Annotated in this window: 39 protein-coding genes, 3 tRNA genes, 2 rRNA genes, 1 other RNA gene and 2 pseudogenes (2 of these 47 running past the window's edge); 19 read left to right on the top strand and 28 right to left on the bottom strand. The window is 24.0% G+C overall.

What is annotated here, in order from left to right:
- On the top strand, positions 1-619 hold the final stretch of the coding sequence (gene trkA, locus AB4W65_RS02145; protein ID WP_367673509.1) for a Trk system potassium transporter TrkA. 752 nt of this gene lie to the left of the window's left edge; only the last 619 of its 1,371 coding nucleotides appear in the window; its start codon lies beyond the left edge, outside the window; it ends in the stop codon at positions 617-619.
- Between the two features lie 51 nt (positions 620-670).
- Here trkA and fmt read toward each other — a convergent pair whose 3' ends face one another.
- Together fmt and def are read right to left on the bottom strand one after the other, a co-directional pair.
- A complete protein-coding gene (gene fmt / locus AB4W65_RS02140; RefSeq protein ID WP_367673508.1) occupies positions 671-1,651 on the bottom strand; it encodes a methionyl-tRNA formyltransferase in 981 nt (326 codons plus the stop codon).
- Positions 1,614-2,147, bottom strand: a complete 534-nt coding sequence (def, locus tag AB4W65_RS02135; RefSeq protein ID WP_367673507.1) for a peptide deformylase — start codon at positions 2,145-2,147, stop codon at positions 1,614-1,616. The genes fmt and def overlap by 38 nt, the downstream gene beginning before the upstream one ends.
- Before the next feature lie 511 nt (positions 2,148-2,658).
- Between def and AB4W65_RS02130 the strand changes: the two genes are divergently transcribed.
- The 6 genes and pseudogenes from AB4W65_RS02130 (at position 2,659) to cspE (ending at position 8,399) form a co-directional block, all read left to right on the top strand.
- Positions 2,659-3,135, top strand: coding sequence for a DUF494 family protein (locus AB4W65_RS02130; protein ID WP_367673506.1), 477 nt, complete (start codon positions 2,659-2,661; stop codon positions 3,133-3,135).
- A gap of 427 nt (positions 3,136-3,562) precedes the next feature.
- Positions 3,563-4,389, top strand: a pseudogene (gene aroE, locus AB4W65_RS02125) (shikimate dehydrogenase).
- A 189-nt stretch (positions 4,390-4,578) separates the two neighbouring features.
- A tRNA-Glu gene (locus AB4W65_RS02120) sits at positions 4,579-4,651 on the top strand.
- A 159-nt stretch (positions 4,652-4,810) separates the two neighbouring features.
- A 23S ribosomal RNA gene (locus AB4W65_RS02115) occupies positions 4,811-7,731 on the top strand.
- Positions 7,732-7,809: 78 nt separating this feature from the next.
- Positions 7,810-7,925 (top strand): 5S ribosomal RNA (gene rrf / locus AB4W65_RS02110).
- 264 nt (positions 7,926-8,189) lie between these two features.
- Positions 8,190-8,399 (top strand): transcription antiterminator/RNA stability regulator CspE, encoded by a 210-nt coding sequence (cspE, locus tag AB4W65_RS02105; protein ID WP_265196743.1) that lies wholly within the window; start codon positions 8,190-8,192, stop codon positions 8,397-8,399.
- Positions 8,400-8,620: 221 nt separating this feature from the next.
- On the opposite strand, the gene ybeD is transcribed toward cspE, so the two are convergent.
- Complete coding sequence (gene ybeD, locus AB4W65_RS02100; protein WP_367673505.1) at positions 8,621-8,884, bottom strand: DUF493 family protein YbeD; 264 nt, start codon at positions 8,882-8,884, stop codon at positions 8,621-8,623.
- Positions 8,885-9,353: 469 nt separating this feature from the next.
- Between ybeD and cysS the strand changes: the two genes are divergently transcribed.
- On the top strand, positions 9,354-10,754 hold the full coding sequence (gene cysS / locus AB4W65_RS02095) for a cysteine--tRNA ligase (protein ID WP_367673504.1): 1,401 nt from the start codon (positions 9,354-9,356) through the stop codon (positions 10,752-10,754).
- 60 nt (positions 10,755-10,814) lie between these two features.
- Here the strand turns inward: cysS and folD are convergent, their stop codons facing one another.
- The gene (gene folD, locus AB4W65_RS02090) at positions 10,815-11,672 is read right to left on the bottom strand and encodes a bifunctional methylenetetrahydrofolate dehydrogenase/methenyltetrahydrofolate cyclohydrolase FolD (protein ID WP_367673503.1); all 858 of its coding nucleotides are present in this window, start codon (positions 11,670-11,672) and stop codon (positions 10,815-10,817) included.
- A gap of 202 nt (positions 11,673-11,874) precedes the next feature.
- On the opposite strand from folD, the gene AB4W65_RS02085 reads away from it, so the two are divergent.
- Positions 11,875-11,951: transfer RNA gene (locus AB4W65_RS02085), tRNA-Arg, on the top strand.
- A 21-nt stretch (positions 11,952-11,972) separates the two neighbouring features.
- Here the strand turns inward: AB4W65_RS02085 and adk are convergent.
- From adk to dnaX, 4 genes are all read right to left on the bottom strand, one after another.
- Complete coding sequence (gene adk, locus AB4W65_RS02080) at positions 11,973-12,626, bottom strand: adenylate kinase (RefSeq protein ID WP_367673502.1); 654 nt, start codon at positions 12,624-12,626, stop codon at positions 11,973-11,975.
- A gap of 71 nt (positions 12,627-12,697) precedes the next feature.
- Positions 12,698-14,566 carry a molecular chaperone HtpG gene (gene htpG, locus AB4W65_RS02075; protein ID WP_367673835.1) on the bottom strand — a complete coding sequence of 623 codons (1,869 nt, stop codon included), beginning with the start codon at positions 14,564-14,566 and terminating at the stop codon, positions 12,698-12,700.
- 109 nt (positions 14,567-14,675) lie between these two features.
- Positions 14,676-15,005 carry a YbaB/EbfC family nucleoid-associated protein gene (locus AB4W65_RS02070; RefSeq protein WP_367673501.1) on the bottom strand — a complete coding sequence of 110 codons (330 nt, stop codon included), beginning with the start codon at positions 15,003-15,005 and terminating at the stop codon, positions 14,676-14,678.
- A gap of 239 nt (positions 15,006-15,244) precedes the next feature.
- Positions 15,245-16,357 carry a DNA polymerase III subunit gamma/tau gene (gene dnaX / locus AB4W65_RS02065; protein ID WP_367673500.1) on the bottom strand — a complete coding sequence of 371 codons (1,113 nt, stop codon included), beginning with the start codon at positions 16,355-16,357 and terminating at the stop codon, positions 15,245-15,247.
- Between the two features lie 166 nt (positions 16,358-16,523).
- Here dnaX and ffs point away from each other — a divergent pair.
- An RNA gene (ffs, locus tag AB4W65_RS02060) (signal recognition particle sRNA small type) lies at positions 16,524-16,619 on the top strand.
- 21 nt (positions 16,620-16,640) lie between these two features.
- Here ffs and AB4W65_RS02055 read toward each other — a convergent pair.
- The 6 genes from AB4W65_RS02055 to AB4W65_RS02030 form a co-directional block, all read right to left on the bottom strand.
- Complete coding sequence (locus tag AB4W65_RS02055; protein WP_367673499.1) at positions 16,641-18,398, bottom strand: SmdB family multidrug efflux ABC transporter permease/ATP-binding protein; 1,758 nt, start codon at positions 18,396-18,398, stop codon at positions 16,641-16,643.
- Between the two features lie 23 nt (positions 18,399-18,421).
- Positions 18,422-20,155, bottom strand: coding sequence for a SmdA family multidrug ABC transporter permease/ATP-binding protein (locus tag AB4W65_RS02050; protein ID WP_367673498.1), 1,734 nt, complete (start codon positions 20,153-20,155; stop codon positions 18,422-18,424).
- Between the two features lie 821 nt (positions 20,156-20,976).
- Positions 20,977-23,313 (bottom strand): endopeptidase La, encoded by a 2,337-nt coding sequence (gene lon / locus AB4W65_RS02045; RefSeq protein WP_367673497.1) that lies wholly within the window; start codon positions 23,311-23,313, stop codon positions 20,977-20,979.
- 197 nt (positions 23,314-23,510) lie between these two features.
- Positions 23,511-24,764, bottom strand: coding sequence for an ATP-dependent Clp protease ATP-binding subunit ClpX (clpX, locus tag AB4W65_RS02040; RefSeq protein WP_367673496.1), 1,254 nt, complete (start codon positions 24,762-24,764; stop codon positions 23,511-23,513).
- A gap of 114 nt (positions 24,765-24,878) precedes the next feature.
- Positions 24,879-25,490 carry an ATP-dependent Clp endopeptidase proteolytic subunit ClpP gene (gene clpP, locus AB4W65_RS02035; RefSeq protein WP_367673495.1) on the bottom strand — a complete coding sequence of 204 codons (612 nt, stop codon included), beginning with the start codon at positions 25,488-25,490 and terminating at the stop codon, positions 24,879-24,881.
- A 782-nt stretch (positions 25,491-26,272) separates the two neighbouring features.
- Complete coding sequence (locus tag AB4W65_RS02030; RefSeq protein ID WP_367673494.1) at positions 26,273-26,599, bottom strand: BolA family protein; 327 nt, start codon at positions 26,597-26,599, stop codon at positions 26,273-26,275.
- A 317-nt stretch (positions 26,600-26,916) separates the two neighbouring features.
- Here AB4W65_RS02030 and cyoA point away from each other — a divergent pair, with 317 nt between their 5' ends.
- The 5 genes from cyoA (at position 26,917) to cyoE (ending at position 31,631) form a co-directional block, all read left to right on the top strand.
- A complete protein-coding gene (cyoA, locus tag AB4W65_RS02025) occupies positions 26,917-27,759 on the top strand; it encodes a ubiquinol oxidase subunit II (protein WP_367673493.1) in 843 nt (280 codons plus the stop codon).
- A 72-nt stretch (positions 27,760-27,831) separates the two neighbouring features.
- A complete protein-coding gene (cyoB, locus tag AB4W65_RS02020) occupies positions 27,832-29,814 on the top strand; it encodes a cytochrome o ubiquinol oxidase subunit I (RefSeq protein ID WP_367673492.1) in 1,983 nt (660 codons plus the stop codon).
- Positions 29,811-30,428: a cytochrome o ubiquinol oxidase subunit III gene (cyoC, locus tag AB4W65_RS02015; RefSeq protein ID WP_367673491.1), complete on the top strand. Its 618-nt coding sequence runs from the start codon at positions 29,811-29,813 to the stop codon at positions 30,426-30,428. The genes cyoB and cyoC overlap by 4 nt, the downstream gene beginning before the upstream one ends.
- 24 nt (positions 30,429-30,452) lie before the next feature.
- Complete coding sequence (gene cyoD, locus AB4W65_RS02010) at positions 30,453-30,752, top strand: cytochrome o ubiquinol oxidase subunit IV (RefSeq protein ID WP_367673490.1); 300 nt, start codon at positions 30,453-30,455, stop codon at positions 30,750-30,752.
- A gap of 12 nt (positions 30,753-30,764) precedes the next feature.
- Positions 30,765-31,631 carry a heme o synthase gene (cyoE, locus tag AB4W65_RS02005; protein WP_367673489.1) on the top strand — a complete coding sequence of 289 codons (867 nt, stop codon included), beginning with the start codon at positions 30,765-30,767 and terminating at the stop codon, positions 31,629-31,631.
- A gap of 106 nt (positions 31,632-31,737) precedes the next feature.
- Here the strand turns inward: cyoE and AB4W65_RS02000 are convergent.
- A pseudogene (locus tag AB4W65_RS02000) lies at positions 31,738-31,998 on the bottom strand (TusE/DsrC/DsvC family sulfur relay protein); the annotation flags it as partial.
- Positions 31,999-32,104: 106 nt separating this feature from the next.
- Here AB4W65_RS02000 and AB4W65_RS01995 point away from each other — a divergent pair.
- A complete protein-coding gene (locus AB4W65_RS01995; RefSeq protein ID WP_367673488.1) occupies positions 32,105-33,262 on the top strand; it encodes an MFS transporter in 1,158 nt (385 codons plus the stop codon).
- Positions 33,263-35,056: 1,794 nt separating this feature from the next.
- Here AB4W65_RS01995 and nusB read toward each other — a convergent pair.
- From nusB to ribE, 3 genes are all read right to left on the bottom strand, one after another.
- Positions 35,057-35,479, bottom strand: a complete 423-nt coding sequence (gene nusB, locus AB4W65_RS01990; protein ID WP_367673487.1) for a transcription antitermination factor NusB — start codon at positions 35,477-35,479, stop codon at positions 35,057-35,059.
- 53 nt (positions 35,480-35,532) lie between these two features.
- The gene (gene ribD, locus AB4W65_RS01985) at positions 35,533-36,636 is read right to left on the bottom strand and encodes a bifunctional diaminohydroxyphosphoribosylaminopyrimidine deaminase/5-amino-6-(5-phosphoribosylamino)uracil reductase RibD (protein ID WP_367673486.1); all 1,104 of its coding nucleotides are present in this window, start codon (positions 36,634-36,636) and stop codon (positions 35,533-35,535) included.
- Between the two features lie 1,170 nt (positions 36,637-37,806).
- Positions 37,807-38,283 carry a 6,7-dimethyl-8-ribityllumazine synthase gene (gene ribE / locus AB4W65_RS01980; protein WP_367673485.1) on the bottom strand — a complete coding sequence of 159 codons (477 nt, stop codon included), beginning with the start codon at positions 38,281-38,283 and terminating at the stop codon, positions 37,807-37,809.
- Positions 38,284-39,311: 1,028 nt separating this feature from the next.
- Here ribE and AB4W65_RS01975 point away from each other — a divergent pair.
- Positions 39,312-39,388 (top strand) — tRNA-Met (locus AB4W65_RS01975).
- 1,564 nt (positions 39,389-40,952) lie between these two features.
- Here the strand turns inward: AB4W65_RS01975 and recD are convergent.
- From recD to AB4W65_RS01935, 8 genes are all read right to left on the bottom strand, one after another.
- Positions 40,953-42,758, bottom strand: coding sequence for an exodeoxyribonuclease V subunit alpha (gene recD, locus AB4W65_RS01970; protein WP_367673834.1), 1,806 nt, complete (start codon positions 42,756-42,758; stop codon positions 40,953-40,955).
- 56 nt (positions 42,759-42,814) lie between these two features.
- Positions 42,815-46,300 carry an exodeoxyribonuclease V subunit beta gene (gene recB / locus AB4W65_RS01965; RefSeq protein ID WP_367673484.1) on the bottom strand — a complete coding sequence of 1,162 codons (3,486 nt, stop codon included), beginning with the start codon at positions 46,298-46,300 and terminating at the stop codon, positions 42,815-42,817.
- 73 nt (positions 46,301-46,373) lie between these two features.
- Entirely contained in the window at positions 46,374-47,837 is a 1,464-nt protein-coding gene (locus tag AB4W65_RS01960) for a hypothetical protein (protein ID WP_367673483.1), read from the bottom strand.
- Positions 47,801-49,678 (bottom strand): exodeoxyribonuclease V subunit gamma, encoded by a 1,878-nt coding sequence (locus tag AB4W65_RS01955; RefSeq protein WP_367673482.1) that lies wholly within the window; start codon positions 49,676-49,678, stop codon positions 47,801-47,803. Before AB4W65_RS01955 ends, AB4W65_RS01960 begins: the two co-directional genes overlap by 37 nt.
- Before the next feature lie 94 nt (positions 49,679-49,772).
- Positions 49,773-50,639, bottom strand: a complete 867-nt coding sequence (gene mscS / locus AB4W65_RS01950) for a small-conductance mechanosensitive channel MscS (protein ID WP_367673481.1) — start codon at positions 50,637-50,639, stop codon at positions 49,773-49,775.
- Positions 50,640-50,974: 335 nt separating this feature from the next.
- The gene (gene fbaA / locus AB4W65_RS01945; protein WP_367673480.1) at positions 50,975-52,054 is read right to left on the bottom strand and encodes a class II fructose-bisphosphate aldolase; all 1,080 of its coding nucleotides are present in this window, start codon (positions 52,052-52,054) and stop codon (positions 50,975-50,977) included.
- Positions 52,055-52,111: 57 nt separating this feature from the next.
- Positions 52,112-53,275: a phosphoglycerate kinase gene (locus AB4W65_RS01940; protein WP_367673479.1), complete on the bottom strand. Its 1,164-nt coding sequence runs from the start codon at positions 53,273-53,275 to the stop codon at positions 52,112-52,114.
- A gap of 561 nt (positions 53,276-53,836) precedes the next feature.
- The gene (locus tag AB4W65_RS01935; RefSeq protein WP_367673478.1) at positions 53,837-54,430 is read right to left on the bottom strand and encodes a YhgN family NAAT transporter; all 594 of its coding nucleotides are present in this window, start codon (positions 54,428-54,430) and stop codon (positions 53,837-53,839) included.
- 682 nt (positions 54,431-55,112) lie between these two features.
- Here AB4W65_RS01935 and asd point away from each other — a divergent pair.
- Both asd and AB4W65_RS01925 read left to right on the top strand, forming a co-directional pair.
- Positions 55,113-56,225, top strand: coding sequence for an aspartate-semialdehyde dehydrogenase (asd, locus tag AB4W65_RS01930; RefSeq protein WP_367673477.1), 1,113 nt, complete (start codon positions 55,113-55,115; stop codon positions 56,223-56,225).
- A gap of 120 nt (positions 56,226-56,345) precedes the next feature.
- On the top strand, positions 56,346-56,669 hold the full coding sequence (locus AB4W65_RS01925) for a rhodanese-like domain-containing protein (RefSeq protein ID WP_367673476.1): 324 nt from the start codon (positions 56,346-56,348) through the stop codon (positions 56,667-56,669).
- 30 nt (positions 56,670-56,699) lie between these two features.
- Here AB4W65_RS01925 and tusA read toward each other — a convergent pair whose 3' ends face one another.
- A complete protein-coding gene (tusA, locus tag AB4W65_RS01920) occupies positions 56,700-56,930 on the bottom strand; it encodes a sulfurtransferase TusA (protein ID WP_367673475.1) in 231 nt (76 codons plus the stop codon).
- Positions 56,931-57,614: 684 nt separating this feature from the next.
- Positions 57,615-57,671 carry the end of a hypothetical protein gene (locus AB4W65_RS01915; protein ID WP_367673474.1) on the bottom strand. 234 nt of this gene lie beyond the right edge of the window, so the window shows 57 of its 291 coding nt (coding positions 235-291); the start codon falls outside the window, past its right edge; its stop codon occupies positions 57,615-57,617.

Raw genomic sequence — 57,671 nt, 5'->3', positions numbered from 1 at the left:
TTTAGAAAAAAAATATAATGTAACAGTAATAGAATCAAATAAAAAAAGGGCTAAAAAAATATCTAAATATTTAAAATATGCAACAGTACTTTTTGGTAATGTTTCTGATATTGGATTTTTTTCTGAAGTAAACATCAATAATATTGATGTTTTTATTTCGGTGACGAATAATGATGAAATAAATATTATATCTGCAATTATTGCAAAAAAGATGTTATCAAAACAATCTTTATCCTTAGTAAAAAATGAATTCTATCTAAATTTAATAAATTTTTCAAAAATAATTGATGAGTTTTTTTTTCCTCAGGAAGTGATGATTTCTGAATTATTAAATAAGATTAGATCATCTAATATAATTAGTTTATTTTTTTTTCAGATAGGAAAGATAGAAGTTATTGAAATTATTATTAGAAAAAAAAACAACACTAATTGTATTATTGGTTCTTTACTAACAGATATTAAATTACCGTCTAGTATTATGATTTTTGCTGTTATTCGGTATAATAATTTTATTTTTTCTAAAAACCATTTTTATGGTATTCGAATAAAGGAAGAGGATCATATAATACTATTAAGCACTGATAGGAAAAATATTAAAGTGATTGAAAAATTATTTTAAAAAATATTAATGTATTGAATATTATTTTTATGAATATAATCATCAATATGATTAATCTAATTTTGTTCCCGGCAAAAACCATTTTTTTTTAGAATTAAGGAAATCCAGTGTTGATATTATTTTTTTACCGGGTATTTGTAGTTTAGTGATATTTAATATATTATTAACAGTATTAATTTGAATTCCATTTTTATTACATATGATAATTTCTCCTATTTTTTTATTTTTATTACATCCATAACATACATTTGCTTGCCAAACTTTAATAAATTGGTTTTTAATTAAAAAAAATGATATTGGATAGGGATTAAAAGCTCGAATTAATCGTTCTATTTTTTCAGCTGAGGTATGCCAATTTAACCTACCTTGTTCTTTTTTTATTTTACTTGCATAAGTAGCATTAATATCATTTTGTATAATATAGGTATTGGTATTGAAATTATATCGGTCTAATACTATTAACATAGATTTTATTCCGATTAAAATTAGTTTTTTCTCTAAACTTGCAGAAGTGTCATTTGATGTAATCGCGCAAGGTGTAGAATACAATATTTTCCCCGTATCGATACCTTGATCCATTTGGATAATGCTGATACCAGTTTGTTTATCTCCATTTAAAATAGCCCATTGGATAGGTGCCGGACCTCGCCAACGAGGAAGTAAAGAAGCATGTACATTAATACATCCTAACGGAAATAAATTGAGTATTATATTGGGTAAAATAATACCATATGCTACAACTAACATAATATCTGCATTTAGTTTTCTTAATATCTCTTGAATATCTAAGGTATTCAGAGAAATAGGTTGTAATAATGGAATGGAATGATTTTTAGCTATTATTTTTACAGGAGAAAAAAAATTTTTTTGTCTTCTACTAGAAGAATGATCTGGTTTTGTTAGAACAGTTATAACTGTATGTTTGGAAGAAATTAATGCATAAAGATGCTGAGCAGCGAAATCAGGTGTTCCTGCAAATATAATTCTTAGTTTTTTATATTTTTTTGTATTTTTTTTTGGAAAAGAAATCATTTTTTTTTGCCAATTTTTTTATTTTTTTACGTATATATATTTTTTTTAATAGTGATAGATAATCTATAAATAATTTTCCTATAAGATGATCCATTTCATGTTGAATGCATATTGATAAAAGAGAATCTGCTGTTATTTTGATTTTTTTTCCAAAATAATTTAAAGCATTTACTGTTATGTATTCAGATCTTGTAATAATAGCACGTTGTTGAGGAATAGATAAACATCCTTCTTCAACTTTTTTTTCTCCATTTTTACTAATTATTATAGGATTAATTAATACTAAGGGATGATCATATTTATGAATATTACTAATAACAATTATTTGTAAAGGAATATTGACTTGTGTTGCAGCTAGTCCTATTCCTTCCTTATCATACATAGTTTCAAACATATTATCTACTATGGTCTGAATATTTGTATTTATTTCTTTGACAGGTTGAGCTCTAATTCTTAGCTTTTTGTCTGGATATTGTAGTATTTTCAAAATAGTCATATAATTCTATATATTATAATTTATTTAACATTTTTTATATTATAAACTTTTTTTTGTTAATTGACAGATATATAGTAATAGATTTTTAGGAGTAAAATTATTAAATATTAACGATATATATAAAAATATTTATATATAATCCATATATATTTTAATATATGAAAATATTTTTAAGATATAATAATACTATTATTATTTTTTTATTTAATATTTTAAAGATATTAGAGAATATAGATTAATTTTATGGTATTTTACTATATAAAGTTTACTTTATATAAAGTATAATATTTTCTACAATATATTTAGTATAGGATATGTATAATATTTTTAATAGAATTAAAGTATTATTTTTAAATAATAAAATATATTATTAGTCAATAAATATATAGCGAATTATGGTTTATACAAATTGTTAGTAACATATAATTATTCTTTTTTTTAAAAAAATCTATTTTTTTGATAAAAACAATATTTTAAATTTTTATATAATTAATTTTTAATCGGGGATGCAATGCTTGACGTATTAATATACTTATTTGAAATATATATTCATAGTGAAATAGAAATTTTTATCGATTATGATAAATTAGAAAATGATTTACTTGATATAGGATTTCAAAAAAAAGATATTTATAATGCTTTCAATTGGTTAAAGAAATTAGCTGATTATCAAAATGAATTAACAGTTTCAGTACCTTTATTATCTGAAAAATTTCCTGTTCGCATTTATACTAAAGCAGAATCTCAGAGATTAAATATTGATTGTAAAGGATTTCTATTATTTTTAGAACAATTACAAGTGTTAAATTTAGATACTCGTGAAATAGTAATAGAAAGAATTATGGCGCTCGATATTGAAGAATTTGATTTGGAAGAACTGAAATGGGTAGTATTAATGGTATTATTTAATATACCAAATTGTGTAGATGCTTACAGAAGATTAGAAGATCTTTTGTTTAATTTTAATAAAACATTTATTTTACATTAGTTTTTTAATCATTCAAAAAATAATTTTTAATTATTACATTTTATATTTTCAGTTTTTAATTTTAATAATTATTTTTTCTGATATGGTATATTTTCTTATTAATTTAATTAGATGTAAAAATTTAATTCACATAATATATCTCAATTAAAATTTTATATTAAACTAATTTTTTAATTAAATGTTTTTGATAAGTTTAAATTATATATTTCTGATAATATCAGATATATAATTTATTTTTTTGGTAAATATAATATTTTTAAAATGAATTTTTTATTTTACAGTTGGTTGAATAATGAAAATTATTCCTTAATATACTAAAAAGTAGCAGAGGTGTAATTAATATTTTTATGTATTACTGTTAGTAAGAAATATTAATAATATAAGTTTTTTGTTTTTAAAATATTTTAAGGTGGAGATAAAATAGTTAATGGAAATAAAAAAAACATATTTTGCAGTTTTTGGAAATCCCATAGACCATAGTCAATCACCAAAAATTCATAGTTTATTTTCTCAATATACTAAAATTATACATCATTATTCCGCTATTCATGTTCCATTGGGAAAAATTACAAATGTGTTAGATTTTTTTTTTCACATGATGGGAAAGGTGGTAATATTACATTACCATTTAAAGAAGAAGTATTTAATTTTTGTAATTTATTAACAGAATCTGCAGAAATTTCTGGTGCAGTAAATACTTTAAAAAAATTAAAAAATGGTCGAGTGTTAGGTGATAATACAGATGGTATAGGAATACAAAAAGATTTAGAGAGATTAAAATTTATTAAAAAAAAATATAATATATTATTAATCGGTGCCGGTGGCGCAGCTAGAGGTATTATTTTTACATTATTATCTTCGGATTGTTTTGTTTTTATTACTAATAGAAATATGAAAAAAGCAGAAACTATAGAAAAAGATTTTAAAAAATTTGGGAAAATAGTTGCTATTGATTTTAATGATTTAAGTAAAATAAAGTTTAATCTTATCATTAATGCTACGTCCAGTGGTATAGATGGTTTATCTCCTATTTTACCCGATGAGATCATATCTCCTGATACTTATTGTTACGATATATCGTATCAATCTTTGGTTACTCCATTTTTATCTTGGTGTAAAAAATTAGGAGCAGTTTATATTTCTAATGGAATAGGGATGTTAGTTGGTCAGGCTGCATATTCTTTTTTTCTTTGGCATGGAGTATTACCTAATATTATTCCTATTATTAATATTTTAACAGTTAAAGATAAATAATTTTTTAAATATATTTTTATGATAAAAATATGATTTTCATATATAAATGTGTTATTTTTAGGTTTTTATTTACTTAAAAGTAAAAGTAAGAAAAAAAATCTTGACTCTTTTATCTCATTCTGTAACATATAGATTATAATTTATATTTTATGAATAAATATATTTTTAAAATATAGTAGAATTTTTTTAGTCTCCTTCGTCTAGAGGTCTAGGACATCGCCCTTTCACGGCGGCAACAGGGGTTCAAATCCCCTAGGAGACGAAAAAAATAAAATTATATCTGTACTATATAATATAAATATGTTATTCTTAGTTTGTTTTTGATATATTCATTATTAAATTAGATCAATAATAAAGTTCTTTAAAAATTTGGAAAACAAGTATATATAACTTATAATTTAAAAACATCTGTGGGTTGTAAGGTTAAGCGAATAAGCGTATATGGTGGATGCCTTGGCAGTTAGAGGCGATGAAGGACGTGCTAATCTGCGAAAAGCGTCGGTAAGTTGATATGAAACGTTATAACTGACGATATCCGAATGGGGAAACCCGATACTTTTAAAATAGTATCATTGTTAACTAAATAAATAGGTTAACAAAGCAAACCGGGAGAATTGAAACATCTAAGTACCCCGAGGAAAAGAAATCAAACGAGATTCCCTTAGTAGTGGCGAGCGAACAGGGAACAGCCTAGAGCTATAATCAATATAATTTTAAGTAGAATATTTTGGGAAAAATAGCGATACATGGTGATAGCCCAGTATACAAAAAAAATTATTTTGTGGGCTCAAAGAGTAGAACGGGACACGAGAAATCCTGTTTGAATATGGGGGGACCATCCTCTAAGGCTAAATACTCCTAACTGACCGATAGTGAACTAGTACCGTAAGGGAAAGGCGAAAAGAACCCCGGCGAGGGGAGTGAAATAGAACCTGAAACCATGTACGTACAAGCAGTAGGAGCTTATTATTTGTAATTATAAGTGACTGCGTACCTTTTGTATAATGGGTCAGCGACTTGTATTCTGTAGCAAGGTTAACCGTATAGGGGAGCCGAAGGGAAACCGAGTCCTAAATAGGCGTTTAAGTTTCAGGATACAGACCCGAAACCCGGTGATCTAGCCACGGGCAGGTTGAAGGTTGGGTAAAACTAACTGGAGGACCGAACCGACTGATGTTGAAAAATCAGCGGATGACCTATGGCTAGGGGTGAAAGGCCAATCAAACCGGGAGATAGCTGGTTCTCCCCGAAAGCTATTTAGGTAGCGCCTCGTGAATTCATCTTCGGGGGTAGAGCACTGTTCCGGATAGGGGGCCATCCCGGCTTACCAAACCGATGCAAACTCCGAATACCGTAGAATGTTATCACGGGAGACACACAGCGGGTGCTAACGTTCGTTGTGGAGAGGGAAACAACCCAGACCGCCAGCTAAGGTCCCCAAGTCATAGTTAAGTGGGAAACGATGTGGGAAGGCATAAACAGCCAGGATGTTGGCTTAGAAGCAGCCATCATTTAAAGAAAGCGTAATAGCTCACTGGTCGAGTCGGCCTGCGCGGAAGATTTAACGGGGCTAAACTATGCACCGAAGCTGCGGCAGTAATAAATTATATTTATTATTGGGTAGGGGAGCGTTCTGTAAACCAAAGAAGGTGTATTGTGAAATACATTGGAGGAATCAGAAGTGCGAATGCTGACATGAGTAACGATAAAATAGGTGAAAAACCTATTCGCCGAAAAACTAAGGTTTCCTGTCCAACGTTAATCGGGGCAGGGTAAGCCGACCCCTAAGGTGAGGTCGAAAGGCGTAATCGATGGGAAACAGGTTAATATTCCTGTGCTTTGTATTACTGCGAAGGGGGGACGGAGAAGGTTAAGTTATCCAGGCGACGGTTGTCCTGGTTTAAGCGTGTAGGTATAAAGGTTAGGCAAATCCGGCCTTTTTTAATCTGAGGCGTTATGACGAGTCATTAAGGTGATAAAGTAACCTATACCACGCTTCCAAGAAAAGCCTCTAAGCATCAGGTAATATAAAATCGTACTATAAACCGACACAGGTGGTTAGGTAGAGAATACTAAGGCGCTTGAGAGAACCTGGGTGAAGGAACTAGGCAAAATAGTGCCGTAACTTCGGGAGAAGGCACGCTGGAATGTAAGTGATAGAATTAACTTCTAAAGCTAAATCCAGTCTAAGATACCAGCTGGCTGCAACTGTTTATTAAAAACACAGCACTGTGCAAACATGAAAGTGGAAGTATACGGTGTGACGCCTGCCCGGTGCCGGAAGGTTAATCGAAGGGGTTAAGGGTAACCTGAAGCTCTAGACTGAAGCCCCGGTAAACGGCGGCCGTAACTATAACGGTCCTAAGGTAGCGAAATTCCTTGTCGGGTAAGTTCCGACCTGCACGAATGGCGTAATGATGGCCAGGCTGTCTCCACCTAGGACTCAGTGAAATTGAAATTGCTGTGAAGATGCAGTGTACCCGCGGCAAGACGGAAAGACCCCGTGAACCTTTACTATAGCTTGACACTGAATATTGATTTTTAACGTGTAGGATAGGTGGGAGGCTACGAATATTAGACGCTAGTTTGATTGGAGCCGTCCTTGAAATACCACCCTTTAAAATTTAGTGTTCTAACCTAATACCGTAATCCGGTATAGAGACAGTGTCTGGTGGGTAGTTTGACTGGGGCGGTCTCCTCCCAAAGAGTAACGGAGGAGTACAAAGATTGGCTAATCACGGTCGGAAATCGTGAGATTAGTGTAAAGGCATAAGCCAGTTTAACTGTAAGCGCGATAGCGCGAGCAGATGCGAAAGCAGGTCTTAGTGATCCGGTGGTTCTGTATGGAATGGCCATCGCTCAACAAATAAAAGGTACTCCGGGGATAACAGGCTGATACCGCCCAAGAGTTCATATCGACGGCGGTGTTTGGCACCTCGATGTCGGCTCATCACATCCTGGGGCTGAAGCAGGTCCCAAGGGTATGGCTGTTCGCCATTTAAAGTGGTACGCGAGCTGGGTTTAGAACGTCGTGAGACAGTTCGGTCCCTATCTGCCGTGGGCGTTGGAAGATTGAGGGGATCTATTTCTAGTACGAGAGGACCGAAGTGGACGCATCACTGGTGTTCGGGTTGTCATGCCAATGGCATTGCCCGGTAGCTAAATGCGGAAAAGATAAGTGCTGAAAGCATATAAGCACGAAACTTACCCCAAGATTAGTCTTCCCTGAAACATTTTTGTTTACTGAAGGGACGTTGAAGACTACGACGTTGATAGGCTGAATGTGTAAGCATAGTGATATGTTAAGCTAATCAGTACTAATGACCCGAGAGGCTTAACCTTACAACACCAGAGGTGTTTTTTGATAAGTATATATTTTCTTGTTATCTAAATTTAAAAAACATTTTTTATTTTAAAAAGCCTGGTAAAAATAGTGTTATGGTACCACCTGAATCCATTCCGAACTCAGAAGTGAAACATTTCAACGCCGATGGTAGTACGGGGTTTCCCCGTGTGAGAGTAGGAAATTACCAGGCAACACATAAAAAACAACCAAGGATAAATTTATCCTTGGTTGTTTTTTATGTGTTGCCTGTTATTATTATATAATTTTAAACATTTTTTAGTTCATTATTATAAGAATTTATGTATAATTTAAAATTATAGGAATTATTTAAAAATAATAGCAATATTTTTGTTTAAAAAAATTTTTTTCTATTTTGATATAGAAAAAGTTCTAAAATCTTTTTATTAACTTATTATAGTAAGTTAGTTTATATTTTCATGTAAAGGTAATATAGATGTCCAAGATTAAAGGTAATGTTAAATGGTTTAATGAATCTAAGGGTTTTGGGTTCATTACTCCTGAAGATGGAAGCAAAGATGTATTTGTTCATTTTTCAGCTATCCAAAGTAACGGATTTAAAACTTTGACAGAAGGTCAAAGTGTTGAATTCGAAATTACCGAAGGAGCAAAAGGTCCATCTGCTGCTAATGTAATTAGTTTATAAATTAATATTATATTTTTAATTTAACTCTATAGTGCAGTGCTAATTAGTACTGCACTATTATTTTTTTAAAATTGTTTAAAAATGTAAATTCATATTATCAACTTTATTTATATATTTGTATATATGGAAAATTTTAATTTTAATAAATTTTTATTTAAATTGATTACTTAAAATTATATATTTTAAAGTTAAATTTATTTATTATCTAAAATAGATTATTCTTATAAAACCATACGTACCATATTAATTTGACTTAAATCATGATATAAGGTTTCTATTTGAGAAAAATTTTTAGCGCATATTGTAATAGAAATAGAAAGATAATTGCCTTTATTACTAGATTTTATTTGAGGTATGTAATCTCCAGGTAATCTAAATTGAATTACTTGTACAATTTTATCAATTAATTCTGGTTTTGCTAAACCTATTATTTTGTAAGTAAATGAGCAAGGAAATTTTAACATTTTTTCTAATTTTGTTTTCATTTTAATTCCTTTCTATTTTTAAAAAATATATTAAATTATTTTAATAATATTAAATAAAATATTTTTTAAAATTAAATATTTATAATGAATAAAAATTTAATTTTGATAAATAATAATATTTTATTAAACAATTTTTTATATATAATGAAACATTTTTCTTATATTTTTATTGATTTTTTTAATATAAAAACTATAATATTTCATTTTTATGTATATTGATATTTTAATTTAACTTTTTATTTTTTAAGCATATATTTATTAGATTTATATAATTTATAGTTTTTATTATTTTTTTTATATATATATTATATATTTTTTTAATTAAAAAAATTTTTTTATTTTAAGATTATTAGTAATAAATCAATATATCATTGATACTTATAAAAAATACATGCAGTCATACTATTATTACAATAGTTATATTAAATTTAATTTTTATAGTATAATTAATGCAAACAGAGACATGTTTATGTTGAAAATTTTCAATTCATTAACCAAAAAAAAAGAATATTTTAAGCCTATTATTTCTAATAAGGTTGGCATGTATGTCTGTGGAGTTACTACATACGATTTTTGTCATATTGGTCATGGAAGAACTTTCATTATATTTGATGTGATAGCTCGTTATTTACGTTATTGTGGATATCAATTAAAGTATGTTAGAAATATTACAGATATTGATGATAAAATAATTAATGCATCTTATCAGAGAAAAGAATGTATAAATATATTTACAAATCGTATGATAAAATATATGAATCAAGATTTTAAATTATTAAATATTTTATCTCCAGATGTAGAACCAAAAGTAACAGAATATATAACAGTTATTATTGATATGATTGCTGAATTATTAAAATTACATCATGCATACATATCTCAAGATGGGAACGTAATATTTTCTGTAAAAAGTGATATCAACTATGGTATGTTATCTAAACAATCTTTGAGTTTTTTACAATTTAGCGATAAAATTAAAAAAATAAATACTATAAAAAAAAATACATTAGATTTTGTTTTATGGAAGACATCTAAAAATAATGAACCGTATTGGAACTCCCCCTGGGGACGAGGGAGGCCTGGATGGCACATTGAATGTTCTGCTATAAGTAGATCCATATTGGGTAATACGTTTGACATTCATGGTGGTGGGGCGGATTTATTATTTCCTCATCATGAAAATGAAAGATCTCAGTCTATGTGTGTAAATCAAAGAATTTATGCAAATTATTGGATTCATGCAGGTTTAGTTAATATAAATAATAAAAAGATGTCTAAATCTTCGGATAATTTTTATATATTAAGAGATATTTTAAAAAATTATGATTCTGAAATTCTTCGTTATTATTTTTTATCAACTCATTATAGACATCCTCTTTATTTTTCTGAAGAAAATTTAAAAAAATCTAGTTGCTCTTTAATAAGATTATATAGAGCATTACAGAATACTAATTTTAGTGATAGAATAATTTATAACTCTATTTTTGAATTAGAATTTAAAAAAGCTATGGATGACGATTTTAATACACCTATGGTATTTTCTATTTTTTTGAAATTAGCAAATAGAATTAATATTCTAAAAAAAGAAAAAAATACTATGCAAATTAATAAATTTGCATCAATATTAAAATCTCTAGGAGAAAAGTTAGGATTATTATTACATAATCCAAGTGATTTTTTAAAAAATATATCTAATTATACGGATAAACAAATACAAGAGATAGAGAAGTTGTTAGAAATAAGAAATATTGCTAGAAAATTTAAAAAATGGACTACAGCAGATAACATCCGTAATTATTTATTAAGTCTAGGTGTAGTGATTGAAGATAACCAAAATGAAACGATTTGGTACGATAAAAAACAATCTTAGTATTTTTATATTTTTATATTCTTAAAATTTTTTAATATTATCTTTTTATATGGATTATTTTTAATAATTATGATAATGCTCACAGGCATATAAAGTATTATTTAATAATGTAGCAACAGTCATAGGGCCTACTCCACCTGGTACAGGAGTTATATAAGATGCTTGTAAATATACAGATTGAAAATCAATATCGCCTACAATATTTCCAGAATGTAATTTATTAATTCCTACATCGACGACTATTGCGCCTTTTTTAATCCATGTTCCATCTATAAAATTTGGTTTACCAACAGCTACAATAAGTAAATCAGCATTTTTAACATAATATTTTAAATTTTCTGTAAATCTATGTGTAATTGTAGTGGTACAACCAGCTAGTAATAACTCTAGACCCATTGGTCTGCCTACTATATTGGATGCACCAATAATTACAGCGTGTAAGCCATAAGTATTAATATTGTATTGATTTAATAAGGTCATTATACCTAATGATGTACACGGTCTTAGTTGAGGGTTTTTTTGACAAAGACAACCTATATTATATGGATGGAATCCATCTACATCTTTTTTAGGCAAAATTTTACTAACTATTTTCATTTGATCGATATGTTTAGGAAGAGGAAGTTGTATTAAAATTCCATCAATACTATTATCATTATTTAGTGTTTCAATTAATTCTAATATTTTTTTTTCAGAAGTATTAATAGGAAAATTCCAATTTTTTGAAATAAATCCTACTTTTTTACAAGCAAGTATTTTTTTATTAATATAAATTTTAGAAGAGGTATTATTACCTATCAGAATCACTGCTAAACCTGGTGTTCTTTTTCCTATTATTAATCTTTTTTTTACTTTTTCTTTAATATTTAATTGCATAGCATCAGCTATTTTTTTACCATTCATAATAGTTGCTGACATAAGAACTCTCAATTAACATATAAAATATGTATTATTAATTTTATTTTTCATTAAAAAAGAAATATTTTTATTTTTAACGCAATAACAAATTTTATCACTTATATAAAAATAATTTTTTTATTTATAAATATAAATCTATTACTATATATGATATAGTATGTTACTAACTTTTTGATATAAAATATATTTAAAATAGTTTTATGCACCCTTAGCTCAGTTGGATAGAGCAACAGCCTTCTAAGCCGTAGGTCACAGGTTCGAATCCTGTAGGGTGCACCATTAATTATAGTTATTTTAAATTTAATAACTATTTTTTAGAATATTTTTTATATTATTTTTTATTTTTAATGCTGTAGCATTCGCATCTATTTTATAATATTTTACATTTCCCAATATTGACTCATATTTATAGTATTGTATTAACGGAACAGTAAATATCTTGTATTCTTGAATCCTTTTTTTTATTTTTTCTTGGGTATCATCTTCACGAGTAACCAGCTTTTCCCCTGTAACGTCGTCGTAATTCTCTATTTTAGGTGGATTATAAGTTATATGGTAAATTCTACCTGACTTAGTATGTATTCTTCTTCCTTGAATTCTTTTTAATATCAATTCATCTTGTAGTAAAAATTCAATAACATAGTCTATTTTTATTTTATTTTTTTTCAATTCATTAGCTTGAACGACTGTACGAGGAAATCCATCTAGTAAAAATCCTTGATGACAGTCCTTTTCTTCCATTCTTTTTTTTATTAGTCTAATAATAATATTATCATCAACTAATTTACCATAATTTATGAATTTTTTAATCTTTTTACTCAATTCAGTATTATCTAATACAGTATTTCTTAATATATCTCCAGTAGATATTTTGGGAATATTATATTGATTTGTAATCCACTGAGCTTGAGTTCCTTTTCCTGTTCCTGGAGCCCCAATAAATATAATACGCATTAGAATCATTTCCTAAAAATTCTGAATATATATTTATAAAAATTTTTAATATTATCTATATTTTAATTTTTTTAATTAATGAGTAATTTATTCATTCTATGAATGAATTTATTAGGATCATCTAAATTTCCCTTTTCAGCAAGTAAAGCTTGTTCTAGTAATAATTGAATCCATTCGTTCAGTAGAACGTCGTTATTTAAATTCATGATTTTTTTTACCAAAATATGATTTGGATTAATCTCAAATATATATTTTATTGGAGGAACAGTTTGTCCGGCTGCTGAAAATAATTTTGCCATTTGAGTGGTCATTTCATTAGAATCTGTCAGTACTATAGCAGGAGTATCGATTAATCGGTATGTTAAACGTACATCTTTTATTTGGTCTTTTAATATTTCTTTTATTTTTTTTATGAAATTTTCATTTTCTGTTTCTGAATACGTTTCTTTTTTTTCATTTTCATCTATTAGTTTATTTAAAGATTCATCGTTTTTATTAATTGATTGAAATTTTTTTTCTTGAAATTCAGTTAAATAATTCATCATCCATTCATCAATACGATCTGACAGTAATAAAACGTCAATACCTTTTTTTCTAAAAAATTCTAAATGAGGACTACTATTGGCTGATAAATAACTATCGGACGTGATATAGTATATTTTTTCTTGTCCTGGAATCATATTTTTAACATAATTACTTAATGACAATATTTGTTCTGGGCTATTCGTTCTGATAGAAGAAAATCTTAAAAGATTTGCAATAACACTTTTATTTATAGTGTCTTCAGCTGGTCCTTCTTTAAGAACTAATCCAAATTGATTCCAAAATATTTTATATTTTTTATGATCAGTATTGGCTAACTTTTCTAGCATTTGTAATATTCTTTTTGTAATTCCTTGACGTAAATTTTGCGTAATACTATTAGCTTGAAGTATTTCTCGGGATATATTTAAAGGAAGATCATTTGAATCTATTAAACCACGTACAAATCTTAAGTAATTAGGTAAAAATTGTTCAGCATCATCCATTATATAAACACGTTTCACGTAAAGTTTGAGACCGTGTTTATTTTCTCTGTTCCAAATATCCCAGGTTGCTTTTTCAGGAATATATAATAAACTAATGTATTCGTGTGTGCCTTCTACATGATTATGGCTCCATATAATAGGATTATTAAAATCATGCGTAATATGTTTATAAAATTCTTTATATTCTTCTTTAGTAATGTCAGATTTTTTTAATGTCCATAATGCTTTTGCCTTATTAATTTGATCCCATGTACCTATTTTTTTTTGTTCATCATAATTAAATATTTTTACAGGTGCTGCTATATGATCTGAATATTTATTAACTATATTACGTATTTTCCATGTATCTAAAAATTCTATTTCTTCTGGTTTTAAAAATAAAATAATTTCTGTTCCCTTTTCTTTTTTAACAATTTCATCAATTGTATATTCTCCGTCTCCGGAAGATTCCCATTGAATACCTGTATTTTCTTTATTTTTTGCTGCACGAGTGCGAACAACAACTTTTGTTGATACAATAAATGATGAATAAAAACCTACACCAAATTGTCCTATTAATTGATGATCTTTTTTCCCTTTTTGTCCTAACACATTTAAAAATTCTTTAGTTCCTGATTTAGCAATAGTACCTAAATTTTCAATAACTTCTTGTTTATTCATACCAATACCATTATCACTAATAGTTAAAGTATTATTTTTTTTATTAGTGGAAATATTAATCCATACATCGGAATCGTTATGATATTCTTCAGGTGAAGAAATAGATTTAAATCTTAGTTTATCTATTGCATCAGAAGCATTAGATATTAGCTCTCTAAGGAAAATTTCTTTATTGGAATAAAGTGAATGAATCATTAGATGAAGTAATTGTTTCACTTCTGATTGAAATTTATATTTTTCTTTTTTTTTAATATTCATAAATGAATTCCAAATTAAATTTTGTATTATTTTTAATAAATAAAATATTTATTATTATATTTAATATAATAAATTATATTTTTATATTGAATATTTCACCATTCTATAATGGTAAGGTAAATTCAGGAGGTAAATCCACTCCTGGAGAAATAGATGACATTTTTTGTTTATGTGCTTCAGAAATTCTTCTTTCAGCATCATTAAATGCTGCTGCAGCTAAATCCTCCAACATTTCTTTATCATCTTTTAATAAAGATGGATCTACTTCTACTTTTTTACAATTATGAGCTCCGTTGATAGTTACTTTCACTAATCCTGCACCTGCTTCTCCCGTAACCTCCATATCTGTGATTTCTTGTTTTATTTTTGATATTTTTTCTTGCATCTGTTTTGCTTGTTGCATTAAGTTTCCTAATCCATTTTTAGTAAACATATTTTTCTTCTTTAATGGGATTTATTTTTTGAAATAAAAAAATGAGTATAGACTATTTTATCATATTTTTTTATTGTTATTAAAATATTATACTATTTTTTCTTAATAAAAACATAATTGAATATATTTTGAATATTTATATAATATGACGATATATTAAACATTTGTGATTTTTTTATGTAACTATTTTAATAATAATTTATTAATATTAAGTAATATAAGATAAATAGTATTTATGATTAGAGGATTAATATTGTATTAGTTTTAATATTTAATGTTCTTAATAAAATCATTTCTATGCCTATTTTATAATTAGGAGCCATATCTAGTTCCGTTATACCAGATATTAATGTTTTATAATATAATTGAATATCTTCATGATTTATGGTATCAATTATTATTGATAACCATTTTTTTTCAGTATCATCGTAATTATTATCATCCCATAGTGATGGGATTTTTTGTAACATGGTAATCTGATGTAAAGTTCTGAGAATTTCAATTAATATTTCTTTCCAATTACTCCCTTTTATATTTAATGTATTAAGCAATGAAATAATCTCATTAGCATCTTTTTTTAATATGGCTATAGTTAAAATTAATGATTGTTTCCGATCAATAGTTCCTAGCATATTTGTCACATTATTTATAGATACATTACCTTGTCCCATAGATATTACTTGTTCAGTTAAATTTAAAGCATCTCTTAAACTACCAGAAGCAGCTCTAGATATTATTTTTAATCCTTCGATATCGTATGTTATTTTCTCATCGTCTAATATCTGTTTTATTTTAGTATAGATTTCTATTGGTTCCAGCTCTTTTAAATTGAATTGCAAACAACGTGAAATAACAGTTTTTGGAATTTTTTCTGGATGAGTAGTTGCCAAAATAAATTTAATATGTTTTGGTGGTTCTTCTAGCGTTTTAAGAAGGGAATTAAAGCTATGTTTTGATAACATGTGTATTTCATCAATTAAATAAATAATAAAACGACCTTGTACAGGTGAATATTTTATATTATCTAATATTTCTCTTATATCTTCTACTTTAGTTTTAGAAGCTGCATCTATTTCTAATAAGTCAAGAAAAACACCTTTTTCTATATTTTTACAATTAGAACATATTCTACATGGTATCGAGGTGATACCTAATTTACAATTTAAACTTTTAGCAAGTAATCTGGATATAGTAGTCTTTCCTATTCCTCTTGGTCCAGAAAATAACCAAGCATGGTGAATTTGACCAATAGATAAAGCATTGGATAAAGCAGTCAGTATATATTTATGACCAATTACTTGCTCAAAAGATTGTGGTCTCCATTTTCTTGCTAATACTTGATATTTCATCATATAAATACAATTTTTTCATAAATTATTTTATCCTAACATATAATTATATTTTTTTAATAGTCTTAATTACTCATTAGAAATTTAATATTATAAATAAGCTTGCAATTTATTTAATTTTAGGTAATTATAGTTAAGTTATGATTTATTTTTAAATTTTTTAGTACTCTATTAGCGATTTAGTACTGTATTCTTAAAAATCTGGTCAGATTTGGAAAAAAGCAGCCATATTAAGTAATCAGGTACTTAAATTTAGCTAATAGAGTCTTTTTTATAATTATATATTTTAAATACAATTTAATTGAGCTGTATGCATTTTCCAATACTGTCCTTTTTCTTTTATTAATTTTTCATGAGAACCTTGTTCTATTATTTTACCTTGATGTAATACAATTATTTTATCTGCTTTAATGATGGTAGAAAGACGGTGAGCAATGACCACTAGTGTTGCAAATTCTCTTACTGCTATTAATGCTTTTTGTACGTTTTTTTCTGTTTCTGAATCTATATTAGCTGTTGCTTCATCAAGTATTAATATTTTAGGGTGCATAACCAGTACTCTGGCAATCGCTAATAATTGTTTTTGTCCTATGGATAAATTGTTTCCTCTTTCTCCTAGATTTGAATGTATTCCTTTTGACATTGATCGCACTAAATTATCTAATTGTACTGTTTCTAATACTTTCCAAACTTTTTTTTCTGATATATTTCTACCAAGTGTTATATTTTTTAAGATAGTATCTGCTAATATTAAGGGTTCTTGTTGAACAATAGATATACTTTTTCTTAAAGTATAATGACTTAGAGTATGTATAGGACGTTTATCTATATATATTTCTCCTGAATAGATGGGATAATAACCCATTATTAAATTAGCAAGAGTGCTTTTACCACTTCCTGTATGACCGATAAATGCAGTAAAGCTTTTGGAAGGGATGATGATATTTACATTACTTAAAATATTAGATGTTTTACATGTGTAACTAAAATTAAGATTTTTGATTTGAATTAATCCACTTTTTAGCTTTGTGTAATCGGATCCATAAATTTGTTTTGGTGTGTCGATTAATTCAAATATTCTTTCTCCTGCAACGATAGCTTGTTGTAATATAGATTGTTGAGTAGTAATGGCTATTAGAGGTTCATTTAATCTGCCTAGGTAACTAATGAATGCATATAGAATTCCAACTTTAAATGAATTTATGGAAAAAAAATTAAATGATGTAATTAATCCGCATAATACAATAGCTGACAATAAACTAAGTAGAGGTCTGAGCAATAGACCGTCTAATCTTAAAATTTTCATGCGAGTTAAATAATGCAAATTACTGGTTTTTTTTATAGATTCTTGAAATTTAGATTCTTGACCAAATTGTTGAATAATTTGCATTCCATTGATAATTTCATTAAATTTGTTATTTATATTTTCTACATATTCTCGTACTTTTCTTAAAATTGGTGTACTATATTTTTGGTAATATAACATTACCATTATTACCATTGGAAATATAATAGTTGCAATACTAGCCATATGCCATTCAAGAGTAAACATAGCTATTAATGTAACAATAATCAAGACCACACTACGAAATACAGTGGCGATAACTGTATCATAAAGTTCTTTTACTATTTCTGTATCATTAGTAATTCTAGATATAATTTGTCCTATAGGTTGTGTATCGAATATATGTAATGGTTGATATAGAGCGGATTTAATAACATCTAATCGTAAATGTTGAACAATATTTACAGCAGTATTATTAAAAATAATAGTTTGAAAATAGTTAAGAATAACTGCAGTAATTTGTAACATTATAAAACTAATTATTATTGAAAATATTAATATAGTATTTAAATTATGAGGGACAATAATATGATTAATGAAATAGCTAATTAATATTGGTCCTAATACTTCTGTAATTGATGCAGCTAATAAACAAAAAAAAGCTAAAATTAGCTTTTTTTTCCAAATTTTTATATAGTTTAATAAACGTTTCAGAACAGTCCAAAATCTGATCAAATTAGGAGTACTATTTAATAACATATGAATTTCGTATCCTTATTTAGTTAAATATTTATTTTTTGATAATTATACATCATATTGTACCATTTTTTTTCTTTCATTAATTCATAATGATTTCCTATTTGAGAAATAGATCCGTTTTCTAATACAATTATTTTATCAGAATTTATTAAAGTGGATAGTCTATGAGAAGTAATTATTAAAGTATGTTTATTTTTTTTCCATTTATTTATATTTTTTAGTATTTTTTGTTGACATTTTCCATCTACAGCAGATAAAGCATCGTCTAATATAAGTATTTCAGTATTAGTTAATAAGGCTCTAGCAATAGAAATTCTTTGTTTTTGACCACCAGATAACATAATTCCTCTTTCTCCGACTTGAGTATTATATCCTTTAGGAAAATTTAAAATATCTTGATGGACATTGGCTAAATAAGCTGCTTGTTCAATTTCTTTTATGGTTGCGTGAGGTTTTCCTAAAGATATATTATTGGATATGGTGTCTGAAAATAAAAAAGAAGTTTGGTTAACTGTAGATATACGACGACGCCATGATTTTGTTTCAAAAATAGATAAAGAAGTATTATTATAAAATATATCTCCATCTTCTATATCAAATTGTTTTTGTATTAGATTTAATAGAGTACTTTTCCCTGATCCAGTTGGCCCACAGATTCCTAATATTTTACCAGGATGCAGTGTAAAAAAAATTTTTTTTAATGTATATTTTTTATTTTTTGGATAAGTAAAACTATTAATTTTTATTTTCAAAGTACATTTTTCTGTTGTAAATATTTTATTTTTTGATGTATTGTTAGATAGATTTTTCAAAATAATCGATTGTATTCTTTCCCAAGCAGCACTTCCTCTTTCTACAATATTAAACATCCAAGCTAAAGCTAACATTGGCCATACCATTAATCCAAGATACATAATGAAACTGGTTAATTGACCTAATGACATTTCTTTATTCCAAATAAGATAACCACCTTCGATAATAGCAATTAAATTGGACAATGAAATTCCTAAATGTATAGTTGGATCAAATTTAGCATCTATTTTTGCTACTTCCATGTTTTTTTTTCCAGCTATTTTTGCAACTTGATCAAATTTTTTACATTGTTCTATTTCTAGACCAAATGCTTTTATCATTCTAATATTAGTCAAACTTTCTTGAGTTTGATTTGTCAATGTAGAAAATGCTATTTGAGCTTGACGAAAAGTATTATGTAATTCTGTTCCATATTTTTTTATAATTAAAGCCATAATAGGCATAGGTATCAACGACAATAATGTTAATTTCCAGCTAATTTGAGTAATCATTATTATTAGTACCGATAACCCCATTATCAATGAATCTACTAATGTTAAAACTCCTTCTCCGGCAGCAAATACTACTTTATCTACATCATTTGTAGCTCTAGCCATGAGATCACCAGTTCTATTTTTTAAATAAAACATAGCGTTTTGACAACTTAGATAGTTATAGAATTGTACTCTTAATTCTATAGCTAATTTATAAGCGGCTCCAAAAAGCAAAATTCGCCACACATATCTGAGAATATAAACTAATATAGCAGTACACAACATAATAATAATCCAATGCAATATTTGCATATTATTTACTTTTTTTGTCATAACTAAATCAACTAACATACCGACTACTTTAGGTGGTAATAATTGCAAAATAGCAATAGAAATTAGTAAAAAAATTGCACCTAGATAACGTTTCCATTCACGAATAAAATACCAACTTAATTGATTAAATAATTGCACAGAAGATTCCTAAAGTTTTTATTGAAAATAATTATCATATTTAATATATTTTTTATAGCTATAAAATTTTAAATATATTTTAATATTGTAGTCATATTATCATATGATGAGTACTAATTATGTAGTATATATATTTTATTATTATTATATTTTTAATATAATCATTAAAAATATAATAATAATATTTTATTAAGTTGTGAATGCAATATTATTTTATATTGTATATATATTATAAAAATATATTTTTAGTGAATATAAATTAATAAAAATTAAATAAGTGAATATATTTTTTATAATAAATTAATCGTTCTTTACGATAAAAATTTATTAAATATTTGTATATCTATTTTAATTTTATTTATTTTTTTAAAGATTATGTTATTTTGTAAGTTAATTTATTAGTATAATAAATAAATTTAATCAAGATAATCTCTATAAGTCAATTTTCATATAATATATAATTATTATTTCTTCTGTTATTATGTAATAATAAGATTATGTATAAAAAATTTATCTTTATATTTATATAAAAATATAAATTTATTAATAATAACAATTATGTTATTTTATGATTCATAAAATATATATAAAAATTTTTAAATTTATTTAAATATTATCTATTTTAACGTTTTTATTTATATAATAATAGAAATTATTCCATATATAAAAAAACTGAATGAAATTTTATTTTTTAATTTTTTATTTATTTCTATATTTAAGATATTTAGGAAGAATAGATTTTAATCTAATAAAAACAAGTTGAAAAAATAAACAATATATTCAACTTATTTTTATTATTAAATAATATATTTTCAACTTTTTTAAAAAATAAAAGGTTTATTTTCTAAAGCAATATCAAATACTTCTGTTATATTTTTGACAGGATGTATTAATAAACCTGAAATAATATTTTTTGGTATTTCTTCTAAATCTCGCTTATTTTCATGAGGAATTAATACTTTTTTTACTCCGCCGCGATGAGCAGCTAACAATTTTTCTTTCAGTCCACCTATGGTTAGTACTTCACCTCGTAGAGTAATTTCTCCGGTCATCGCAACATCAGCACGAACAGGATTTTTTGTAAGAGATGAAACAATAGCTGTACACATTGCTATGCCTGCACTAGGTCCATCTTTTGGAGTAGCGCCTTCTGGAACGTGGACGTGTATGTCATGTTTCTCGTAAAAATCTTTTTTTATTCCTAGTTTTTTTGCCTGAGCTCTGACTACCGTTAAAGCTGCTTGAATAGATTCCTTCATTACCTCGCCTAGAGATCCAGTATAGGTAAGCTTTCCTTTTCCAGATACGCAAGTAGTTTCGATTGTAAGTAAATCACCACCAGCTTCTGTCCAAGCCAACCCTATTACTTGTCCAATTTGATTTTTATCTCCTGACTTACCATAGTCAAATCTTTGAACACCAAGATATTTTTTTAGGTTATTACAGGTGACTTTAACTTTTTTTAGTGATTTATTAAGTACTAAATTTTTGACCGTTTTACGACATATTTTGGATAGCTCTCTTTCAAGATTTCTTACTCCTGCTTCTCTCGTATAATAACGAATAATATTCATAATGGCATTATCTGATATTTTCAGTTCTTTTGAATTCAAAGCATTTTCTTGTATTTGTTTTGGTTTTAAATATGCCTTAGCTATATTTAACTTTTCATTTTCTGTGTATCCAGAAAGATAAATTATTTCCATTCTATCAAGTAAAGGTGCAGGAATATTAATAGAATTAGAAGTAGCTACAAACATCACATCAGAAAGATCGTAGTCTATTTCTAAATAATGATCATTAAAGGCAATATTTTGTTCTGGGTCTAATACTTCTAATAAAGCAGATGCAGGATCTACTCTGATATCACAGGACATTTTGTCTATTTCATCTAGCAAGAAAAGAGGATTTTTTACTCCTATTTTAGCCATTTTTTGAATTATCTTTCCAGGCATAGATCCAATATATGTGCGACGATGACCTCTTATTTCAGCTTCATCTCTTATACCACCTAAAGCCATTCTAATATATTTCCTTCCTGTTGCTTTAGCAATGGATTTTCCTAAAGAAGTTTTACCTACTCCAGGAGGACCTACTAAACATAAAATTGGTCCTTTTATTTTGCTAATTCTATTTTGTACAGCTAAATATTCTAGAATTCTTTCTTTAACTTTTTCTAATCCAAAATGGTCTTTATCTAGTGTTGCTTGAGCAATTTGAATGTTTTTTTTAATTTTACTTCTTAAATGCCAGGGTACTTGAATCATCCAATCTATATAGCTTCGAATAACAGTAGCTTCTGCGGACATAGGTGACATTAATCTCAATTTCTGTAATTCAGATTTAGTTTTTGTTTTTGCTTCTTTTGGCATTTTTGCAGCATTAATTTTCCTTTTTAAGACTTCATTTTCGTCAGGAGTTTCATCCATTTCTCCTAGTTCTTTTTGAATGGCTTTCATTTGTTCGTTGAGATAATATTCTCGTTGACTTTTCTCCATTTGTTTTTTTACGCGATTGCGTATTTTTTTTTCCACTTGCAACAAATCTATTTCTGATTCCATAATAGCCATTAAAAACTCTAATCTTTTATTAATGTTAGGGATTTCTAATATTGCTTGTTTATCAGATAATTTAAGAGGCATATGTGCAGCCATTGTGTCTGCTAGTCTGGCAGCATTATCGATATTATTAAGTGAATTTAATATTTCAGGTGGGATTTTTTTATTAAGTTGAATATATGATTCAAATTGATTAATAGTTGTTCGTACTAGTACTTTTTGTTCTTTATTATGGATTTTCGGAGTATTAATTAATTCTATTTCTGAAATAAAGTAATGTTCATTACTAGTTAATTTATTTATTTTTGCACGTTGTAACCCTTCTACTAGTACTTTAATAGTACCATCTGGCAATTTTAACATTTGTAAAATAGAAGCAATAGTTCCTACGGTGAATAAATCATCGACTTGTGGTTCATCTATTGATGCTTCTTTTTGTGAAACCAGCATAATTTTTTTATCTTGTGACATAGATGCTTCGATACATTTAATTGATTTTTCACGACCTACAAATAGCGGAATGACCATATGCGGATACACTACAACATCGCGTAATGGTAATACGGGAATTTCGATCTGTTCGGAAGATGTACGATTCATAAGTTTTTCTCTGAGTTTTATTTTTTCTTTTAGAGCTATATTTAATAATGGGTGAATGTAAATTTTATGGTATATGGTGAGTATATAGTAATAAATATTGGATATTCAATGATGCGTAATGAAAAAATGAAAGGGGTATTCCCCCTTTCTAATAAGATTACTAGGTATTTTTTATTTATGATTCATGAGGTATTTTCTCATGTATGATTATTATTTATCAGTAATGGTAATGTTATACCTTGTACTACTGATTTATTAATCACTATTTTTTTTATATTTCTCATAGAAGGTAATTCGTACATAGTGTCAAGTAAAATATTTTCAATAATTGAACGTAAACCTCGAGCTCCTATTTTTCTAGTTTTAGCTTTTTTTGCGATAGCTATAATTGCTTCGTCATGAAACTCTAATTCAACTCCTTCTAGTTTAAATAAAGTTTGGTATTGTTTTATTAAAGCATTTTTAGGTTCTTTTAGAATTTTAATCAGTGCTTCTTGATTTAATTCATTTAGAACACTAATAATAGGTAGTCGTCCTATAAATTCTGGAATTAATCCAAATTTAATTAAGTCTTCTGGTTTTATTTTTTCTAATAATTTTTTATTTTGATTTTTTTTATATTGGTTTTTTATAATTGCACCAAAACCAATACCAATATCTATTTCTGTTCTTTCGGAAATAACTTTATCTAAACCAGGAAACGTACCTCCACAAATAAATAGTATTTTGGATGTATCTACTTGCAAAAATTCTTGCTGAGGATGTTTCCTACCACCTTTAGGTGGAATTGATGCTATAGTTCCTTCTATTAATTTCAATAAAGCTTGTTGTACTCCTTCTCCAGATACATCTCTAGTAATAGAAGGATTATCTGATTTTCTTGATATTTTATCTATTTCATCTATGTAAATGATACCAATTTGAGCTTTTTTTATATTATAATTACACTTTTGTAATAGTTTTTGAATAATATTTTCTACGTCTTCTCCCACATATCCAGCTTCTGTTAAAGTAGTGGCATCAGCTATTGCAAAAGGTACATCTAGTAACTTCGCTAGTGTTTCTGCTAGCAAAGTTTTTCCGCTACCCGTCGGACCAATTAATAGTATATTGCTTTTTCCTAATTCAATATTATTATTATTGTTAATATAACTAATTTTTTTATAATGATTATAAACGGAAACTGATAATATTTTTTTTGTTTTATTTTGTCCAATTACGTAATTATCTAAGTGTTTTTTAATTATATGAGGAGTAGGTAAGGGTTTGATATCATTTTTTGCGGATGTATCTTTGATCTCTTCTTTGATAATATCATTACATAATGTAATACATTCATTACAAATATATACTGAAGGTCCAGCGATTAGTTTTAGTACTTTTTTTTGATCTTTCCCGCAAAAAGAACAGTATAGTAGCTTTTCAGTGTCGTTTTTTCTTTTATCAGACATGAATTAATCTCTTTTTTATATTATTAACTCTTTTACTTAAAACTATTATAGATTAAATTAATATTTAATATGTAATGTTATTGACAAATAAATTATATTATAGAAATAGATATTTTATTTTCGATGAGTCAATATTGAATCAACTAAACCATAATTGACTGCTTCTGATGCTGAAAGAAAATAATCCCTTTCAGTATCTTTATTTATCTTTTTAATAGAATTTCCAGTATGTAAAGCGATAATTTCGTTCATTCTTTTTTTTATTTTTATAATTTCATGAGCATGTATGATAATATCAGATGCCTGTCCTTGATATCCCCCTAAGGGTTGATGAATCATAACTCTAGAATTAGGTAAACAAAATCTTTTTCCTTTTTCTCCGGTTGCTAATAATAATGCACCCATTGAACACGCTTGACCCATACAAATAGTACTGATATTAGGTTTTACAAACTGCATAGTATCATAAATAGACATTCCTGCTGTAACAACTCCACCTGGAGAATTAATATATAAATTAATGTCTTTTTCAGGATTATCAGCTTCTAAAAATAACATTTGTGCTACAATAAGATTAGCGACATGATCTTCAATATTTCCTGTAATAAATATTATTCTTTCTTTTAAAAGACGCGAATAGATATCATAGGCACGCTCTCCTTTTGAATTTTTTTCTACGACAATAGGGATCAAATTCATATGATTTGTATTTTTTTTGTAAAACATGATGTGCTCCAAAAATATTTTTTTAAAATTAGCTTTCAGAATATTAAATAGTTTTAATTTTTATTTATTATATTGAATATATTTTTTAAAAAAAAATATATTTTTTGATACATAAAAACAAATATTGGATATAGTTTTATATATAAGTTTTATGTATCTAACATTATTAAATTTTTGCAGGATACTTTAATACATAAATATTTTTATATAATTATTTATAAATATTAAAATTATATACGTCATTATAGTAATTTTGGTTACAGTTAATTTTTAGTTTGATATTACTGATATTTTTATTATTTTATGTGTTAAAAATTTTTTAAAAGATGATATACTATTTTAATACACATGATCAGTAGTGCTAATATTTTTATTAATATACTTCTTTATTAAGAAGTGATAACTGAATTACTCAGTGTTGAATAAAATTGTGTTAATTTTTTATGTTATATGGCATATATTATGGATTTTATTTGAATATATTTTTTCTTTTTTATGAATATTAGAATCAATAGGATGAGATATATCAAATCTTACGTATTATGATTTGGCATTTTAAAATTAGTTTTTATAAAAAAATTATTTTAACATTATATAAATATCAATATTATTGTCATGATATTAAAATCAATTAATAATTTTTTATGTTATTTTTTTATATTTTAATTTTTAAAATACCTATATCGTCAATTAATATTAATTAAAAAATAATAAATTAATAAAAATAATAAATAAGAAAAATATGACTTGAAGATTAATAGAAATACATAAAGATCATTATTCTAATGATCTTTATGTATATTACTTTTTTTTATACAATTAGGCGATATAATATCATTATTTTTTACATTTAAAAATTCAGATTTTGTATAAGTATGCAATGATATTGCATGAATATTGTATTTATAAATTATATTTAATAATAAATTATAAATTATTTTATGTCTAATGGTTAAACTTTTCTCAGTAAATTCATCGCTAATAACTGTAATATTAAAATGACTTGATTGTCTATTTAAAAATTTATGTTTTTTACTTTCATCATATATAATAATATTTTTTTTACCAAATCTCTTGTTTAATTCTTTTAGTATTTTATACTTTATCATATTTTTTTCTTATTGTTTTTTAATTAGTTATGTTGTTTAACATGTGTATGTTAGTTTTAATTTATTGTTTCTAACATATTTTATAAAAAATAATTATATTTAATGATAATTAAAAATTATAATTTTATATTGAAATTATTATGAGTATTAAATGGATGGTATATATTTTAAGATATTATTTATACATAAAATATATGAAAACACTTTATAGTAATATTGATATCGCAATTGTCAATATTTTATAAGATATTATTATTTTTTTTAAAAATATAATTTACATACTAGTATTTTTCATTGAGGTTCTCAAATAAACAGTAATGAAAACAAAAAAAATTTTTTGGATTTTATTATTAATTAGTTCTTTTTTATTTTTAAGTGGTTGTCAAAGTTCTATATTGAATCCTAAAGGTTATGTATCAACGGAACAAAGTTACTTAATTTTAACTTCTTTTTTTATGATGTTACTGATAATTGTGCCAGTAATTTTTATGACTTTATTTTTCATATGGAAATATCGTTCATCAAATATAAATGCACAATATAGTCCAAATTGGGATAAATCTCATAGAATAGAAATTCTAATTTGGACTATTCCTATTTTAATTATTTTCTTTCTTGCCTACCTATCCTGGATATCTACTTATAAACTAGAACCGAGTAAACCCATACATTCTTTAATAAAACCAATAGAAATAGATGTGGTAGCCTTAGATTGGAAATGGTTATTTATATATCCTGAATATGATATTGCTACTGTTAATGAAGTGTCATTTCCTATTGAGACACCTATAATATTTCGAGTGACTTCAAATTCAGTCATGAATTCTTTTTTTATTCCTGCTCTCGGAAGTCAAATATATGCAATGGCAGGGATGCAAACCAAGGTATATTTATTAGCTAATGAATCGGGTAGTTATAAAGGATTTTCTGCTAACTATAGTGGATCTGGTTTCTCTGATATGAAATTTTCAGTTTTAGCTAGCAAAAATAGAGAATTATTTAATACATGGATAAAAAATATTAAAAAATCTCCTTATACATTAAATACTATGAAAATGTTTCATTATGTTGCTGAATCAAAAAATAAAGTTTTTGTTCAATATTTTTCTCATGTGAATAGAAATTTATTCTTGCAAATTATGAGTCAATTTAAAAAATAAATATTTTTTATATTAATTAAAAGTTAAAAATATACCATTATTAATGGTACATATTAAGTTTAAGGAAAAAATATGTTTGGCAAATTAACATTAGATGCTGTGCCATATAATGAACCTATTATTATGGTTACTTATTCTATTATTATTTTCATTATTTTATTTATTTCAGTTATATTAACTTATTTTAGAAAGTGGAAATACTTATGGTTAGAATGGTTAACTTCTGTTGATCATAAAAGAATCGCTGTAATGTATATTATTCTTTCATTTATTATGTTATTTCGTGGTTTTGTTGATGCAGTAATGATGCGTATTCAACAAGTTTTGGCATCATCTGGTCATGCTGGTTTTTTGCCTCCACATCATTATGATCAAATTTTTACTGCACATGGTGTAATTATGATTTTTTTTGTAGCTATGCCGTTAGTTATAGGTTTGATAAATTTAGTAGTTCCTTTACAAATTGGAGCTCGTGATGTTGCATTTCCTTTTCTTAATAATTTAAGTTTTTGGTTAACTGCTAGCTCTGCTATTTTGATTAATTTATCTTTAGGTATAGGTGAATTTGCGCAAACTGGTTGGTTAGCATATCCACCATTATCTGGTATTCAATATAGTCCAGGTGTTGGTGTTGATTATTGGATTTGGAGTATACAAATTTCTGGAATAGGAACAACTTTAACTGCTATTAATTTTTTAGTTACAATATTAAAAATGAGAGCATCAGGAATGACAATGTTTAAGATGCCGGTTTTTACATGGACAGCTTTATGTACCAATGTATTAATGCTTGTATCTTTTCCAGTTTTAACTCTTACCCTGTTCTTACTAGCTTTGGATCGTTATCTAAGTTTTCATTTTTTTACTAATGAGCTAGGTGGTAACGTTATGATGTACATTAATTTAATTTGGATTTGGGGTCATCCTGAAGTATATATTTTAGTGCTACCGGTATTTGGTATATTTTCTGAAGTTGTATCTACTTTTTCTAAAAAATCTTTATTTGGGTATCATTCTCTTATTTGGGCAACAATTGTCATTACAATCTTATCATTTATTGTGTGGTTACATCATTTTTTTACTATGGGTGCAGGTGCTAATGTCAATTTATTTTTTGGTATTACAACGATGATTATAGCCATACCGACAGGAGTTAAAATATTTAATTGGTTGTTTACTATGTATGAAGGTCGTATTTACATGCATTCCTCTATGATGTGGACTATGGGATTTTTGATTACTTTTTCAATTGGTGGTATGACAGGGGTATTGCTGTCCTTACCGGCAGCAGATTTTGTATTACATAATAGTTTATTTTTAGTTGCCCATTTTCATAATGTTATCATAGGTGGTGTTGTTTTTGGTTGTTTTGCTGGAATTACATATTGGTTTCCAAAATTATTTGGATTTACTTTAGATGAAATTTGGGGTAAACGTGCATTTTGGTTTTGGTTTATAGGTTTTTTTATAGCTTTTATGCCACTATATTTTTTAGGTTTTATGGGTATGACTCGTCGTATCAGTCAAAATATTGATCCTGAATTTCATTTAATGTTACTTGTAGCAGCTTTCGGTGTATTTTTGATTATGATAGGAATAATCTGTCAAATTTTTCAGTTCTATACTTCTATTCGTAATTCACAAAATTATTTAGACTTGACAGGAGATCCATGGGAAGGACGTACATTAGAATGGTCAACATCTTCTCCACCACCTGTATATAATTTTGCTAAAATTCCTACAGTACATAGTAGAGATGAATTTTGGAGGATGAAAAAATCAAAAAAAAATAATTTAGAAGAAATTATTTATTCTAAAATTAGAATGCCTAAAAATACTGGTTTTGGTATCTTCATTAGTTTTTTTTCTTTATTGTTTGGATTTTCTGTAGTTTGGAATATGTGGTGGTTATCTTTTTTTTCTCTGGTATTTATTATTTATTTATTAATTTTAAAAAGTTTTAAACATGGTATTCATTATACAATATCTGCAGAACAAGTCGAAAAAATTGAAAATGAACGTTTAAAAAATTTAAATAAAGTAGGTTTGAAATGACAATCAATAATTCAATTAATACTATTAGTATAAGGAAAAAAAAATATGTGGATGATACAACAGGATTGAAAAAAATATTTGGTTTTTGGTTATACTTAGTTAGTGATTGTATTATTTTTGCAACAATGTTTTCTGTTTATTTTGTTATGGTTGATAATGTATCAGATGGTCCTATTGGAAAAGATATTTTTCAATTGTCTTTTTTAGTCTTAGAAACTATGTTGTTATTGTTTAGTACTGTTTTTTATGGAATGGTAAAGATTTTAGTACATAAAAAAAAATTAATGTATAGTATTATTGCTTTATTTATTACGTCTGTTTTTGGTTTAGGTTTTGTTATTTTAGAACTATTCGAATTTTATACTTTAATTATGAAAGATTACGGTCCTAATCGTAGTGGATTTTTATCTGCTTTTTTTACATTAATAGGACTTCATGGCATACATGTCTTTTTTGGTATTATTTGGATTTTAGTTATGATATCTCAGATTATAAAATTTGGTCTATCACGAATAATATGTATTCGTATCGCATGTCTTGGTTTGTTTTGGCATTTTTTAGATTTAGTATGGATTTGTATATTTACTTTTGTATATTTAATCGGTATTGTCTAATATTAGGTAATGAAAAAGTCTGCTATGAAAAATATAATTAAATACTATGTATTAGGATGTATGTTTTCTTTTATTTTAACAGTATTACCATTTCTATTAGTTTCAACAAATTGTTTTGATAAATCGGAACTTTATTTTATAATTAGCTTTTGTGCTATAATGCAGATTGTTCTTCATTTTAAGTATTTTTTACATTTAAATACTTCCATTGAAAATAGATGGAATCTTATAGCAGTATTATTTTCTACTGTGATTATTTTTATTATTATTTTCGGTTCAAGTTGGATTATGTCGAATTTGAATTCTCATTTAATGAAAAATTAAATTATATTTTTTATGATACAATTATATTTCTTACGTTATTTAGAATTAATTAAACCAAAAATTATATTTGGTAATTTAATTTCTCTTATTGGTGCTTTTTTTTTAGCTTCTAAAGGAGATGTTAATTTTAGTTTATTGCTTTCAAGTATGATAGGGACATCATTGATAATTGCATCAGCTTGTATAATGAATAATATCATAGATAGAGATATAGATAAAAGAATGCAAAGAACTAAAAATAGAATTTTAGTAAAAAATATTTTTTCAATAAAAATGGTTTTCTATGTTTCTTTACTTCTTTTCATTATAGGAATGTGTATATTTTATTTTTTTGTAAATATTTTATCGATGTTACTTATTTTAATGGCTTTTTTTATATATGTGGTTGTGTATAGCATATACATGAAGAGGAATAGTATTTATTCTACTTTTATAGGTAGTGTATCAGGTTCTATTCCTCCGGTAGTAGGATATTGTTCTGTTGTTAATAATTTTGATATTTGTGCCTTTATTTTATTTTTAATGTTTATTTTTTGGCAAATTCCTCATTCTTATGCTATCGCTATTTGCTATTTTAATGATTATAAAAAAGAAAATATACCTGTACTACCTATATCTCGAGGTATCTTAGTAGCTAAATACTACATTATTTTATATATTTTATGTTTTATTGTTCTTTCATTAATGTTAACCATCATGGGTTATACTGGTTATAAATATTTTTTATGTTTACTGTTATTAGGATTGGCTTGGTTGTATTTAGGAATAAAAGGTTTGTATATTACAAATGATTTTATTTGGGCTCGTGAATTATTTTATTTTTCTATTATTTTAATTTTTATAACAAGTATTATGATATCTATAGATTTTATTCCTTAATATATAAATAGTTTTTTATTTTTACTAACGTATATTTTTTAAATAATTTTAGTTAATAAATTTTTCTATATAAAAGTATAGACTTTCTTTAAAAGATATAATGGTTTTATAAACATGATTTTGGTTTGGGAACACCAGCAATAGCACTAATTTTAACGATAGCGTTATCAGAAAAAAGTATAAATAAATATTGACTATTTATTTTTTTTTTATTTTTTTTTTCTATATAGGCTAATAACATTCTCATTGATGGTGTTATCTTAAATTTTACATAGAATTTTCGTACAATATATATAATTTCCCAATGTTGGGGGCTCATTTTAATAAATTTTTTTTTTGCAATTTGTTCACCTATATATTTATTCCATGTTTTATATTTTTCATTATTATTACTATGGTGTTTATTTTTTTTTTATGTGTATGTATCATGTTATATTATAGATATTAATTAATAGAAATGTAAAAATTATAAAATGAAAAAAAAAGAATTACAAGCTGTAATTGGATTATGTATTGTTTTAAGTTTACGTGTTTTAGGTGTGTTCATGATCCTTCCTGTTCTTAGTACTTATGGTTTATTTTTAGAACATGGAAATAAATTTTTAGTGGGTTTAGCCATTGGTGTTTATGGAATCACACAGTTATTATTTCAGATTCCATTTGGTTTTTTTTCAGATAAAATTGGCAGAAAATCAGTTATTTTATTTGGATTAATATTATTTTCTTTAGGAAGTTTAGTTTCTGCTATTACTCATTCTATATGGGGTTTAATAGTAGGTAGAGCATTACAAGGATCAGGTGCTATTTCTGCTACTTGTATGGCTTTTGTATCTGATTTAGTTGAAGAATTACATCTTACAAAAGTAATGGCTTTAATTGGTATTACTTATGGATTAACATTTGCACTGTCAATTATTGTTGGACCGATGATTATTAGTATATTTAACTTTAATGCTTTATTTTGGATTACTTGTTTTTTATCTTTTTTAGCTATTTTAATAACTTATTTTTTTATTCCGAATATTCGTATATTATCTAATGATTTTAACATACATAGTTTTAAAGATAGTATTATTAGTATAATAAACAATCATGATTTAATGAAATTGTATTTTGGTATTTTCATATTGCATATATTGCTGATGTTTAATTTTATTTTGTTACCTATACAATTAGAATTTTTAAAATTTACTTTAGAAAATTATTGGAAATTATATTTGATTATTATGTTTATTTCTTTTCTGTTTGTTATGGTATTTTTTTTAAGTTCTATAATAAAATCATGGACGATACCAATATTATTAATATCAAATATTTTACTTATTTTATCAGAGCTTATTTGTTATCACTTTATTTCTTCATTTTATATTTTCTTATTTGGTATTCAAATATTTTTCATAGCGTTTAATATTTTAGAATCTTTAATTCCATCTTTAGTAGGTAAAAAATCTTCTTTTAAATACAAAGGTACAGCTATGGGTACGTATTCCACGGCACAATTTTTAGGTATATCTTTTGGAGGAATATTAGGTGGATGGATATTTAGCGTATTTAATGTATTAGGTTTATTAATATGTGGATTAATAATTTCTATATTATGGTTTTTAGTTAGCTGTAGAATAAAGAATTAAGGTTAATTAAAAAATAGAATATTTTTAATATTATTTCATTTTTTGTTCAACTTATTAAACATCTTAATAAGATAGATTAATAAATATTAGAAATATATTGATCACGATAAAAATAAATAATTTTTTAAAAATAGAAAATACAGTTTTTTAGGGAAAATTAAAAAAATTTTTTAAATAAATATGCTATATTTTTTATTTCATTGATTTTAGATAAAAATATGAATATTTATTAACTAAAATAAATATTCATATTTTTTTATTAAAAATATTTTTATTATGAAAATAATGGTATATTTTAATACGGAGTTATTGATAGAATGAATAATTTTATAATTATGAATGATAAATATTTGTTATAAAAATTTGGTAATTTATTAATTCTATATTTAATACATATTTGATATATTAATAATTTTTTCTCTTAAAATTTTTTGCAATTTATTAGTAAATCTTATTAATTTTTTTAAATAGTATGTAGTATACGACTGTTTTCTTCGATTTATAGGTATTTTACTACTATTATAATAATGTTATATATAAAAAATATTTTTTCTTTATTTTTTAATATATTAAAAAATAAAAATTTATCTTATTTAAATTTTATCATGTAAAATATTACATATTTAGTATTAGATAAAATTTGTTTTTAATTGATAATTGAATATTTTTAGTACAGAAAAAAATATTACTATTGAAAATAGGGAAAATGTAAAGAGGATTAGTTCTATTTAAAGTAAGCACATGATATTTTTTATAGAATTTAGAATTATAAATAGTACTGTTGACGGTAATAGTAACGCGTAAATAATAGTAAAAAATAATATTAATTTTTTTAATTAAAGTTTAAAATAAAATTTATTTAATAAAATATTATTAGATCATAAATAAATACTCAATATTAAAAACAATATCAATAATTATAATTATTATATAGTATGATGATATATTAGTATATATATATCACAATTTTTTAAGTTATTAATATATTTTTTTAAAGTTTCTATTTTCCATATTTGATGTTAGTCATTATTATTAATATTTTGATTTATTTCTTTATAATAGAAAAAATTTAGAATTTTTTATGATGATATAGTATTATCTTAAAGGATAATGATATTAATAAAAATTAATTAAATTAGTGGGAATAGCATTCTATTTTAAACACTGATGTCTCTTAATTATTAATTTAATTAAATATAGTTTTTAGATTATTTTTTATTTTTACATGTTTTTTATTTTTTTAATGAAAATATGGTTAAATTAGAGATAAGTATGTTTTTATATAAAATTATTTTTTATTTTTGCAATATATTTCATATAAGTATTATAATTATTAGTAATAAAGTTAATGCTATAATTTTGCATTAGTAAATTTTTTTATAAAAAATTATCAATGTTTTTTATGATTCAATTAGTATACTATTTACGAATTAAAAGTTTAAAATAAATTAAAATTATATCATTACGAAAAAATTTGAGTAAGAATAATTATTTTTAAATATTCAGATTGATTTATATTGATTGAATTCAAAAAACAATATTTTATTAGTTTTTTATTAAATTAGTAAAATTTATATGTAAAATTAATAGGATAATTTTTCTTATTATATTTTAATTGATATAAAATATAATTTTATTAATTAATTTATTTTTTCAGGTAAAAAGAAAAGTTAAGAGAAATAATTAGTTAGATATAAGGTATAAAAATAATATTTTTACTTAATACAATAAAAAATATGTAAATATTTTATTTTCATATTTATTTTTTTTAAAAAATTATTTTTTTAATGAAATCTATTTATTTTTGTTAATTCTTAATTTCCATGCTGCTTTATCGAGCACACCATTAATAAATTTATGACTATCTTCAGCTCCGAAAGATTTAGCTAATTCTATACTTTCATTAATAGAAACTTTATAAGGAATATCTGATCTTTTTAATAATTCGTAAAAAGATAATCTTAGAATAGCTTTTTCTATTTGTCCTACTTCTTCTAATGTGCGAGACAAATAAGGTCTTATTAATTCATCTATCACTTGGCAGTGATTTACAATACCCATAATTAATTCATGAAAATAATTGATATCTATTTCTTTAATATTTTTTTCTTCTAAAAATTGAGAGACAATATAGCGAATATTATTTTTAGATATTTGCCAAGAATACAGTGCTTGTATGATACATTCACGAGCTTTTCTACGAGAATTTGGTTTCATATTCATTCCCTAATGGAATTTATATTATTGATGAAATTCAATTTTTGTTTTTATTATTTTTTTTGCATTTTTAAAATAAAACGTATATCAGGGCCTATTTTAGTCACATCTTTAAAAATAAATTTTGGTACTTTTTTTAAATCTAAATAATTCTCTAATAGACATAATGGTTTTGCATGATTACCTAATAATTTAGGTGCCATGTAAATAATTAATTCATCTATTATATTTAATTTAATTAATGATCCAGATAGAGAAGCTCCAGATTCTATCCATACATTATTAATATTATGTTTTCCTAAATATGAAAACAACTTCATTAAATTGATTTGATTATTATATTTAGGCATTACTAGTTGTGATACATTATCAGGCCAAATTTTTCTATCTTTTTTTAGTCTAGCTAACCAAATTTCTCCCATACTGGTGATGCATTTATGAAATGGTTGCACTTGGTTTTTACTATCTATAATAACCCGTATTGGTTGTTTTATTTTTTTGTTAAGTTTTAGAAAAAAATTTTTAGTTGTGCAATTTCGCACATTTAACAATGGATCATCAATTAATATTGTTTGACTACTGCTTAATATTACTCCAGATTTTTTTCTAAAATATTGTACATCTCTACGAGATTCAGCAGAAGTGATCCATTTACTATTTCCATTTTTTAATGCAGAACGTCCATCAAGAGAAACTCCTAATTTGAGTTGAATCCATGGTAATCCAGTTTTCATTCTTTTAAGAAATCCTTGATTAAGATTTTTAGCTTCCTTGGACAAAACTCCTATTTTTACTAATATTCCTGATTTTTTTAACCATTTTATTCCTTTCCCAGATACTTTTGGATTAGGATCTATAATGGCTATTACTACGCGTATTATTCCTGCTTGAATTAGTGAAAGACAGCAAGGAGGCGTCAGTCCAAAATGACTACAAGGTTCTAAAGTTACGTAAAGAGTAGCTCCTTTAGTTTTTCCTTTTGCCATAGATAAAGCATGTATTTCTGCATGAGATTCACCTGGTTTTTTATGCCATCCTGTTCCAATAATAATATTATTTTTTACGATAATACAGCCAACATTGGGATTAGGTGCTGTTGTAAATTCTCCTAATTTAGCTAAATTTATAGCTTTTTTCATATAGAAAATATCTTGCATAATTCCTTATTAATACTATGAGAAAAATTGAGATACTATTTTTATGGTAATTTGAAATTTTTTATAAAAAATAATAATGGAATAAAACTATTAATGTAATTTTTATTTTTTTTAAAGTAATTATGCTTTATTAAAGTAATATTTAATTTTTCTTAATTTTAAAATATATTAAGTTTTTTTATTTTTCTTAATTGTTTTGATGAAAGTATAGGGTACTTTATTTTACCAAAACATCGATTGAAAATATTTTTTGAGGTATTATAAAGCATAATTCTTCCCCCTTGTTTTAACGACCAATTTGAACATTTTTTAAAATGTAAATTTTTTTAACATATTAGAAATAGGTATTTTATTTAAAATAAAATCAGTTGTACATCGACTTGCATATTCAATATGGTTTAAATATCATAATAATGCATTAAAAATATCAATATCAGAGTTTTCGATAGTTTTTAAATCTATACTTTATAAAATTCGTGGATAATGATGCAAACATTTTTTATTAAATATTTATATATTTTATGTTAATAAATGTTTTTTGTAAAAATATAATCTACAGAAATGGTTTTTAATTTACTTTAACTTATATTAATTTTTCAATTTTTCTCTATTATAAAAAATTTATTCTTTACAATTTTATATCCAAGAATACGTATTATAATATTGAATACTCCTTGAGTAGCATCTTCTCTTATTCGTTTTATAGTATATTTTTTATTATTTTCTGGTAATCTATTATTAAAATTTTTTAACCATATAGTACAAATTTTAAGTAAGGTTAAATTTAATGTTATCTATTTAAATTGAGAACCAGTAGAAGATTAATCACTAAGGTTGACAGCTATAGCTGTATATCTTAAATATTTTGGTGCAATATTATTAGGTAAAAGAGAAATAACTTCTACAAGAGTATTAGTACTAATATAAATTATTTTTTATTTGATATTTTAATAATTTCATAATTATCTTTAATTACTGGTATTACATTTTTTATAAAAATATTTTTTATAATTTCCAATGTATTATAGATATATTTTAAAAAATTTTAAGAGGTAAAATAATTAATTAAATACATTAATAATATTTTTTAAAAATTTTAGTTATAATATTTAAATATTATTTTTATACCAATAAAATATATATATTTAATATAACTTGTTATAGATTTTTTTAAATTATTTTCTTAATAGTTTGAATTATATTTATCATTTCTAATGCACATAATGCTGCTTCAATACCTTTATTGCCCATTTTGGCTCCAGATCTTTCGATAGCTTGTTCTATATTATCAGTAGTCAGAATACCAAAAGAAATTGGAATGTTATTTTCTAAACTAATTCTTGCTAAACCGGAACTTACTTCATGAGCTATATGCATGAAATGAGAAGTATTACCTTTTATTATAGTTCCTAATGCGATAATAGCATCATATTTTTTTAAATTAGCTATATTTTTTGCAATTAGTGTTAATTCATAAGCACCGGGTACTTTTATGATAGAAATATTTTTTTCTTTTATTTGCCCTATTCTTTTTAGGGTATTAATTGCTCCGTTCAATAGATTTTGGTTAATAAATTCATTGAAACGTGAGATTATGATACTTATCAATGAATCTTGAGAAACTACTCCTTCTTCTATGAATATCATTTTTATCCTTATTAAAAAATATTGGTTTATCAATAATGAGTAATATAATAACATAAATTTTTACAAAATATTTATTTGTTGCTTACTGATCTTTAAACTAATTAATTAATATTAAAAATTGAATAATATTATTAATAGTTTTAAACTTAGTATCTACCATTTTAGTTCATAAATATTTTAATTCGAATATTAAAATGTACTCATAATTTTTATAAGATTAGTGGGTTAAAAGGATCTTATTCCAATTTCTGGATTAATATACTTTTCTTTAAAATGTTGATTAATATTGAGTATTATTAATTAATATGGTTAATATTGGTCATGAAAAATTTGATTTATTTAGAGAAAATATTTTATTAATAGGATATCTTGATATGATGGAATTGCATAATTGACAGATATATACATTTTTTAAGAACAGCAATTCTTAATAAAAATATTTATTAACTTTTTGAAAGCATAAAATATATAGATATTATCTATAATATTCTATACTTTATATTTTAATTATTTATTTTTATTTCGTTTCTATTGGTTAATATTATTGTTATACAGATATACAAAAATTATTTTTAGCGTTATTCTTTAATATTATATTTTATTTTTTCATAATTTATAAGTTTTTTATGAAATTTATATTTCAGTCTATGATCTTTTATTTTTATTTTTGTCTTTAATTTTTTATATTCTAAATATAAAATATCTTTAATTTATGAAGATTTTATTTTTTAAAATATTGTATATTTTATATATATTTCAATTTAGTATGAATGTATTTGTTATTTTTAATATTTTTGTATAATTTTTTAAAAAATATTATATTTTAAATATTATTTAAATATTTTTTTGGGTGAACATCCCATAAAATATTTTATGAGTTAATAATTAAAAAAAATTTTAATTAAAATTATTTTTTTAAAATATATATATTTTGATTAAAAAATAAACGATTAAGTAATAATTTTATGATTTTTAAAAAAAAAGGTTGCATGATAATTATAGAAGAGTATAGTAAATATATTAACGAACGCGGGATGGAGCAGTCTGGTAGCTCGTCGGGCTCATAACCCGAAGGTCGTCGGTTCAAATCCGGCTCCCGCAACCAATATCAAACAAATTTTAAGAATTAGTAAAAGGTTTAATATATAAATTTATTTTTTCTTAATTTATTTACTATTCATCATATAAAAAATATTTTTATTAAAAAATAAAAATATTTTTTCTTATTTTTTTATTTTAAAAAATTATTTTTATATACAAATATTCATAATATAATATACATTATTTTAATGTCAATGTAGATTAATTTACTATATTTATATATGATATAAATATTCTATTTATTTTTAAATATATTAATTGGTAATGAATCATTGATTAAAAAAATAAAATAGATTTTTATATGCAAGAAATCGGTACTGAATGAGTTTAAGTGTTGTTTCACATTATTCCTGATATTAATTCCCATCTTGGTAAAAGATTTTCGATTGTTTTAGGAAGAGAAATAATTGAGCTTATAAATTTTTTTGGTATATATTAATGATATAGAGTTTCATAAAATTTAGTGATTCGTTTAATTTTTATATGGAGGAAGTTCTCCAGTTAATAAGATTTTTTTTAAATCAAATATTTAACTAAAATATCATAAAAATAAATGGATTACAGATTATTAAAATTTTAAAATAGCTAAAAAAAGCTGGTTAATTACCGTTAGATATTACATATAGGTTTTATCAATTAGTTTAAGTAATACATCTCTTCAAGAAGCCAATATTCATATTTTTAATATAAATTTTATTATTTTCAACTTTTTGTTGTTGCTATGATGGTGTAGACTATTAATCTAGTACTTCTATTTATAAAATAGACAAAGATACTATCCAGTGGTAAATGGAATTTAATATAGAAAAAATGATAGGTTTTTCTAAAAAATAAGGTTTAATGGATGAATATGAAGGTATTATATTTATAATGTTTTTTAATTTTATAGAAAGAAAAATTTATTCCCTAGCATGATTAAATCATTATTATTCTTCAATATTTCTTATTTTGATGTGACGTGTAAGTATTTTAAAATAGGTATATTATGTTTATTACATTAGTTATAAAAAAGATAGGTTTTTATTACAGGAATTATTTTTCAAAAGATGAGATAGATATAAAAATGTTAATTAAATTAGCAAATCAGATAAGATAGCAATATATACATATGATGTATGAGTTAATTAAGAATTAATTCTTATTTTAGAGAAAAATGGAATATTAATACGCTGGTTTCAAGAACTATTAGAGATTAAAATAGAAATATTTAAAATCTTTTAAAAAGATGATTTAATGATACTAAATCATTGATTTATATACCTTTTTAAAGAAAAATTGGATAAAATAGCTTTTTTTTGTGGTATATCCTAATTATTTAAATTTACTTAAGCAGATATTTTTATTAAAAGAAATAAAAATAAAAGATAAAAAATAATTTAAAAAATATTTTTGACTGTAGAAAGTATTTTGTCTTCTCAAGAAAAAGGTTTTAAGAAACTTAATTTAAGTAGGTATCCTCATAGTAAAAACGTATGATGTTTTCCGTTTTTCAAAAATACTTAAAATAAATATTTATTTATTTTTAATAAATAAAATAAATTAAGATATATCATTTTATAAATGTATCTTTATAATGGTGATAAATAAGTATTTAATCCGCTATATCTTATATTTGTTTTTTTCATTATTTTTAGTAATATTTTTTTTTCAGCATAAATAGTTAATTTATTACATGCTCTTGTTATAGCTGTATAGAGTAATTCTTTTGTTAAGATAGCATAATCTTTATTTGGTAAAATTAATACTGTATGTGTAAATTCAGATCCCTGTGCTTTATGAATTGTCATTGCCCAAGTTGTTTCATATTCAGAAATAAGTTCAATAGGTATTATTTTAATAATATTATAGGAAGATAGAAAAAAAATTTTTAATTTTTTTTTATTATCTAATAAAGTTATACCTATATCACCATTTAATAACTTTAAAGATTTGTTATTTTTAGTAATCATAATAGGTTTTCCGATATACCAAGTATTATTATTAATTTGATAAGATTGAATGAGATTCATTTTTTCCATTTCTTTTTCTATGTGTGTATTAATTTTTTTAATACCATATATTCCATTTTTAATAGCGCAAAGCACACGATATTCTTTAAATTTTTTAATTATATTTTTCGGATGTGTGTTTTTTTTTATTAAATTTAAATATTTACTATATTCTTGTACAATTTTTATTATCATATGATGATAATCATCATTATTATTAATTTGATACTGAGTAATATTTTTGTACTGATTAAAAAATATTTTTTTAATAACATTTAATTGATTTGTATTTAGATCTTCTTCTAATTGAGCAATATCTGATTTATCATGAAATCTATATTTTTTTTTTAAAATACAGATACTATCATTAAGAATAGTATTTGATAGATATTTTATTGTATTAATTTTACATCCGGTAATATTTGTTAATATTTTTGCGGTACTGTGGCTATAAGCATGATGATGATTAAAATATATGTCTTTTAAAAAACATCCAGGTTCAATTGAAGGTAGTTGATTGACATCTCCTAAAAAAATTACTTTAGTATTTTTAGGTAATGCATTAATTAGTGTTTCTATAAGTAATAAATCTATCATAGAAGATTCATCTATAATTAATACATCTATGTTTAACATGTTTTTAATATTAAAAAATGGTTTTTTATTTTTTTCTGTAATACCTAATAGAGAATGTAAAGTAATAGCTTCTTTTGGTAATATTTTTTTTTCTAATTCATTTAATTGAATTTTTTTTAAAGCATATGTTAAAGACTCAGTTAAGCGTGATGCAGCTTTTCCTGTTGGAGCCGTAAGTTTTATTTTGATTTTTTTTTCAGATATACGTATTAATGCTAATAGTATTTTCGCAATAACAGTGGTTTTTCCTGTTCCCGGTCCTCCAATTATAAAAATTATTTTCCATATCATAGTCATAGCTACAGAAATTTTTTGATAATAATCATTATCTTTATGGAACAATGATTTCAATATTTTTTTTAAAAATATAATATTTAATTTTTCTTTTTTATTATTCGATATAAACTCAAATACTTTTTTTTCAGCTTGCCATAAATAATTTAAATATAAATTATTTTTAGACAAAACTAAAGGTTTTAAATTATTATTGTAACCAACTATATTGCTATTAAGCAATATACTAGTTAAGTTTTTAAAGTTTCCTGCTAAATTCCATAGTTCATTTATTAGTTTTTTTTCTTTTTTCGGGAATACAAGTTTTTTTTTAATATTTAATATTGGTAAGCATACATGACCACAACCAACGCTATAGCTAACGCAAGTGGCTACTAACATTAGTGTTGGTTCTTTTTCAGTGGCTATATAAGTACCAAAATAAAAATCAATATCATTAATCATTTTTTTTTTAATGCTTTTTTTAGTAAAGTAATCATTTTCATAAATATTTCTTTATTAATACATATTTATTAAAACATTTCGTCTAATTTTTTAATAAGTTTTTTTTTAGGAAGAGTAAAAAATATTCCGTTATTTTTACTATGATTATCAATTGCTCGTAAAAACCAAAAAAATGTTCCTCCAAAATGTAAGTCATATCGATAGTGTTTAATTTTTTGTTGCAAGTATCGATGTAATGCTAAACAATACAATTGGTATTGTATGTCATATCGATTTTTTATCATATGATATTTTATTTTTTTTATATCATAAGAATGATTAGAATTACCTAACCAATTAGATTTATAATCTATAAAATAATATTTTCCTTTCCAATAAAAGACTAAATCAATAGATCCTGTTAACATACCTGTAATAGGATTAAAATGTAAAGCGGGAGATTTGTTGGAAATAGAATCATAGTATTTTATCAGTGAATTTATTTTAGTATCTATAATAGTATTTTTAATTGATAGGTAAAATTCTAGTTCTTTAATATATTTTTTTATATTTAATTTAGCTAAACTACATTTATCATCAATTAATGGAGTATTAAGAATTTTTATTATCCATTTTTCTAATATTAATAACCATTTATTACTTAAATTAATTTTATTTAGTTCTTTATCTAACCATATTTTATCTATATTTTTTTTAAAATTACATTTTTTAAGAATATTATGTAAAAAAATCCCGTACTTTTTTCCCTTAGGAAAACTATGAGTGGTATAAAATGGTTCATTAAGCAACGCATTTTTTTTTATTAAAAAATTTTCAGGTAAAATTTTATCTTCTTTTTTTGATATTTGTATTTTTTTTAATGCAGAATAACTGGTAATTGACCAATTATTATTTATTTTTCTATTGATATGAAGAGTAAAAATGTTTTTATGTTTTTTTTTCGCAAATGTAAATTTTTTATTATCTTGATCTTTATGAATTAATTCTATGCATTTATTTATACTTAATTTTTTTAGCGAAGTTTCTAATTTTTTAGTATGACATAGATTTCCTGACTGAATAATATATTCTAGTGCACTATTTTGTAAATCTGTAAAGTTATTTTTTTTTTTTATTTGAGCAATTCCTATACTACAGTGTAGTATAGATCGAGTTAGTGCAACGTATAATAATCTTATATCTTCCGATAAATATTCTATTTGTGCTTTTTTTAATTTTTGACTATTTATATTGAAATTAAGTATTGTTTTTAATTTATCTTTACTATGATATAAGTAATATTTCGGTTTTAAAAAATAAGTAGAAAAGGGTATCCATGTAATATTATATTCTAATCCTTTTGATTTATAAAAAGTAACAATTTTTATAGAATCTAGATCATAATATGATCTGGTATAATTTTTTTTTGATTGATCATCAGAATATAATATTTTATTTTCTAACCAAAAAACCAACGCATGAAGTGTTGTTATAGATCTAGATTTTTCTTGTAGTAATTCAGATAACTGTAGTATTAAAATAATATTATATTGATTTTTTTTATATAAATCATATTTTTTTTTATGATCGTAATCAATGATAATATTTTTTATCATATTAAAAATACCTTTTTCTTGCCAAATTGTTATGTATTGATTAAATTCTTTTATTAACTTAGCCCAATATTCATATTTTTTATTTAAATTATCGATATCATTAATGTTATATCCTAATATATTAGTAGACATGGCTTTTTTTAATAATTTTTCATTATTTGGATCCAAAATGGATTGTAATATCCACAGTACTTCTTTTGCTTCTATGGTATGAAAGATACTTGTTTTATTAGAATAATAATAAGAATTAATATTTACATTTTTTAATTCTTTTTTTATTATTTCTGATTCATTTTTATTCCTTACAAGAATAGTAATGTCTTTAGCTTGTAATGAAACAACTTTATTGTCTTTTTTAATTACTGCTTGACCTTTACGTCCATTATCTAACCAGTAAGCTATAGATTGTGCACATTGTTTTGCAATCCATTTTTGATATTTATCAATACATATATTTTCTCCTTTTTTTAAAAAAAATCGTAATGCAGATTGATTTTTACCATTAATTTCAAATTTTATGTTTTTATTACTAGAATATGTTGGTTCAAATTTAATTTGAGGTAAATAAAATGGATTTTTATTTTGAGTGAAGAGCAAATTAATGCTGTGATTCATATCATGAGAAGCACGCCAATTTTGATTAAGAAAGTACTGTTCTTTAATATCATTTTTAGCTTTAAGATAAGTAAATATACTAGCTCCACGAAAACTATAAATAGATTGTTTTGGATCTCCAATTAGTACTAATAGATTATTATTGTATTTTGTTTTATAAATTTTCTTAAAAATATCATATTGTAGATTATTGGTATCTTGAAATTCATCTATTAGTGCTACTGGATATTTTTTACATATTTTTTTAGATAAATTATTTATCTTTAATGTATTTATAAGTAATTTTAATAAATCGTCAAATTCTAAACATTCTTGTTTTTTTTTCTCTTTTTTTAACATTTTTGGAATATCACTTAATGCATGAAATAAGAAAATTTCTTTAAGTGAAAATTTAATTTTCAAAAAAGTATCAATATTATTAAATAGAATATCTTTAGGAATTATTCCAGTTTTTGTTTTTTCACATAAATAACTTTGTTTAAAGTATTTTAATTCAGTTGGTACCAAGTAATTTTCTGTATTATTATTTGCCCAAAAAGTGATTTTATTTATCCATCTGAATATATTATTTTTATGATATATTCGTTTATTAATATTAGAATTATTTATTAAATATGGAATATTTTCCTTTTTTTTCAACCATTTTTGTTTAAATGTGTTAATAATTTTTATTAATTCTTCATGATATTCGTCAATTTTGATTTTTTTTCTTAATGTGGGTTTAATAATTTTAGGAGAAAGTTGCAATATTGAAAAAATATCTTTTAATAGTAATTCAGGAGTACTCCAATACTGAAAAATAATTTTTGCAGTTTGTTTAGATAGTAAATTACTTTGTTTTCTCCAAAAATCGCATGTAACTTGATAATATAAAGGATATATGTCCTCTATAATATTTTTTTTTAGCAAAATATCAGAACAATATTCATGTACATGTAAAATATGGTTACAAAAACCATGAATTGTAAAAATAGATGCTTGATCTATTTGATTTTCGGCTTGTAATAATAATAGAATAGCATGTTTTAAATTAGTAATTTGAGATATAAGAATGTTAAAGATAGGATCTTTACTGTGTTCTTTTATGCAATCTATACGAAAATTGTAAATATTTTTTTTTATTCTTTCTCTTAGTTCTGATTGCATAGTTTTTGTAAATGTTACGATTAAAATTTCTTTTACTGAGAAAGTACGTGTATATAGTGGGTTATTATCTATTCCTAACAGTAATCTTAGATATAAAATAATTATAGTAAATGTTTTACCTGTTCCTGCAGAAGCCTCGATTATTTTTCTTCCATGTAAAGATATATTAAATATGTCTATTTTTTTTATGTTATTCATTTTAAAATTAATTAATTTTTTTATTAATAAATATGAATGATATTCATATATTTTATGTATGATGTATTGAAATTTAGTTAATTGATTGATGATTTAATATGGATGTTAACCAATATTTTGATGTACGGCATATTTTATCAATATAATTTTTATTTAGTACTGGAATTATTTTTTTTATATAGGGGTCGTTTTTTTCTCCAATATAATATTGATTACCATGCCATGTACTGAGTAATTTTTTATATCCTTTATTTTTTATAATATCATTTGTTGTCATTTTTTTATTTATTTTGTCATATACTATATTTATCCAATTCATACCTGAGGTGATTAGTAATAAAGGTTGTTGTAATCCCTGTATGTATCCAGATATATATTTTTTAATATAATGATAAGATTCTTCTTTATCTAGAGGATTAAAATTCCATTTACTATTATTGATACCTAACATTATACTTTTTTCTTTTCCGCCTAGAAAACAATAGAGTAGGTGTTCTAACCATAATAATATGCTATCATTGAAATTAAGAATTTTAGGTTTCCAGCGCAATAATCCAATTTCATAAATATTTTGTAGACTACCTTTTAGGTAATAATCGTTTATCTTAATATGAAAATTTTTTTTCATGCTAGATAATTGATGGATTATAGATATCTTTTTTGCTAAAGGTATAATTTCTTTTTTTTGCTGTTCTAAAAAGGCTAAACTAAAATTATTATATGGCAATAATCCAATATTAGTAAAATATTTAAAAATATTAGAAATGTCTTCATTATTAATTATTTTTTTAAGTATATGTAATCTTATTTTATAACGATTTAAAGAATTAGGTATAAAATCTTCTGTCATTTTTAATTTTTTCAAGTTTAAATTAATGTTTAATCTATTTTTAAAAAAATAATGAATGGGATTTTTCCAAAAGGATATAAGTTCTTTAAAATTTATATTTTTTTTTGTTTTAGGTAGTAGCGGTTGTATAAATGTCGATGATATATTTTTTTTTGAGTTAGCTATTTTTAACCATTCTGTATCAAAGCTTTGATAACGATCATTTTTAATAAAATTTTTTCTGTCAAAAGCTGTTTTTGTATGCAAGAAGCATAAATGTGAAATGATATTTTTTGAGTTTTTATCTGAACTCTTACTTTTTTTTGATGGGACATAAAAATTTTGAGTGATATAATTGATTAATTCATCTAATATAATAGATGGATAATTAACTGAAGGAAAATCAATAGTATCTCCTATATAACTAATATATAAATATTCTTTTACAGATAGCAATATTTCTAAGAATAAATATCGGTCTTGATTATGAATATTAGGATCACATATTCTTGGTTTTTTTTGTATTAAATTTATTTCTTGTGATATTGTTTTTTTTGGAAAATTATCATGATTAAACCCAAGAATATACACAACTTTAAAAGGTATTGTGGGTAATACAGAAAATTTTGAGAAAATAACTGGTCCGGAAAATAATTTTTTACAATTATTGTTTAAATGAAACTCATGAGAAAAAAGTTTATTACGCAATACTGAAATAGGAATTTTTTTTTATAATTTGATTTCATTCCAGTATGAATAATTTTTACCCATATTTTCTCAATTTTATCTAATATATTTTCAGTGTCAGAATTTATATAAAAGAAATCATCTATTAATTTACGACATAAAGGTAACCATGTTTTAAGCAATTTACATGTTGACAATTTTTTTTTCCATTTATGTAGTATTTTTATTAAGTATATAATTTTGCATATTACTTTAATATTTGATTTATTATTTATATTATATGGCACGGTATCATTCCAAGATGATTCTTGGTGATTAGTTGCATAACCTAACATTATTCTTTTTATACCATGTTCCCAAGTATGTTGGACATTGGTTGGTAATAATAGATTATTCATATGTTCTTCATCTATACCCCATCGAATTCCTGATTTATATATTAAATTGAATAAGATTGGAATATCTTTCTTATCAATATGGAATTTTTTTGCTAATATGTTTGATTGTAATAACTCAAATATTTCTTTGTTATATAGTCTATTTTTTTCTAAATTAAATAGTTTTTTTAAAATAGATAATATTTCATGGTGCTGATCAGGTACTTCATTAAAAATGATAAAAGGAATATAGTGTTTAATAGGTACAGAATTAAATACGTTTTTAATAAAAGGAACATATAAAGGTAATCGAAAAGTTTTAATAATAATATCTATTGGAAATAGTGAAGAATTTTTATTAAATAGACTTAACAAATTATCGTGTAATACTTCTACTTCTCTTTGTATATTACAGCAAATATGTATTGATATAGAATTATCTTTTGGATTCAGTATCATTTTTTTATTAGTAAAATTTTTATCTTGATTTTTATTTTTTTTATTTATTGACTGTAAAATATTTTTTTGAATATAATTTAATAAGTTATTTTTATAGGTATTTGTATAGCAATTAATATATTTATTTTGCATTGAAAGTAAAAAATATGAATATTCATATCCATAACCTCCGCAAGATAGTAATATTGGATTTACTTGATCTATGATGTTTAATTTATAACATTGTTCATATAAGTTATAATATTTTTTTTTAGAAGTTATATATATATTTGACTTTTTTTTGTTTTTTTCTTTTTTTATAAAAAATTCATGATTCATATAAGGGGTGATCATTAATAAATTTATTTGATAATATTTACTTAAAGAATATAATAAAGATAGATAAGATATGGGTATATCAGAGATATTACAAATAAAAAAACGGAATGGAATGAATGATAATTTAGTTCTGGAAGTTTCTATTTTTTTTAACAAAATAGATGATAAATTTAAAAAATCAAAATACTTTGAATTTTTAATGTAACTATGAATTAATTCATACCATAATTTTTCTTGCCATGTTTGTTCTTTATTTTTTTTAAAATATTGATTTTTTTTTCTTAAAGAACTAATCAAATCGGGACGGTAAACTAAATATTTTCTAAATAATTTAGATAAATAAGATGCAAACATTATTTTTTTTAATTGAGAGTCTTTTTTATTAATAAAATCAGTAATTTTTTTTTCTTCTATTAATTTTGTTATGTACCATGTAATACTAGAGTGGTAATATTTTTTTTTAGATATAACATCTGGATCGATCATTTTAAATAATTTCCATATAAAATCCGATGTTGTAAAGAATTTAATATTAGCAGATATTTTTAATTTATTTGCTATAAAAATTTTAATCCATTGGGTAGTTTCTATATTTTGTACCAAAAAAATTTCATTTTGTAAAGGTTCAGATAATGGGTTCTTTTTAATAATATCACATGCTTGATTGATCAGGATATCCAATCTATTAGATTTATATATTGAAAACATAATATCTCAATTTTGTTAATTTTAAATTAAAAAATTATTTTTATTTTCTTTTTAACATTGATTAGTAATGCGTAATATAATGATGAATAATTATTTAAAAATTTACTTTTAAAGATTTTGTTTTTGTGTAAACATGAATATCCATTTTAGGATATGGTACAGTAATATTATTACTATCCAATGCCTTTTTAAATTGAGCCATTAAATCCCAATATACTATATTTAAATCATCCGTGTTACTCCAACATCTTACTATAAATTTAAGGTAAGAAGGTCCTAGTTCGCTTAATCCAATAACAATACCTCGATCTTTTAATACTCTATCTTCAGAAATAATAACTTCATGTAATATTTTGATGATTAAATCAATATCAGAATCATAAGAGACAAAAATAATAAATTCATTTCTTCTAGCAGGTTCTCTGGAATAATTAATGATATTACCAGATATAATTTTTCCATTTGGGACAACTGCTATTTTCCCATCTAGCGTGCGTAGCATAGTGTAAAAAATATGTACATTAGTGACTGTCCCAGCCACATTTCCTAAATCGACGTATTCTCCTGTACGTAGTGGCCTAAGCGTTACTAATAAAACACCTGCAGCAAAGTTAGATAGAGATCCTTGTAAAGCTAATCCTATAGCCATTCCTGCGGCACCTAGTATAGCAATAACTGATGTAGTTTGTACTCCGATACAACCTAATGTTGCAATTAGGGTGAATGTCATTATAATATATCTGACCAAGGCTGCAAGAAAACCAGAAATAGTTGTGTCAATATTTCGGGTAATTAGAACTTTATTAACTCCATTAGCGATGATCCGTGCCACAAATAATCCTACAATTAATATAACAATAGCAGAAGTAAGATTAATTATGTATCCAAGTAGTAGTTCCTGATTTTGTATTAACCAATTTCCAGCATGATTAATATCATTCACTACATTTAAGTCTTCCATCTTTATCCCTATTAGTTTACTTTTTTTTAAATATATCAGTATATATATAATATAGATTATAGAATAATATTTTTATATCGGAATATTTTTAATATTATTTAAAATATTTTTAAATATTTTTTACTATAATAAAAATTATATTTTATTTTTTTTTAAAAAACAAGAAAAAGTAAGAATATAAGTATATACTATATTAGTGATATAGGATATCACTTGTAAGTGATTCAATATTTTTTAAATAACGTAAAAAATTTAATTAATTTTATTAATTAATATAAAAATCAGGGAGAATATATTTATTCTCCTCTAATTTTGTTTTTTAAGTTAGGAAATAGTTATAAAGTGTAACTGGCATTTAACTTTTGGAAAACTTTTTTTAAATATTTAGACATAGAAATTTGAGATTCTCTAATCCAGATTCGTGGATCATAATATTTTTTGTTTGGTTTATTGTTTCCGTTAGGATTTCCCAATTGATTGTGTAAATAACCTTGATTTTTTCTATAAAAATCTAATATACCTTTCCATGATGCCCATTGAACATCAGTATCAATATTCATTTTTACTACGCCATATTCGATAGATTGTTTAATATCTAATTCAGATGATCCAGATCCACCATGAAATACAAAATTTAAGGAATTATGTGGTAAATGATGTTTTTCACTAATATATTCCTGTGATTTTTTTAAAATAATGGGTTTTAATTGAATATTTCCAGTTTGGTATACACCATGAACATTTCCAAAAGAAGCTGCAATAGTAAAATTTGGACTGATAGAATGTAAAATTTCGTAAGCGTAATTAACTTCTTCAGGACGAGTATATAACGATGAACTATGTAGTTGACTATTATCAATTCCATCTTCTTCTCCTCCTGTGCAACCTAATTCTATTTCTAAAAAAATATTCATTTTTTTCATTATTTTTAGATATTTAGCACATATATTTAAATTTGTTTCTATTTTTTCTTTTGATAAATCGATCATATGAGATGAAAAAAGAGGTACTCCTGTTTCTTTAAAATGTCTTTTACTTGATTTCAATAAACCATTGATCCACGGTAATATTTCTTTATGACAATGATCTGTGTGTATAATAACTGGTATGCCGTAATACTTTGCCATTAAATGTACATGTTGAGCTCCAGAAATAGCTCCTATTATAGCTTTTTCTTCCATTTTTTTTGTTTTTATTCCTTTTCCAGAAATAAAAGATGAACCACCATGAGAGAATTGTATAATTACTGGTCCTTGAATTTCAGCTGCTGTTTCTAGTACAGAGTTAATGGAATCCGTTCCTATACAATTTACTGCAGGTATAGCAAATTTTTTTATTTTAGCTAATTGAAATAGCTTTTGAATATCATTACCAAAAATAACTCCTGGTTTTAGGAAATTTAATATTTTTAACATAGCTATTTTCCTATTTAAAAAAATTATTTATTTTTTATATATGCATAAAATAATTTTTTATATTTTTTTTAGTGATCTTTGTTGTAATATTTTTACAGTAGGTAAGGTATTACCTTCAAGAAATTTTAGAAAAGCACCACCTCCTGTTGAAATATATGAAATTTTCTTTTTTATTTTAAACATATCTATTACAGACAATGTATCTCCACCTCCTGCTATAGAAAAAGCATCACTATTTGCAATAGTTTGTGCTAATTTTTGAGTTCCTTTTCTAAAATTTGGAAATTCAAATACTCCTACAGGTCCATTCCAGAGAATAGTTTTAGCTGTATTTAAAAGATAAATCATATTTTTTATGGTTTGATCTCCAAAATCCATAATTTCTTCATTGTTATTAATTTGATTGATTTTTTTTATTATGGCAGGGCTATTTTCACTAAAATGAGTTCCAACTCTGGAATCAACTGGTATGAGGATATTATTCTTTTTTTTTAAAATTTTAGCTTGATTAATAAATTTTGGTTCATGCAAGGAATTTCCTACCGGATGATCAATGGAAATAAAAGTATTTGCTATGCCACCACCTACAATAATATTATCTGCTATGTTTACTAATGCATTTAATATATTAAATTTTGTGGATATTTTAGATCCTCCGACAATTGCTATCATGGGACGATCAGGATTTTTTAAAGCTTTGGATAAAGCAGTTAATTCTGATTGTAATAAAGGTCCCGCACACGCTATGGGTGCGAACTGTGCTACTCCGTAGGTAGATGATTCTATTCGGTGTGCTGTTCCAAAAGCATCCATAACGAAAATATCGCATAAAGCAGCATATTTTTTCGATAATGAAATATTATTTTCTTGTTCTCCTTTATTAAATCTTACATTTTCTAATAAAAATAGTTCACCTGAATTAACATCAATGCCATTGAGATAATCTTTACTAAAATGAATTTTAATATTTTTTATTTTTTTTTTAAGATATTCATAAATTGGAAATAAAGATAATTTTTTGTCATATGTTTCGTCTTGTGGTCTACCTAAATGGGACATAATCATAACTTTTGCATTTTTTTTTAATGCTAATTTAATTGTTGGTAATGTTGCTAAAATACGAGCATCTGATTCTATGATATTATTTTTAATAGGAACATTAAGATCTAATCTTATGAGAACTCGTTTATTAGAAATATCTAAATCTAATAGATTAATCATGTGTTTTCTCTATGTGGTAGTTTTCTGTTATTTAAATGTTAATATTTAGCATAAATGATTTTAAAATAGTTATTTTATATAATATTTTAAATTTTTTATTTAAGTAATATTTTTATATTAATTAAAATTAATATAAATAACAAAATGAAATATCAAGTATATCATAATTCGATTATTGGTATCTTTAATATATTCGTGTTTCTATGAATATAGAAACTAAATAGTATGCATATATTGAATATTAACTTATATTTATTTTAATTTATTTATGTTATATCATTATTTTATATAAATGTATTAAATATAGTTATATTAAGAAAGAATTTATTTTTTAATAAAAACAAAAATGTATTAATAAATTATATTTAATAAATAATATATAATATTATTAACATATAATTTCTTTATTTATATATAATATTTATTTTTATATAAATATTATATATATAAAATTTTTAGAAATGTTATAATATATTATAAATGATTAATATATCAGATTTATAATATAAATATTTATTAGATATAATGAATTAGATTTATTGTTTAAGTATAAAAATTAATTTAATGTTGAAACCAAGACTGAATTCCGTCCAGAAACATTTGAGTTGATAACATAATTAATACTAATCCCATTAATCGTTCTAAAGCACTCACGCCTTTTTTACTAAATAAACGTAAAAATAATTCAGATGAAAGTAATATTATTACCGTTACACTCCATGCAATAATTAACGCTCCAGATAGGTATAATATTTTATTTGGATACTGATGGGATAATAGTATTAGAGTTGCTAATAAAGAAGGTCCAGCAATGAGTGGCATAGCTAAAGGCACTAAAAAAGGTTCTTCATCAGAAATAATGATATTATTAGTTTCTTCTTCAGAAGGAAAAATCATTTTAACAGCAATCAAAAATAGAATAATACCCCCAGATATAGATACCGTTTCTGTTCTTAAATTAAGAGCAGATAATATTCTTTCACCTGCAAATAGAAATAGCAGCATAATGATTAAAGAAATAATCATTTCTCTAATAAGCACTATTCGACGTCGATTGGATTCAATATTTTTCAGAACTGACATAAAAATTGGTAAATTACCAAGAGGATCCATTATTAATATTAAAAGTATAGTAGCAGAAATTATTTCAGTCATTTTAAGTATTGCATCCTATTTATATTTAATGAATATATATATTATTCTTTAATATTTATTTTTATATATAGAAGAAATATTTTAAAGATTAGTTTTATTAAATACTAAATAATATTTGTAGATAAATTATTTAATAATATATTCTATTTATGATTCAGTAATTAAAGAATTTTATTTTTAATAAAGATATTAAAATATTAATATTTATCTAATATAGTATATTAAAAATTAATCATATAAAATAATTAATTTTTATCTATATTTATTTTTTATTTAAATAAATAATATTTTTAATAAAAATTAATTGTTTTTATTAATAAAAATTAAAAATAAAATAATTAACTGATATGATATGATATAATATATCGTGTATTTATTATTTTATTAGATAGTAAATATTTTTATATTATGTATAATATATCTAAAATAAACTATATTATGAATTTCATAAAGACTTGCTTTTTAATTTAGAATTAAATTTTGTATATTACATTTATATTATTTGTTTTTATAAAATAAATTATGAAATTAAGTAATTTTTGATTTAAAATCATTAAAGAATTTAGAAAAATAATACTGTTTTTTTAATAAATTTATGCATTAATAATATTTTATTAATAAAAGTACATATCTTATATATTATAGTTCATCTTGATTAATCTGATATTTTTTAAGAAAAAAAATGAAAAAAAAAGTTGGTTTTATTGGCTGGAGAGGAATGGTAGGATCAGTATTATTTAATAGAATGTGTATAGAACATGATTTTGATTCAATAATTCCTATTTTTTTTTCTACGTCACAAATAGGTCAAATGGGACCTAAAATAGAAGGTATTGTTTCATCTAAATTAGAAAATGCCTATAGTATTGAAGTATTAAAATCACTAGACATAATTATTACTTGTCAAGGTGGAGAATATACCAATACTGTTTTTGATCAACTGAGAAAAACAGGATGGAACGGTTATTGGATAGATGCTGCCTCCACGCTAAGAATGGAAAAAGATTCTATTATAGTTTTAGATCCAGTTAATAAGAATATAATAGAAAAAGGAATTAATTGTGGCATTAAAAATTTTATAGGTGGTAACTGTACGGTAAGTCTAATGTTGATGTCTTTAGGTGGTTTATTTGCTGCTAATTTAATAGAGTGGATAAGTGTTTCTACTTATCAAGCAGCATCTGGTTCAGGTGCGAAACACATGATGGAATTACTGCATCAAATGGGTGTTTTATATCAATCAGTATCTCAAGACTTAAATAATATAAATGCATCTCCATTATATATTGAAGAAAAAGTGACCAAGATTGCTCGTTCATATAAATTTCCAAAAAAAAATTTTTCTGTTCCTTTAGCAGGTAGTGTGATTCCTTGGATTGATAAATGGATGGAAAGCGGGCAGAGCAAAGAAGAGTGGAAAGGGCAAGCAGAGACTAATAAAATATTAGGTTTGGAAAATAAAATTTTAATTGATGGTATATGTGTCAGGGTGGGATCGCTTCGTTGTCATAGTCAATCTTTTACTATCAAATTGAAAAAAGATATTTCAGTATTAGCAATTGAACAAATTTTATCAAATCATAATAAATGGGTATGTGTGATTCCTAATAATCAGTATCAAACTGTGCACAGTTTAACACCTACTGCGGTTACAGGTAAATTAATTACTCCTGTAGGAAGATTGCGTAAATTAAGTATGGGTAAAAAATATTTATCCGCCTTTACTGTTGGGGATCAATTATTATGGGGGGCAGCTGAACCACTACGTCGTATATTAAAATTATTAATTTCATAAAAATTTTTTATATTGATAAACGATAAAATTTCTTTTTATAATTTTTTTTTAAAAACATTATATCAGTAATATATATTTATATGGCTAGATTCATTAATATTCAATATGGATTAATGTAAAATGGAAAATTCAATATGTATTGATGTCGTTCATGCTGTAAACATGTTATTACACGGTAGTATTATATTATTAGATATTAGAGATAATGATAGTTTTAGATCATCTCATATTTATGGATCTAGTCATGTACCATTGTATTTGTTAGAAAGTTTTTCTACATTAATAAGTGTATCGATACCCATTATGGTTATTTGTTATCATGGAATAAAAAGTAAATATGTTGCATCATATCTAAATAATCAAGGATTTAAAAAAGTTTATAGTGTAAATGGTGGATTCAAAGAATGGAGCGTTGCATTTCCCATGTTAATAGAATATAACTAATATAAAATTAATTTTTATTAAATAATAATATCACTTTTTTAATAGATATTGGTAAGGTATTTCATTAATATTACTATATAATAATACATGTCCCATAAAAAAACATAGTTGAGGAATTTCTCTTTTAGTAGAAGGATCATCTGCTAAAATGAGTATTACTTCATCTTTTTTTATTTTTCTTAATTTTTCTCTTAATTTCATTATAGGATCGGGACAACGTAAATTAATTAAATTTAAGATATAATCTTTTTCCGTATACATATAATTTGTCTTATTATTAAATTTATTTATTAAATATATGAAAATAAAATTCATACAAATGTAGTTTTTATATATTAGCGTGCTGATATTAGTAATAAAAATGTAGAGTTTTTCCTATTTTATAATTATTACTTTTATATATTGATTAAATATTAATATATAGATTGTTAAAAAATAATATCTGATTTATATTAATATAGTGGGCGATAATTTTTAATTTTATTTTTTATTTAGTTTTTAATGATAGAGATCATATCATATATTTTGTTCATACTGTGTTTAAAAATTAATAAATAAAAAAATTTAGTCAAAATTTCAATTTTCTTAATGATTAATTGATATTAAATTTTATTATCTAATAATAGAAAAAATTGATTTTTATATCTAATATTTTTTTTGATATGTTTTTTAATATATTGATTACATATAAAAATTTTTTAAGTTCTACAAAATTGATTTTAAAATAAATATTTTTATGGCTATATATCATATTTATTTTTTATATATTATAGGTATAACTAATTATATGAAATATAATTAGTTGTTAAAATAATATTTTTAAAGACATTTATTTAGTTAAAAATTAGGAGTAAGTGACATCATAATAATGAATCAAATTGAAATTTTTACCAAGTATTGCATATAATAATGATATTATTTGTCCTTATTTTATATTTTATATAATTAGAATTGTAAAGATAGTAATCTTAATTGTGTCCATAACGATTGATTACTATGGTT

The organism is Buchnera aphidicola (Pemphigus populi) (assembly GCF_964058935.1).
Lineage (GTDB): Bacteria > Pseudomonadota > Gammaproteobacteria > Enterobacterales > Enterobacteriaceae > Buchnera_C > Buchnera_C aphidicola_D.
The sequence above is the reverse complement of the archived record's forward strand: the minus strand, read 5'-3'. Positions and strand labels throughout refer to the sequence as shown.

Coding starts and splice junctions, on each gene's coding strand:
- lon (WP_367673497.1), bottom strand. CDS start 23,313: ATGAATCGTACATCTTCCGAACAGATCGAAATTCCCGTATTACCATTA.
- cyoE (WP_367673489.1), top strand. CDS start 30,765: ATGATACAATTATATTTCTTACGTTATTTAGAATTAATTAAACCAAAA.
- ybeD (WP_367673505.1), bottom strand. CDS start 8,884: ATGAAAACAAAATTAGAAAAAATGTTAAAATTTCCTTGCTCATTTACT.
- ribE (WP_367673485.1), bottom strand. CDS start 38,283: ATGATATTCATAGAAGAAGGAGTAGTTTCTCAAGATTCATTGATAAGT.
- recB (WP_367673484.1), bottom strand. CDS start 46,300: ATGAATAACATAAAAAAAATAGACATATTTAATATATCTTTACATGGA.
- AB4W65_RS01935 (WP_367673478.1), bottom strand. CDS start 54,430: ATGACTGAAATAATTTCTGCTACTATACTTTTAATATTAATAATGGAT.
- cyoD (WP_367673490.1), top strand. CDS start 30,453: ATGAAAAATATAATTAAATACTATGTATTAGGATGTATGTTTTCTTTT.
- cyoA (WP_367673493.1), top strand. CDS start 26,917: ATGAAAACAAAAAAAATTTTTTGGATTTTATTATTAATTAGTTCTTTT.
- AB4W65_RS01925 (WP_367673476.1), top strand. CDS start 56,346: ATGGAAAATTCAATATGTATTGATGTCGTTCATGCTGTAAACATGTTA.
- folD (WP_367673503.1), bottom strand. CDS start 11,672: ATGTCAGCAACTATTATGAATGGTAAAAAAATAGCTGATGCTATGCAA.
- tusA (WP_367673475.1), bottom strand. CDS start 56,930: ATGTATACGGAAAAAGATTATATCTTAAATTTAATTAATTTACGTTGT.
- AB4W65_RS01995 (WP_367673488.1), top strand. CDS start 32,105: ATGAAAAAAAAAGAATTACAAGCTGTAATTGGATTATGTATTGTTTTA.
- fbaA (WP_367673480.1), bottom strand. CDS start 52,054: ATGTTAAAAATATTAAATTTCCTAAAACCAGGAGTTATTTTTGGTAAT.
- clpP (WP_367673495.1), bottom strand. CDS start 25,490: ATGTTTTACAAAAAAAATACAAATCATATGAATTTGATCCCTATTGTC.
- adk (WP_367673502.1), bottom strand. CDS start 12,626: ATGCGTATTATATTTATTGGGGCTCCAGGAACAGGAAAAGGAACTCAA.
- clpX (WP_367673496.1), bottom strand. CDS start 24,764: ATGTCTGATAAAAGAAAAAACGACACTGAAAAGCTACTATACTGTTCT.
- AB4W65_RS02070 (WP_367673501.1), bottom strand. CDS start 15,005: ATGTTTACTAAAAATGGATTAGGAAACTTAATGCAACAAGCAAAACAG.
- AB4W65_RS01955 (WP_367673482.1), bottom strand. CDS start 49,678: ATGTTTTCAATATATAAATCTAATAGATTGGATATCCTGATCAATCAA.
- asd (WP_367673477.1), top strand. CDS start 55,113: ATGAAAAAAAAAGTTGGTTTTATTGGCTGGAGAGGAATGGTAGGATCA.
- ribD (WP_367673486.1), bottom strand. CDS start 36,636: ATGCAAGATATTTTCTATATGAAAAAAGCTATAAATTTAGCTAAATTA.
- fmt (WP_367673508.1), bottom strand. CDS start 1,651: ATGATTTCTTTTCCAAAAAAAAATACAAAAAAATATAAAAAACTAAGA.
- AB4W65_RS01940 (WP_367673479.1), bottom strand. CDS start 53,275: ATGATTAATCTATTAGATTTAGATATTTCTAATAAACGAGTTCTCATA.
- AB4W65_RS02030 (WP_367673494.1), bottom strand. CDS start 26,599: ATGATAAAGTATAAAATACTAAAAGAATTAAACAAGAGATTTGGTAAA.
- mscS (WP_367673481.1), bottom strand. CDS start 50,639: ATGGAAGACTTAAATGTAGTGAATGATATTAATCATGCTGGAAATTGG.
- dnaX (WP_367673500.1), bottom strand. CDS start 16,357: ATGATGAAATATCAAGTATTAGCAAGAAAATGGAGACCACAATCTTTT.
- nusB (WP_367673487.1), bottom strand. CDS start 35,479: ATGAAACCAAATTCTCGTAGAAAAGCTCGTGAATGTATCATACAAGCA.
- cysS (WP_367673504.1), top strand. CDS start 9,354: ATGTTGAAAATTTTCAATTCATTAACCAAAAAAAAAGAATATTTTAAG.
- AB4W65_RS02055 (WP_367673499.1), bottom strand. CDS start 18,398: ATGTTATTAAATAGTACTCCTAATTTGATCAGATTTTGGACTGTTCTG.
- cyoB (WP_367673492.1), top strand. CDS start 27,832: ATGTTTGGCAAATTAACATTAGATGCTGTGCCATATAATGAACCTATT.
- cyoC (WP_367673491.1), top strand. CDS start 29,811: ATGACAATCAATAATTCAATTAATACTATTAGTATAAGGAAAAAAAAA.
- AB4W65_RS02130 (WP_367673506.1), top strand. CDS start 2,659: ATGCTTGACGTATTAATATACTTATTTGAAATATATATTCATAGTGAA.
- cspE (WP_265196743.1), top strand. CDS start 8,190: ATGTCCAAGATTAAAGGTAATGTTAAATGGTTTAATGAATCTAAGGGT.
- def (WP_367673507.1), bottom strand. CDS start 2,147: ATGACTATTTTGAAAATACTACAATATCCAGACAAAAAGCTAAGAATT.